Genomic DNA, 55722 nt, shown 5'->3' on the forward strand with positions numbered 1-55722 from the left:
GGTTGAAAACATTTTATCACAAGGGATGGAAAAGGCCTTTTCCTATTTACACAATTATATGGACTTAATCTATTCTTAGGCACAGTGAACCAGTGTTCTATTCAAACAAAAAACAGGCGAAGGAAAACAATATGTTTTCCCCCGCCTGACCTATTCATTTTCAATCCTCTTCCAAATCCAAACGATTCTTCTTAAACATCTTCGACAAAATTTCATAAACGATCGGTACGACAATCAGCGTCAGCAATGTGGAACTGATCAAACCGCCGATTACCGTGATACCGAGACCTTTCGATATCAAACCGCCGCCTGCTCCACTTCCAATTGCCAATGGAATAAGGGCACCGATTGTAGCGATCGCTGTCATAAGGATTGGACGTAAACGTGTTGCACCCGCTTCAAGTACTGCATCGCGCATCTTCAACCCGGTACGTTCCATCCGGATGATTCGGTCCACGAGTACGATTGCGTTCGTAACAACGATACCAATCAACATCAAGAGACCCATCATGACTGGAACGGAAATCGTTTCACCTGCAATTAACAGACCAACAAACGATCCTATGACTGCGAACGGAAGCGAGAATAGAATCGCAAACGGTGCGACACCTTCACGGAATGTAACAACAAGTATGAAGTAGACAATCGCGATTGCCGCTAACATTGCAATACCAAGTTGCGTGAATGCTTCTTGCATGTCAGCCGCAACTCCCGCTGTATCGACGGAAACGCCTTTCGGCAAGTCTAATTTATCGATTGCTTTATCAACCTCGGAAGTTGCTTTAGAAACGTCGGCGTCAACTAACTTACCTGTTACAGAAGCATAGTACTCTCCTTTGCTTCGGGAAAGCGTGTTGAATGTGGACCCTTCTTCAACTTCGACTAAGTCTGAAAGCTTCATCGTTGTGCCTAATGCTGTAGGGATCTCAGTCGCCATCAATTCATCGATGGATTTCGGCTGTTCAGCAGCTTTTTGCTTCACGACAACTTCCAACTCATTACGATCTTTACCGATTGTCGTTACGACTTCTTGCGTCCTTGATGGACTTAGCATCATTATGATTTGCCCCGTCGTCAATCCGTATTGCAGCAACTCATCCTGCGTCGTTTTCAAAGTATATTGAACGTAAGCTTCTTCAGCACTTGAAGAAACGTCCTCAATACCTTTTGTTTCACCCATGACTTTTTCAACCTGTTGAACGGCTTCCTTCAGGCTGCTTAAATCTTCACTATAGAATGTGTAGCTAATTTCATTTGTAGACATTCCCATGGAGCCGAAATCTTGGCTCTTCCATTCTCCGGATTGACCAATAGTAAATACATAGTCTTCAATTTCTTTACGGACTTCCTGGAAATTCTCCATGTCAGGATCAAAGATGAGATACATCAACGCACCGCTCGATCCTCCACCCATCATCGCCGTCATCGGATCAGCGCTGTCCATGATGGATAATTGAACGATGTCAATATCGTCGCGTTTAAGCATTTCCTTTTCCACAACTTCGACGTTTGCGAGCGTTTCATCCTGAAGTTCACCCGTTGCCGGTGTATACGTAATATACATCACTTTCTCTTCATCGCTACCTAAGAAACTGAAACCGATTAGTGGCATCAATCCCAAGCTTCCCACCAATAGAACAATAGAGATTATTGACGTAATGACTTTATGGTTCAGCGTCCAAGATAGGACACGCTTATATCCATTCGCCATTTTTCCAGCCTCTTTATGTCGGCTTTCCGTCTTTTCACCATATAGTTTTTTCCTGAATAGGAAATGGGATAATGCAGGCACGATTGTAATCGCAACAAGCAATGAAGCACCAAGAGCAAATGTCATCGTCAGCGCAAACGGCAAGAATAACTCGCCGACCATACCACCGACAAAGATTAACGGTGCAAATACCGCCACTGTAACAAGTGTTGAAGACATGATCGGTTTGAACATTTCGATTGTCGCTTCGCGAATCAATGCACGACCAGAAAGCTTTTCAGTTTTCAAATGCAGCCGTCGATATATATTTTCCACTACAACAATTGAGTCATCTATAACCCGCCCAATCGCAACTGTAATCGCACCAAGCGTCATAATATTAAGTGTGATATCCATCCAATTTAGCAGTAAAAGTGCCATGAATACTGAAACTGGAATTGAAATAATTGAGATGATTGTTGATTTGAAATCACGCAAGAATAGTAGAATGATCAAAACCGCAATCAAACCACCGAATAGTGCTTTTTCTACCATCGTAGAAACAGAGGCTTCGATAGGTTCACCTTGGTCAAGCGATATATCGACTACAAGACCATCAAGCGCTTTTTCCTCGTCCTTCATCAACTTCTTCACATCATTAACGACATCAACAGTGTTAGCGCGTTGGCCTTTGACAATTTGAATGGCAATCGCATTTTCACCATTTGTACGTGAAATCGACTTCACCCTACCAGCTTTCTCTACTGTAGCGATATCGCCAAGTTTCACGAACGGCGATGGATTCGCTTCTGAAGGCGTGACAGGAATAAGCATGCCTTTCAATTCTTCGATTGTCATGAACTTTCCGTCCACAGCAACAGCCTGCTCGCCTTCCTCGAACTCATACAAACCGAGGGAAACTGCCAAATTGCCCGCTTGAATCATTTGCTTAACACTGTCTTTCGTTAAACCAAGCTGAGCCATTTTTTCTTCATCATACGTCAATTCAACTTCTTCGATATGCTGTCCTGAAATTGTTGCTGATGCAACTCCATTGATTTTCTCGATTTTCGGCAGCAAGATATCTTCAACTGTGGAAGTTAATTCTACGATATCTTCTGTTGTACTACTTACACTTAACGCTACGACAGGCATCATATTCATGCTAATCGCAGTGATGATTGGTTCCTGAGCACCTTCAGGCAAAGTTAATGAATCCATAGCGGATGCCAATGCCCTCTTCGCTTCATCCATATCAATTCCATATTCGTATTCCACCTGAATGCTGGCCATATTGGAATTTGAATTGGAGTAAACCGATTTTACATGGTCTAAGTTTTCAACTGCCCTTTCGATAGGTATCGAGACTTCCTCCATAACTTGCTCAGGAGTTGCGCCAGGATAAACACCCATGACCATTAAGTACGGTATCGAAATATCTGGCAACGTCTCTGTTTTCATCTGTGTTGCGGAATAGACCCCCGACACGGTAATAATAATGGTAAGCAACCAAACTGCGAGTTTATTCTTCAGAACAAAATTGACTAAACCTTTCACCCTTACACCTTCCTCTATTTGACAAATTGGACTCTGTTTTTTATAGTAGTGACTAACCGGTCAATTGTCAATTGAAATACATAGGAGCGATTCGGATATATGACGAAAAAACAACTAATTATGGAGAAAGCTTTAGAGCTTTTTGCAAAGCAAGGATTCGAAGCAACATCCGTCCAGCAAATAACAGACCTTTGCGGCATTTCCAAAGGGGCCTTTTATTTATCATTCAAGTCGAAGGACGAACTGATTGTTGCGCTAATCGATCATTTTATGAGACAGTTTACATCAGACATTGACTTTGTGGTCAGTGAGGAAGATGAGGAAGTTTTATTATATAATTTCTATTACACGACATTCCATTCTTTCAATAAACACTCCGATTTCGCCAAGCTCCTTATGAAGGAACCAGCGCAATCTTTTAATGAAGATCTTTTTTCCAAGCTTCATAATTATAACAAGTCTCTTGAAAAAGTTATTTTATCAATGATTGAACGATTATATGGCGAACAGGCTATAGATATGAAATATGATTTATTGTTCTGTATCAAAGGCTTTATGAGCACCTACTCAGAGTTATTTTTAGTATATAAATTGCCAATCGACTTGGATTTGCTTGTTCAATCACTTGTCGAAAAAACGAATCTACTTGCAAAAAAAACGACAATTTCATTTATTCCCGATGAACTAATCCAGTTAATCGATCAGCCGACGAATGAAGACCCATCATCCGAAAAAGTAATAGAAGTCATTGAAAAGAACATTGATGATTTGGAGGACTCAATTGAAAAAGAGTCGTTGATCCTATTGAAGCAAGAGCTGTTGGAGCCTACGCTGCACCCCGCGGTTGTTAAGGGTTTATTGACAAACATTCAGCACCATCCGCATTGCAAATGGACGGCTTATTTACTTCGAAAACATTTTGGAATAAAGTAAGAAAAACGCTTTGGATTCAACTTCCAAAGCGTTTTTTCCTTTATTTATTCTCCAATCCTCGGTTTAGTCCGTGGATGACGCCAGCATGAACTCCCTCATGCCAAAGGGCGAACTGAATGACCGCGTCGACTGTATCCATCGTTAACATATCCCCAATTTTGAGAGGTTCAGGCAGGACTTCATCAAGCTTTCCTTCCAATGCCTCAACTACACGAGGCACTTGTTCCTGTAAAGCAGCTTGCAATTCCTCTTTTGAAGGAGCTTGACCTTCCCATCCTGCTGGGCTTGTCCCCCTAACAAAGAGCTTTTGCCATTCCTGGTGATGCGGTTCGTAGGACGGCAAGACCATTGAAGTGAAATTTTCCAATGTACAATAAATGTGCCCGACATTCCACCGGACCGTATTATTGAATCCTTTCGGCTGGACGTCCCACGCATCTTCCTTCGTCATCGATAAGCGCCCCATTGTATATATCCTTGCAAATTTTAACTGTGCAATTGTTTCCATTTCTCATTCCCCCTTTTCCTTATCATACTAAAAGGGTATGAAAAGAAAAAGCGGATATTCCTTAAAGGAATCCGCTTTTACGTAAGATCTATCGGTTTATCATTTCTCTTTTGGCTATTCCATTTTTCACGGGTCGCGCTGTCGAATTCCCGATTTTCAATCGGCATCCTCTCAGACACGTCATTGTCCGTTACTTGGAATTCATTGAATAAAGGCTTATTTTGACTAAAAGCGGAAGGAACATCCATGCCGATTTTGTCTTGTGCGTTTTTACGGAATTCGTTCGTAAAGTTGGAGTCAGCAGGATCTGCTAAAGGTAATTCATACGCCGGTCCTACCCCTTTTCCGGGATGTAGAATCTTTGGTTCCAAATCTTTCTTATTCGGATATTTACCATCAACGATCGTCATATGGATTCCTCCTTTTTCTCCCTTCAAACACGGAAATCCCGCGCATGGGGAGAGGTGGTTTTTATCTATTCCCTATCTCAATAAAACCTAAACCTCATATAAATTAATTTTAATGGGAACATCATTTATTATTTCACGTCAACACTACATGGAAAATGCCACAATATCGCGAGGTAATTATATGCAAAAATGGTTTGGAGCTACTTTTCCCATATTAAGCATTTTGCTTTTGTTATGGATTGAGCAAAGTGTTGACGTTTCATACGGTGTCAAAACGGCAGCAAAGGTCATACTATTCTTAGGAATCCCTTTCATACTGTTCCGATCAACGAAATTTCTTTTCCTTCGATTCAGGAAAACTGATCGAAAAAGTATCCGATTTGCCTTTATTTTAGGGGTTTCAATAATGTCACTCATTATTGGTGCCTTCCTATTATTACAAAGTCTTATCGACATCGCTTCGTTGCGGGACGATTTGCTGCTATCCGGCATCACACCCTCTTCGTTCCCGATCATCGCACTATATATTCTGATCGGAAACTCAATTATTGAGGAATTCTTTTTTCGGGGACTATTACCAGACTTATTCGGCCGTGGCGCAATGCGTTTCATCCTACCACCATTCTTTTTCGCCATTTATCATATCGCCATCTTCCTGCCATGGTTTACGCTGCCGATTTTACTTTTGGCCGTCGGCGGACTTTGGACAGGCGGATTGATCTTTCAGCTTGCGAATGAAAAACCCCATACCATTCTGCCGTCTTGGATCATACATATGTTTGCGGACCTTGGCATATTACTTATTGGGGTATATATACTTTATTTTTATTAATCAAAAACCAAAAAAATCCGCGTGCCTGCCAAGTTTTTTGGCAACGCATGCGGATTGATTATTTTGTTGGCACTGTCACGGTCACTTTGAACAAATCACCGTCAAGTTCGATTTTCATATTGCCTTGATGCATATCGACAATCGATTGTGCAATTGCTAAACCAAGACCTGAACCGTCAGTATGACGCGATGTATCTGCACGTTTGAAACGCTCGAACAGTTCATCGACATTTTCGCTAAGTTCGAATTTTGTAATGTTTTTCACGACAAATTCAGCAGAATCGCCCACTTTTCGAAGTGTTACGTAAACTCGAGTGCCCGGAAGCGAGTATTTGACGGCATTGACAATCAAGTTATCGAGGACGCGCCACCATCTTTGACCGTCGACATGGGCAATTAGCATTTCTTCAGGGATTGTCGTCCGGAAATCGAGGCCGGATTCCGAAATCTGATTTGCATGTTCGGCAAGTGCCTGTTGAAGCAATTGCGTTAAATCGACACGTTGTTTATTAAGTTCAAGATTGCCGCTCGCCATTTTCGACACTTCGAATAAATCTTCAATGAGCGTTTTTAGGCGCTGTGATTTTTTATCAAGAATATCGACATATTTTGCACGTTCCTCCGAAGTGATGTTTTCATCTTTCAGTAGATCGGTATACGTGATAATTGATGTAAGCGGCGTTCTCAAATCATGGCTCACATTCGTGATCAGTTCCGTTTTCAACCGTTCGCTTTTCGCCTGTTCCGTCATGGAAATCCTGACACCTTCACGGAGATTATTCAAATTCTTCGCGTGGTCAGCGAGTGGTGAACGACCTTCGATTTTGATATCTTCATTCAAACGTCCCGAAGCCATCTGCTCCGTCGCGACGATGATCCGGTTCAAGTACGCGGAACGACGGACGAAAATATAGAGGGCAGGAAGGCCAAGGAACAGAACGCAAAAAGCGTAGATCATAAGGAAGATTCCATCTATGAAACCGCCTATGAATCCGATTCCTGCAAGGAAAAATCCGATAAGCAGGATGAATGACTGAACGCCGATCGACCTTTTCAGGAACATCTCACGCAACGCCTTAAAGAATTGGAGCGTGAAACTGTTTTTTATGTCCTTTGCCAATACCCCTTCCCGCTTCCATCGTTCCACACCATTTACAAGTTGGAATGCAAACAATGTAGTCATGACGACTCCACCTATCAAGAAGGAAGTCAGCCACTCACCCCAACGTCCCAGACTTTGATACGTAAAGAAGTTCGACAGATTTGAGGACTTACTGTCAATGTATCCAACTAATATCAATGCTGTCATGAAAAATGCAGCAGCTTTCAAATCAATCTTCAAATCTGCATACCAATCCGCAATCGCCGTCCCCGTTACCCATTCCTTCTGAAACTTCATAACGGTCAATAATGTGATAAGTGCTATGATACCGAGCAGCCAAAAGACGTAAGTGGCTAATCTCCCTTTATTGAAATCCTTATATTGTGAATATAAGACACCACCCTTTGCAACGGCTGACTTTGGAACGATGACAGTACCTTCAAAGGTTTTTACAGAAGTGGTAATTTGTATGTCTTCACTCGCTGCTTGATTCCCATAGTCGGAGGTCCTAATCCAGCCATTGGTACCATTATGTCCAGGTAATGAATTCGCTTTAAAATATCCTTTTGCGGCATTGAATTGTTTTTTATAAACCGCAGGAACTGAAACATCTCCGGAAGAATACGTCTCCCCTGTTTCAACATCGGTGAATTCATAGGCTACTGGCAATGAAAACGAGTTTGCTTTGACATCATTTAAATATTGAACTAACGCCTTCTCTTTTTCTTTGCGTATTTTCGCCTCCACGTGGGCATCGCTTTCGAAGTTTTTCCGGATGTCCGCAAGTTTCATGTCCCGTTCTTCGATCAACGTATTCATCAATAATTCATTTCCGGCATCTTTCGCATCCGCTATTCTCTGTGCATATTGGTCGTGGATATTGGAAAGCTGGTCTGCCAGTGTCCCATATCGGTACCGATGTCTCTCGATTTCATCGTCAGATACGGTAATGTTTTTCTTGGCCTCTTCCACATCAATCGAGTTGAGTTTAGTAGGTCCAACAATGTCGTAAAACTCGTCAAGCTGCCAAGAGAAATCATTGAAATCAGAAAAAACATTTCCAATCAGTCCCGTTCCCTGCCTTGCAAATGAAAGACTGGCGAGCAGCACAACCGTAATAAGCGCGGACCATGTTAATAGAAGAACTTTATTTTTCATCAGGACGCTCCCCCTTTAATGATGCGTGAAAAATAGGCGATTGCCCGTGTCGAGCGTTCCCAACCATTTAGGGCGAGTTCAATGACATGCGGGAAACAATACCCGATGCTAATTGCGGCGATGCAGATGGAGACAATCGACAGTACAATGCTCCAATCACTTCTCGATTTTGTAGCCAATTCCCCACACCACCTTCACATATCTTGGATTTTTCGGATCCGCTTCAATTTTTTCCCGGATTTTGCGGATATGGACAGCGACGATATTTTCCGCATTATACGCCTCTTCATTCCACACACGTTCATAAATTTCATTTATGGAAAACACACGCCCAGCGTTCTTCATGAGTAATTCCGTAATCTTATATTCAATCGGCGTCAGTTTCACCGGTTTCCCATCGACCGATAATTCCCTCGCATCTTCATCAAGAGCAAGCCCATCAATTTGGACCTTTTTCTGACCATCATATGTGCCCAATTGGACATATCTTCTTAGCTGCGACTTAACGCGCGCCATCAACTCCAACGGGTGGAATGGCTTCGTCACATAATCATCCGCACCAACCGACAAACCGTGGATTTTATCCGAATCCTCCACCTTTGCGCTCAGCATGATGATCGGAATATTTTGTTGCTCTCTAATTTTGAACGTCGCCGTAATCCCATCCATATTCGGCATCATAATATCAAGGATGAGCAGATGGACTTCATTCAATTGAAGTAAATCAAGCGCTTCTTTCCCATCCGCTGCCTTCAAAACGTCGTACCCTTCATTTTTCAAATAAATTTCGATCCCATCGCGGATCTCTTTATCATCATCCGCCACGAGAACTGTGAACTTCGCCATCATCCGCACCTCGCTTTCCTCTATGATACCAATTGTAGTGATTAAATCTTAACATTCAGTAAGGGGAATTATGAAGAAATTCTTAAGATGGATGGTTGGTGGGCTTAAGAAACCCCTTGAGGAGCGCCTAATAAATGGTTGAACGGTGAAAAAGTTGGGGTGGACGGCGATAAACTGCCTCTGAACGGTGATAACTGGACGGCGAGCGGTGATAAACCACTTCCGAACGGTGATAAACTTTAGCCAGCTTGGAAAATTGGTGGATTTGCATAGAATCCGCCATGAAAAACGACCCAATTGGTGCGGAGCGGTGGTAAAGTCGGCCAAGTCGGTGGTAATTGGCCGAGAGTCGGTGATAACCGCTTGAAAGTCGGTGGTAAACTCCTCTCCACGCAAAAAGCCACCCATCGGCATCCCCCCGACGAGCAGCTACTATTAATTCCTATCGAACAAATCTATATTGCACCATCGACACAACGGCAATCGCCGCCCAAACGACTAAACTTGCCACTCCCAACGCAATCAAGCCATTCGAGAAGGAGAATGCAAAGTTTTTCGCCGTGACAGCGAGTTCATTTGTCACCACTTTCGGAACGGAGAAATATTGGAATGGCTGGTAATGGGCCCAGGTGGATGCGACCGATTGCTCCGACCATTTCACGCCGGCGAATAAAGCGATGAGCATCAATCCGATGGCAATGGCAGTTTTTCTTACAACAATGGAGAATAAAAAGAGCAAGGAATAGCAGAATACAAGCACCATGAAAAAGAGGGTTGCCGATTTCAGAAGGAATGTGCTTATCTTCATGAATGTAAAACCGTAATTCTCCCCGTAAATGAGTACAGGATAGTCGGTGTTCCCGAACCTATCAAACACGGTGCCGAGCAGCAAGGCAAACCCGCTGAATGAAGCGAGCAACAGAATTGTGCCAACCAAGACCATGATGAACTTACTGATTAGGACTTGATACCAACGGATCGGCTGTGTCCGAAGCAGATGAATCGGACCGTTTGCCCCGAGTCCTTCCCTCGTCACGACATCCCCAAACAGGAAGATGAATATTCCTGCACCGAACACACCAAATAGAAGGGTCAACAGATGATTCGCATAATGAACCCCATCAGACGAATATTTCGTGCTCAGTTTTTTTATGAACTCTCCCCAACCATCATCGTCAAAATACTGGTCATACACTGTCAAATCTGCAAAACTGGTCAGCGGCAAAAGGGGACGTATTTCCCTTTCACGCATCCATTTCATCTGTTCATAACTCGTTTGTTCCGTGAATAACGTTCGCCACTCTCTTGACCAAAAGTCTCCATAACCAAGCCTTGGTATTATGAATTGCGTCCGATGCTCAATCTCCATATCTAGCAACCGGTTATAATCTCTCGATTGATATACTTCAACTTCTTTTCCGTACCGAGGTATCCAGAACTCCTCTAAATCACTTTTCCGATCTTTATATTCCCTGCTGTCCTTGTCCAGTTTTCCCGCATCAACCGATGCCTCCAATTCCACTAACTCGCTTTGGACTCTGAAAAGCCCATCTTCCGCTTCCGTCTGCAACTCCTCAATGCGAGTTGTATTCATATAAACATAAGCATAATACGCGATAATAAAAACGGTAAAAGCCAAGAGCACAACCTTAAAAAACGTGGATTTAAACGCCTTTATCGCCTCAAATTGAATAAGCCGCAACATGCCTTCCCCTCCCAACCATTTCTATCTCTGCCCTTCCCAACTGCGCCCTAAATTGAATTCCCCTCAATTGATCCGGCTCGTTTCAATCTTTTTCCTGGCAATCAAAAACAACACAATGGTTACCAGCAAGATAACCGGAATTCCCTGGTACCAATCTGCTCCATTCCTGACAAGTAGGCGTTCTTCCGGCAGCAAATATTGAAATGGATTAAACCAGAATAAGAATGGTGTTTTAATGAAAGCGGACAATCCATATCCCGCCACCAATGTTGCAAGCAAGGCAAAAATTGTGGCTAACGTATGTTTGAACAGCAAGCTATACACCAAAAGGAGCGCAATCACCATGATTGACGTTATACTGATAACTGTCAGTCCTTGGCCCATATAATCCACAATTGTAATAAAATCAATTTCCCCATTCTTTTCAATCATGATTGGATACTTATACTTCCCTTTAAATCCAAACAACCCAACGAGTGCCGTAGCAACTATCAAAACGATAGCTGTCAGGAAATAGACGAGGATTGAACTGAAAAACTTCCCAGTAATGATATTTCCTTTGTTCACTGGCTGCGTGTATAAAAAATTGATGGAATGGGTTTCAAACTCGCTTGTCATGATTTCTCCCACCAAAATGACCAGAATGATGATTGCCCCAAAGTTCATAAACAGATCCACTACGAGCTTCAAGAAATTCGGTAAGGCGATGCTATACGTCGCATGCCGGGGCTTAATATTTTCCGACAAATGCTTATGATTCATCGCAAGCATTTTGTTGATTTCTCCGACTGGGAGGTCGTAGTCTCCCCCCTCCTCCTTGAAATGAAGTGCCTCTTTCAAGAATGCATTTTCTATCGGCAATCTGTTTTTCCACTTATCCGATTTTATCTCCCGGACTTCGTACAACTTCGCCAGCATGGAAGAGTTGATCAGCCTCAACTTGTCCATCTCTTCGTCTTCCGGATTATTTTCCAATGCAGCCGTATACATTCGATTCAGACTCTGAGATTTTTCAATAAGTCCGCCGATCCGTTCATTTTCCTCTTTTTCAATATACGGCTGGAAAGTCACGTTCCGGACGAAAAGAAGCACGACACCCAATATGATGAACAGGTACACATACAGCAGTTTCTTACTGAAGAGAATTTTCTTCAATTCAAAAGCAAACTGCATCATACCGTCGCCCTCTCTTCAAACAGTTCACGATACCGCTTTTCCGCCCCGGCTTTCTGATTGTCGATATGGTTGATCTCAATTCCATTCCCGTACAATAAACCGATGATTGTCTGCAATGGAACATCCGTCTCTTTGAAACCTAATTGACCTTGGTCGTTACTCGTGAATGGCAGACCTTCTTCCTCTAAAATCCCTTTCGCCTTTTCCGTATCGCTGACAGTCAACTCGTAATGGATCACTGTCAGTTCCTTCAATGACTCCTTCAGCAAAGCCCCATCCTTCATGAAGTAAATCGTATTCGTCAATCGATCAATTTCATCGAGATTATGAGATGAAATGATGATTGTCGTCCCTTCCTTGTACAATTCCAATAAAATATTCCGCATATTGATAGCGCTCGTCGGATCAAGTCCATTCAAAGGCTCGTCCATGAGCAACAGCTTCGGTTTGTTTAGAATGACCATCGCGAGCAATAAATGCTGTTTCATTCCGAGCGAAAAATTACGGACACGCCTCTTTAAATAACTCGTCATCCCAACCCTCTCTGCAACTTCCTGGATACGTGAAAAAGGCAGCTTTTGCACACGGCAAATGAACTTCAAATGATCATAAGCCGTCAAATTCCCGTAAAGGATCCGGTTATCCTGCAAATAGGAGATTTCATAGAAAAGCGACGGGGCGGTATTCGCCTTCCCTAAAATTTCGACACTCCCCTCATTGAACGACAATAGATTCGTCATGCAGTTCAACAGCGTCGTCTTCCCCGAACCATTCGGACCAACAAGCGCAATGATTTGGGGTTCCTCAATCGTAATATCAATCCCCTTTAAGACCCAATCCTTCTTATACCGTTTTTTCAAACTCTTAACTTGTACAATCATTCCCCCACACCCTTTCTTTTTCGTCACACTCACATCGTTTTACAAATTTCCCCTTCTTTCTTACTACCACACAAACCGTGGAAATCCTTTAATTAATATGATAATTCTTATTGTTTATAAATTGTATGAATGATAGACTGTGGATAGAAATGGATAAGTTCAACGGTATTACTTATAAAGGGGAGGATTGCAATAAGAAAATGGTTGTTGCCGTTTGTCCTGTTCGGCGCGCTATTGTTAGGCGCATGTGTGGATGACCAAAAAGAGAAGGATGAAGTAGTCCAGTTGCCAAGAGAGCCGACAGAGCCGATAGAGGCAAGCAAAGGCATTACTATAAGACCTGAAATATCCATTGTAATAAATGAAAATGAAACAAATCTACCGGCTACCGTTCGGTCAATCCGTGACAAGTTTTGTTGGGAAAGTGAGGAGAAACAATGCTCACTTGAACCAACCCCATCCAAGGCACTTTTGGAGCATGAGCAGTCCACTCGAGTAAGACCCGAGGAAGACCTTACATTCAGATTCAGTAGACCAATGGAGGACTTTGATTTTCCTAAGCCCGATTCTTTCAAAGTCTATGTAGATGAAGACGGGGAAATGAAGGAAGCGGAAGTAGTAGGCAATCAAATTAAAGCTCCGTTAAACGAGGGAAGGTATTACATGTCTGTCAAAGCGATATGGAGCGGCGACGTGAAAGGCGAAGCGATTTATGCGTTTTTATTGTCGGTGAAAGAGTAGATATTTTGATGACCGGGGTGTGGTATGAATGGAGGTTTTGATCATACAAGAGGGAATTTCCGTCGGTCCTTTCGGATTGAGTATCACGAAAAGTGTTGTCAAAGAATTAAAGGGCACTACCTATAAAGGAGGGGATTTCCAATTAGAAAAGGGTTGCTGTTTTACGTCCTGTTAGTCGCATTATTTTTGTCCGGTTGTGTGGATGATGAAAAGGACGAGGAAGAAGTAGCGGCTCCTTTACCTCAAACGACCGAGGTGGTGAATGAGGAGGAAACTGCAATCACGTTGAAACCTGATCTTCTAGTAAGCCAAAACAAAGTGGGTTTTTGGATGTATTATGACAATCATTGCTGGGAAACAGCAGATAAAAAGTGCTCTTTGGAGCTAACGCCTGCACAGGAAATGTTGGAACATGCACGTGCCAATCAAGTGAAGCCTGGGGGTGAAATCAACTTCTATCTCCTTGTTTCTCCCGAATTAAAAGACTTTCCGCAACCGGACGCATATGAAGTGCTCATCCATAAAAACGGCGAAACAACAGCTGTGGAAGTGAACGGCGACAAAGCAAAAGTGCCCACGGCTGAAGGAAGGTATTTCATGACCGTCAAAGCGATCTGGAGCGGCGACGTGAAAGGCGAAGCGATTTATGCATTTTTATTGTCGGTGAAAGAGAAGTAAGTGAATGAATAATCATCTCCCAGTTGAACAAGCTTTGCATATACGGGAGGTGAACTGACATGGCAAAAGAAAAGAAATTCAAAAAAGGCAATACATTGGATCGCGAGGAATTCGGGTATGGCTTTGACATCAGCCCTGATGATTTAGGTGTGATTGGAAAGAACGACAACGTGAAAAATAAAAACAACAAGAAAAAGGCAAATGACCAACAACGCCCGCCTACAAATGGGTAAACACTATTGATTTCTCTGAATCAAACGACTATAATCATTTCAACTACATCTTACTAAAGGCAATGAGAGGGAAAAGTAAAAAGAGGATGTCGCATAGAGAGCTTCTGACGGTGGAAATGAAGCGGACAAATCTTTTGAACATGATCCTTGAGCCGCGCACTGAACGTCTTCGGACTAGTAGGATGCGCCGAGAGTTGGCGCTTGTTATCCTCGCCAAAGTATAACGCTTTTTTGGCGCGTACTTTTGGAGATAATTAGTGTGAACTAATTGTGCAGTAAGGTGGTACCACGGGTATATGAACCCCGTCCTTATCGATTTTTATCGATGAGGGCGGGGGTTTTTTATTTTTAAGGAGGAATGGAAATGACTGTTTTTATTGGTGGGGCTTGGCCGTATGCGAATGGTTCGCTGCATCTTGGGCATATCGCGGCGTTGTTGCCGGGTGATATCTTGGCAAGGTATTTTCGTTTGAAGGGCGAAAAGGTGCTTTATGTTTCGGGGAGTGACTGTAATGGAACACCAATTTCGATACGGGCGGCTGCGGAAGGAGTGTCCGTGAAGAAGATTGCCGATCGTTATCACACTGAGTTTGTTGTCAGTTTTTTGAGATTAGGATTCTCGTATGATCTTTATACGCGAACGGATGGGTCGTTCCATCATGAAGTAGTCCGTGAAGTTTTTCTGAAGCTGTTGGAGCGCGGGTTTATATACAAAAAGGAAATGGAGCAGACGTACTGCGAGTTTGATGAACGATTTCTTCCGGACCGTTTTGTCGAAGGAACTTGTCCGAATTGCGGAAGCCAAGCGCGGGGCGATCAATGTGACAGCTGCGGTTCCATTTTAGATCCGCTTGATTTGATAAATCGAACTTGTAAACTATGCGGCAAGGAGCCGACTGTGCGCAAGACCGAGCATTTTTATTTCAAATTAAGTGAATTCCAAAAGCAACTTGAATCGTTTGTAGCAAGTGCTGATGAAGATGGAAGATGGCGTGAAAATGCCATTCGCCAGTCTGAGCGGTATTTACAAGAAGGTCTACATGACCGAGCTGTTTCAAGGGATTTGGAAAACGGCGTCAATGTACCGGTTGCAGGTTACGAGGATAAGAAGATTTACGTGTGGATTGAGGCGGTGACAGGCTATTATTCCGCGAGCCGGGAATGGGCAATGTTGAACCGGACCGATATCGCTACGTTTTGGGATGAAGAAACGGTTGCCTACTATGTCCATGGCAAAGATAATATCCCGTTTCACACGATCATTTGGCCCGCCATTTTGATGGGAATTGGCAAGGAAAAGGCAGTGCCAACTCACGTTATCTCAAATGAGTACTTGACGTTGGAAAAACGGAAGTTATCGACAAGCCAAAACTGGGCGGTGTGGGTGCCGGATATTTTGGAACGATATCATCCCGATTCGGTGAGGTACTTTTTGACTGCGAATGCTCCTGAAAACAGAGATGCGGATTTTTCTTGGCGTGAGTTTATTTATAGTCATAACTCTGAGTTGTTAGGTGCATACGGGAACTTTGTGAATCGGACGTTGAAGTTTATCGAAAAGTCGTATGGTGGGGTTGTTCCTCAAACGGAAATTAATAAAGGAATAAAAAATACAGTTGCGGGTCTTTACCATATTGTCGGCAAAAAAATCGAGGACGGTCATTTCAAAGAAACAATTGAAACGCTATTCGATTTCATCCGCCAAGCGAATAAATACTTTGATGAGGAAAAGCCATGGATTCAAGTAAAAGAGGATGTAGTAGCATGTGAGCGGACAATGGCAACATGCACGTATATCATTGCTAACCTTTCGCAGCTACTCTCCCCTTTCCTACCGTTTTCGAGTGAGGATGTACAGAGCATGTTGAAATTGAGGAAGCCGGAATGGAAAGAAATCGAGATTGGGAGTTTGACTCTGAAGCGTGTGGAGCCGTTGTTTGAAAGGATAGATGCAGGGCAAATTGATGCTGAGGTGGAGAGGCTGATAAGCCAATCTTCCTAAAATGCAGAGCCACAATCTTCACACCTTGGATTGTGGCCCTGCATATTATTATTTCCGTAAAATCTTCTCCATCGCTTTCCCTTTTGCCAACTCATCAATTAACTTATCCATATAGCGAATTTCCTTCATTAATGGATCCTCTATATCCTCCACTCGGACACCGCAAACTACTCCTTTGATCAAATCACGTGAAGAATTCAATTGGGGAGCTTCTGCAAAGAACATCTCGAAATTCGTCTTTTCTTCAATTTGTGCTTCTAATTCTTCTTGGCTGTAACCAGTCAACCAACGGATAATTTCATTCACTTCCGATTTCGTCCTACCTTTTTTCTCTGCTTTCGTAATGTAATGGGGATAGACGCTCGCGAATGTCATTGTATAGATTCTATGCTTGGTCATCATATTTCCTCCCTTTAAAAGATCTCCGATTTTTGTTACACCATTATACCATTGAATGATTTATAACCTTGTGTTTTACAACCATGTCTAAAATTCATGATGCAATCCCTCATCTGATTTGAGACAATGGTGGTATGCAGAAAAAAATGGAAGGAGTGACTTCGTGAAAGAACGTTTCTTTTGGATTGCGTTAGGCCTTATTGCTGTGAGCTGGACGTTAAACTCGCTGTACTCCCAGTCGAAACAATTAACGGAGCCTATTTTTCTTGACCATTATATTGAAATGACGATGGGTGACCATAATTATCATCTCACTCTCTACTATTTAACGAATAAAAACGACCGTTCTCGTATCAGTCATGTACGCCTTGGAGGTTTGGACGGCTATCCGGAAAATGGCTTCATTTATAATGATAATTCTATATACAACATGGATACGTACAGGCATCATGTGTTAAGAAGTGTTTCGGTCCGTCTGCAAAATTATGAAACAGACATTATGACGGATCTTATCCTCAACGACATGGTGGTGTATTTTTCGGATGGCAGGCAAACTAATGCGTCCATCGGGGAAGTTATTATTCATCCAGAGGGATACTTCACTCAAGGCAATAATGTATTGCATTCACGTTCAAGTGGAAGTAGTAACGACAGTTCAAGTTGGTATTCGTTCCAGGCAATTGAACCATTGTCTATTGAAAAGATCTTATTCCCTTTCAATGAACCCATCGAAGAACGATTCAACTTTACAATCAACGATAGTCAAAAAGACAAATCATTGGAGTCACTTAAGCTTCCGATCCATATAGATAAAGATAAATATTTGACGCTACGAACCAACCTGAAAACCAATAGTTTTGTGAATCCATATGCCTTCTCCATTCGTATAGATGGAACAACGGAGCAGGGAAAACCATTTACGAGTTACGCCCATTATCATATGTTTCCGTATTTGACGCAGGAAGATGTCAATAGGGTTATCGACAAAAAGGCGAGGAGGGATTCGGTTGAATAAAGCTTTAGGTAATATATTTTGGGGCTACCTCTTCATATTTTTCGATTTCTATATCATGATTGACCTATTAATGGATCCTATCGGTTATTTCTTGATTTACACCGGATGTGCACGGATTGTTGGTGCTTATCCGAATGCGAAAAAAGCAATGACAGTCGCTATGATTGGCGTTTTCGTGTCACTGCCTACAGTGTTTATAAACCTATCGGATTCGGCATTGCCTTTTGGATGGTCAATTTATGAGAGTATGCTATCGATCCTTAAATTGGTTATTGCATTTTATTTATTCCTCGTGTTAATGGAAGTAGCCAAAATCTTTGGCAATGTGGCGCTGCACAATCGGGCGCAGACTACTTTTAAATACTTTGTCACTATTCACTTTGCAATTTTGACAGTTATGTCCTTTTCCATGAATGTTTCTGGAGACGGCTGGGTTGCTCTTACAGTAATCCTTATAATTGCCGGAGTTTTGATGGATATTCTGTTTTTATTATTAATCCGTGCTTTTCGTCGGGTTAGCCCCGATAATCATCGGATAAGTTATTCTGTTTAACATGGTAACCGGCATAGAGTAAAAAGAATGGAGGTTAGTTAATTGTTTAAAAACGAAGCAAACCAAGTTCGCGCGGGATGGCTAATATTTTTGGCATTCGTCGCGATGTTCATTACACAGCAAATTTTCGCGCTCCCTGGCGGAGTCTTGCTGGCATTAGTGGATTTTCCATTTCAGGACGGATCATTCGATATGGATATTAATGCGGCATTTGCCAGGCACCCATGGATTTTCTTATTGACGCAAGGCGGCGGGACAGTAGGCGGAATGCTTGCTACGGTGCTGGTATGGAAATTCGTCAATAAAGGGACATTACCGGAGCTTGGATTTAGGGGATCGCTGAAAGATTTATGGTTCGGCCTTTTCCTTGGTGCGGCTTCGATAGTTGTCATTTTCTTTATTTTATTGGCAACAGGGAATGTTAAAATGCTGAATACGTTCGGAAGCCCAGAGTTTACCGTATACACCCTATCGTATCTCCTTTTATTCATCTTAGTCGGCTTCTTTGAAGAGATGTTTTTCCGGGGATATGTCATGTCTACAATGCAACGACGAGGAAATCCGAAATGGCTTATTTACGTTATATCGGCTGTGATTTTCAGTCTTGTCCATGGCACGAATCCAAATGTAAGTGTGCTTGGATTGGTCAATATTGCGTTGGTCGGGATTCTATTCGCTTATATGTTTGATGCAACAAATAGTTTGTGGCTGCCGATCGGCTATCATATTACTTGGAACTACTTCCAAGGGAATGTTTTTGGATTTGCGGTGAGTGGAACTACGCCGTACGGGATTTATAATGTGTCGGTGGAAAATGGAAATTCCTTAATGACAGGCGGAGCGTTTGGGCTTGAAGGTGGCCTTTTGGCGACATTGCTTATAGTTTTAGGGTTCTTTGCAACGAGGTTGTATGTGAAGATGAAGGCCGAGTAGGTCGTTTATGCGTAGAATTTGGCATTTATGAGTGTTTAGGTTGATTTATGCGTGAAATTCGGAGTTTATGCATACTTGATGGATTTTATGAGTTTTTGGATGGATTTCTGCGTCTTTGGAGGAAATTATGCGTGATTAAGGCTGCCTAACTGAGGGCAGCCTTTTCTTTTCTTCCACTTAATGTTAAAACGAGGATTCCTCCCAATAAAAGTGCGATTCCTGACCAAGAAATCAGGTCCAATCTTTCTCCGACAACAAGCACGCTTAAAATTGCTGCAGTGAGCGGTTCGGCTAATGATAGCGTGACAGCTGAAGAAGAAGGGATCAGCCGTAAGCCCGTTGAAAATAGAATGTACGCCACACTTGTCGCTGCAATTCCAAGATAAATTGTCGTGGATATGCCGGGAAATGTGAGTAATCCTTCTGTTTCGAAAATGAATAAAAACGGCATAAGCATGATTGCGCTCAATGAGAAAATGACTGCCACCGAAGGAATCGCATCCGCTTTTTCCAATACCTCTTTATTAAATAAAGTGTAGAAGGCGAATAGAAGGCCTGCGCAAAGGGATAAAGTGACACCCACTGGATTGACGACCAACCCTTCTTTATTTGAAAATAATAAAACACATCCGACAACGGCAAGTGATGTGGCCGTTAGCCAGACTTTTGTTGGACGGCGTTTTAGGATAAGCCATTCAATCACCCCTGAAAACATCGGCGCGCTTCCGATTGCGACTACCGTTCCAATTGCGATTCCCGTCAAACGGATTGATGTGAAAAAGCAATATTGGAAGATCGCCATTGCCAATGCAGCCAAAAGCGTCGCTTTCCATGGCCAGTTGCGGAAATTGATTTTCCGAAGTATGAGCATGATAATAAGCAAAGCGAAACCGCCGACCGCAAGCCGCGAAGCCCCAACCGCCAATGGATGTACAGTTTGCGGCATAAAAGTTTGCGCGGTGCCAGTCGTTCCCCAAAGTACCGCCCCCAATAATACAGCAACAAACGCAAGTCGTTGTGACAAAAAATCCCCTCCCCCGATATATCGAATATATCATGATATCGGAGAGGGGTGTGTGAATTCTCGAAATTATTCAGTTTCGGCATCAATTATTTTCTTTAACTTAGCCAACAGGCCGTCCCAACCACCTGACATTCGGGGACGGACGACTTCATGTTTCTCACCGAATTCCGTCTGCTTTCCATCCTCCCAACCAGCATGACTGAAGGTCATTTCCGTTTTCCCGTCATTTCCCTTTAATTCAAAATGAATTTGCCAATCCTTTCCCCAGTCGAATGAAAGGCGGTTCGGTGTTTGCACTTCAGTCACTTTACACTGCGATTCTCCCCAAGGGCCCGCTTGCAACGTGAATTCTTTTCCTTCAATTGGTTGCATATCACTCGGCATGAACCATGCGCCAATTCCTTCAGCTGTAGAGACATATGGCCAAACCTTTTCGATAGATGCATTGATTATGATGTTTTTTTTGATTTGATTTTCAGACATTTGCTTCTCTCCTTAATCATATTCAGTTAATATCTTCCAAATTTATAGCTGTATTGATACTGTAGATTATGAGGGGTTCCTTGTCAAAAGGGATGAAAACTACCTGTAACATTTCAATCACTTAAACGTGTTAATAGAGAGATCAGTTAAAAGGGGGGCCAAATGCAGAACAAACGATATCAATTAGATTATCTGTATAGGCAATATGCAAGGCCCCTTTATTTTTACCTTCTAAAATTAAGTGGTTCAAAGCAATTGGCCGAGGATTTAACACAAGAGACATTCGTTCGCGCCACGATTTCTTTACACACATATGAAAATGAAGAGGCTCGTGCTTGGCTTTTTAAAGTTGCTCGCAATGCGTATTTAGATGAATGGCGGAAGCAACAGCGATGGCGAACAATCCCGATTTTATCGGCCTTAACAACGAAAAAAGAAATGATTAGTCCATACGGGGTTCCAGAAGAATCCCTATTAGCACAAGAATTGAACGAACAACTTGAAGATCTATTGAACTACTTACCAGAACAATATCGCTCAATCATTTATTTGCGGGAATATGAACAGTTTAGCTATAAAGAAATATCGGAGTCCTTGCAGCTGACACAGGACCAAGTAAAAATAACACTTTATCGTGCAAGGAAGCGTTTGGCGGACCTCGCTGAAAAGAAAGGGTGGCAGTATGACGGAATGGAATAAAGACTTGGAAAAGCGAATTTTAATGAGATCCCGTTTCACATTAACTTTCCGGATACTCCGTATTTTACTATTGGTGTTTCTCATTTATTGTGGATATATGTTTTTGATCAATATCATTGCTGATAAGCTTAATATGACGAGAGAAAATGCGTATTATACGAAGCTTGCAACGGAGTGGACTGTGCCCAATGTACGTGGAGACTCTCGATTTGAGAAAGAAGAATTGACGTTTTTCGGCACACAAAAATTATCATACAACGTACTTAAGAGGGTTGGAAATGATGAAAAGGTTATTGGCCAAGCAACAGTAGTGAATCGCCTTGCCAGCCCATCGACATTTTCGTTGTCCCATCCCGGGCAAAAGCAACTGAATGAATTCTCTTTTTCATTGCCCATAGATCCACATACCGGAAGAAAATTGGGAGGTAATGCGTGGCCAAATGTATGGGAAACCCTGTCAATGCTTCCGGAAGGTACTGTTGGGGAGCTCGCTTTTTCAACAACAAGCTTCATGGAATCAAAACAACTGATTGATTTCCTTGGAAAGTATGATCTCCATACTTTATGGATGCCGTTGTATACTGGCGAGTTTGTAGATTATGATCCTTACCTAACATCTAGGGGAGATAATTTGCTAATGGTCCCCCACTTCGGCTTATCCGGTGGAAATGATCGAAATGAAAACTTTCATGAATCATTGCAAATTCTTTGGTTAGATCAAGAAAGTCTTAGTGAAAGTGAAGAATTGATGCTGAAAAACATGGAGTACCTTTTAACGAATAAGTCTAAGGGCTATTATGAGCAATTTTTAGGGCTTGGCCATTTAGAGCAAAAATATGAGTACTTAAAAAACAATGGATTTATTGTATATGGGGCAGTTGTAACTGGGCCAGTTAAAGAGTTGTTAAAATTACAGGATGTTTCATTTATCCAAGGGGAGCAGCTTGGTGAAGTGGAATTGTGGAACTGGCAGCGGGATAACAAATAAAGGCTGAAGTTGAATGCCGAAAAACAAAGGGGCGTATTCTCACTATGAGTTCATTTACATTATTAGTTTCAGATAGTCCGTTAAAAGAGGTAGATCATAGTGGCATTGCTGAGATCACAATAGAAGAATTGAGGAGGTTATATCCTATTAATGAAAATACACCGGAGGAGCCTTGGCATACGATGGATGATGATGTCCGCGTTTTGCATGCACCGGATGAGTCAGCATTTGGTCATCTAACTATTTCCGTTTGTACAAATCCGCCTTATGATTTGGATTTTTACTCCGATAAGGAATATATGTATTGGGTTTCGGGAAATTGGAATGACAAATTTTTAACTGATTTTGTAGATTATATAAAGGAATATATAAAAGCAAAAGAAAACGTCCAGTTACTGATTTTCTGGGCCGGCGACGGAGAGCAAAAACTTTTAGAACAAACGGTCAGGATTGATGAAATTGAGCCGACTCAACTTGAATTGTTCAAACGTGAAGAATATCTTCGTTTGCAGTTTGTGTAGGTTTATATAAAAAGGCGCTTTTCTTTTAGTGAAAAGCGCCTGGTTTTCATTAAGGAATAAAATTAAGTTTTTTGAGCCTCTCCATAATCTCCGAATGTATCTTATTCTCCTTTTCATCAATCACATTGTCTGCTTCAATTTCATTGAACACATCGTGAATTATTTTTAACTGGTTCATTTGCTCTGTTGTCGGCGGCTTACTATCCATTTGGTTCAGCAAGTCAATGGCGACTTCTAAGGATATAGTCAAGTCTCGATTAAGATCCGCGACCGTCCCTAACAATCCCCAGGCATCATAAAGATCTTCTATAATCGGATAAATGATAGCCCTTCTCTTTTCTGTATCCTGAAGAGTCTTCTCGTCAGCTTCAAGAACCGACAACGTTTTAGTTGTGAAAGCAGTGTGCATTAATTCGTATGCATCTTTAAAAAAGGCATATGATGCTGGTTGGTTATATTGATCCTGCGTATTTTCTTTCTTATAAAATGTTTCTTTCTGATACCCTTTTTCATTTTTATCGTAAGTGAATTTCTGCACCGTTTTATTAGCATGCTGCGACATAACCATTACAATTCCAGGTTTTCCATCAAATATGGTTGTGCTGAAATCAACTGACCCCAACTGAACATAATCATCAAAGAGCGGATACGTTTCCTCACCGTCTTTCACTACCAACATCCAGGTCTGTCCATCGTCCCAAGCAAATAGACCATTCTCGGTTTTCCCAGCATTCACATACAATTCGACTACTTCCTCTTCACCATCGCGATCCAAGTCCAAGGCGACTTTTTTATAAAGCGTTTGTGGATATTTTTCAATGGCCTTGGCATGTATCATAGAATAGGCATTACTCACTTGTTGATTCGTAGCTAACTCAAAAGCTTTTCTTTCCTCTTCTATTATTTTTAATAGAGCATCTTTTTCTAATGAAATTTGCTCAATTTGCTCTTTCAGTTTACTAATTTCGTTTGCCTGATTTGTGTTTACTTGATCTACTTTTCCCTGATCTGTACAACCGACAAGTATACCCGTTAGGCATATCGTTCCCAGTAGAAGTTTCCTCATTTCCCATCCCCCTAAAGTTTGAAAGTCCGCTCGTATTTCCCTACTATTAGTACGTCATTAACGGTGAATTTGTTTCAATAGTCAAAAATAGTTTGGAGGAAGACAATACTATTTCCGCGATTCCTTGTAGTTCCTGGCTAAAATCAATTCGCGCCAAGTGCCTTTGACCATTAATGTTCTTGAAAGTTAGAGAATATCTTTCGGCGAAGGGGCAGGTCCTTGCCAGATGAAGAACGGACCTTAAGCGCGGAAGAATGGGCCCTGGGTGAAAAGAATGGACCCTGAACGCGGATGAATGGGCCTTGGATGAAAAGAATGGACCTTGAACGCGGAGGAATGAGCCTTGGATGAAAAGAATGGACCTTGAACGAGATTGCTGATTACTTATCCAATCCCAACGAGAACTCTTCCTGCCTAAACGAGAACTCATGGCACGAAAAGGAGAACTTTTCCTGCTTGAATGAGAACTCGTTACTACATTACGAGAACTCGCAAGGCATAAATAAGAACTCAAACCGCGTAAACGAGAACTCTTCCGGGAAAACTAAAATTTCCATGGCTGAATTACTGACAGCTTTCACTAAAAATCTATTGAACAACCAGAAGCTCTATGTTAAACTGGATGGCAGGCTTTCTGCCACGTGGTTCGTAACCATCCCACGATAAAAAACTAAGGAGAAATGAATATGAATGTAAAAACAATGGCAACGAGCGGTATTATCGCTGCGTTGTATGTTGCTGTGACGTTTTTGATCGCCCCGTTCGGGTTCACAAACATCCAGTTTCGCTTGTCAGAGATGTTCAATCATCTCGTTGTGTTCAATAAGAAATATATAATCGGTGTCGTATTAGGTGTTTTCATATCCAATCTGTTCTTTTCGGAACTCGGGCCGATTGATTTAGTATTTGGAGTCGGGCATTCCATTCTTGCCCTATCGATTACTATTCTATCTGCAAAGTTCATAAAAGGACTGTACAAACGGATGTTTTTCAATACACTTGTATTTACGTTTACGATGTTCATTATTGCATGGGAATTGAACATTGCACTTGAGTTCCCTTTCTTACTGACATGGTTCTTCATCGCTGTTAGCGAATTCGTTGTCATGGCAGTCGGCATTCCTGTTATGGTCGCATTGAATAAAAGGCTTAATTTCGAGAAGCTTATATAAAAGTAAAAGGGGCATTCCAATAGTCGATCATCGACAATATTGGTATGTCCCTTTTTTCTGTTCCAAAATGTTTTATTAGCGTACTGATTCCATCTATAATTAAATCAATTCATTGGAGGTTTTCAAAATGTATATGACCATTCAAGAGACTGCCGAATTTTTAGGCATGCCTGTTCAGCAAGTACAAAAGTATGTTTGGGAAGGTCGCATTCGCGCCGTACACGATGGCGAACAATTTTTCATCAATCAAAGCCAGTTCGACAATTATTTCAACGAACTTGAAACGCTAAAAAAACAGATTGAAGACTATTTAAATGAACCCATTCCGCCCGACCGCGATATTAAAGATGAAGATTAAAAATTGTCACACGGGGTAAACTAAATATAGTATTAAAGGCACAATTTTTTTATTCAATTCGACAGTTCTTTCCAATTTGGATACCCTATTATTTTTTGCTTTGAGGACTATCATAACGGTGTTTTGATGATTTTATGAAAAAATAAAACAATCCATTTGGGACAGTTGTCGAACTATTACTCCTTTTGTGTTCCCGCCGAACGATTGGTATAGTGTATAGTCGTTTCAAAATTAATTATTCTTAGGGGGAAACATGCGAAAAATATCAAATGTGTTTTATATTACAATCGGTCTCATCATATTGGCCGTTGGGTACGGAGTTCTTGCTAAAGACAATTTCGAGGCTGTTACGACTTCTATAAAATCGTTCGTTTCATCTTCATTCGGATGGTATTACATGCTTTTGCTTTCATTTCTTCTCGTACTTAGCGTATTCGTCATTTTTAGTCCAGCTGGTAAAATACGGTTAGGGAAAGACGATGATCGTCCGTCATTTTCCACAGCCACTTGGATTGCAATGCTGTTCTCTGCCGGGATGGGAATTGGTTTAGTCTTTTATGGAGCAGCAGAACCGTTATCCCACTATGCCATCAATCCTGCCACAGCAGAGCCTAATACAGATGCCGCTTTCAAAGAAGCGATGCGTTATACATTCTTCCATTGGGGTTTGCATGTATGGGCGATGTACGGAATTGTCGCTTTGTCACTTGCGTATTTCCAATTCCGAAAGGGAGAACCGGGGTTAATTTCAGCAACATTGAAGCCGATTTTCGGTAAAAAAATGGAGGGACCTTTGGGCGGCCTCATTGACGTGATTGCCATTTTTGCAACAGCTTTTGGCGTTGCAACCTCTCTCGGCTTCGGTGCTGTTCAAATTAACGCAGGGCTGAATTATCTATTCGGTTTCACAATCGGTTTTACTTCACAACTAATCATAATCGCTATAGTAACTGTTCTATTTATCATGTCTGCATGGTCGGGACTTAGTAAAGGGATCAAGTATTTATCGAACACAAATTTAATACTCGCACTAGCACTTTTAGGATTTGTTTTGATTTTAGGACCGACCTTGCTCATTTTCGATATCTTTACCGACTCTCTCGGCGGCTATCTTGCCAATCTTGTATCGATGAGTTTCCGTACGGCTCCGTTAAATGCGGATTATCGTGACTGGCTCGACAGTTGGACGATTTTCTACTGGGCTTGGTGGATTTCTTGGGCACCTTTCGTCAGTATGTTCATCGCCCGCGTATCGAAAGGCAGAACGATTCGGGAATTCATGATCGGCGTCATGTTGGCACCAACGCTCTTAAGTGCAATCTGGTTTTCTGCATTCGGTACAACCGCCATTAACATACAAAGAGAAGGGGTTGCAGACTTAGCTAAAGCATCCACTGAATTGACGATTTTCGAGATGTTCAATACAATGCCAATGTCGTTCATCGCTTCGGTTTTTGCGGTTATACTGATTGCTTCATTTTTCATAACATCCGCTGACTCAGCTACCTTCGTATTAGGCATGCAGTCTACGTATGGTTCATTGACACCGCCAAATAGTGTGAAAATAATTTGGGGAGTCATCCAATCAGCCATCGCAATTATTTTGCTGTCCGTTAATGGACTGACAGCATTACAAAATACGATTATCATTGCTGCCTTGCCGTTCTCGTTCATCATGTTGCTCATGGTCATTTCTCTAATCAAAGCATTGCAAGGCGAAAGGCCGAAGAAAAAGGTAAAGGTTAGGGAATAAACAAAAAGGACTGACTGGAAGTTTCTCGATACAACTTTCCAGTGCAGTCCTTTTAAATTAATTTGGTATCAAAACAGCCTCATGTTGACGGATAATATGCAACAGATCGGCAATCATCGCACTGCCGGAAGGATACATTCCAGCCCCCGGACCTATTAGTGTCAGCGAACCAAGATATTCGGTCTCAACAATGACAGCATTATCGACTCCGTCGATATTGAAAAATGGATGATTCACACCTATTAATGCAGGGCCAACAGTGCCCTGCATTTTTCCATTCTCATTTAGCCGAATATCGGCAACATGACGATATCGATAATCTTCTTTTGACGCGTCAATCAGATCAGGCGCTTGAAGATGATCAATTCCAATAACCGGAACTTCATCCCAGTCAGGCTGTTGCCCGAAAGCAAGCGAACTAAGGATCATCAATTTACGGAATGCATCCATTCCCGTCACATCATCAGACGGATCGGCCTCCGCGAAGCCCTTTTGCTGTGCATCCAACAGCGCTTCCTTGAATGAAGATCCTTCATTCCTCATTTTAGTTAAAATGAAATTCGAAGTGCCATTCAGTATGCCTTGTATCCGTTTCACCCGATCACCCGCAAGAAGATTGGTCACAGTCCGAATAATTGGGACTCCCCCTGCTGTCGTTGCTTCAAAACCGACCTGCACATTACGGAACTCCGCATGTTTCATCAACGCAGGGCCATGTTTTGCGAACATCTTTTTATTCGCAGTAATGATATGGCAACCCTTCTCGATTGCATCGGATAAATATGTATAGGCAGGTTCTTCTCCGACAATTGCTTCAAAAACAATATCAATTGTTGGGTTGTTCAGTATATCTCGAAAATCATCCGTAATTTGAACGTCTGTTATCGACGTACGTTTTTTCATCTTATCTTTCACAAGGATGGATACGACATCAACGGTGAATCCCGTGCTTTTTTTAAGCTCTTCCCGTTTTTCTTGGAGAATCCTATATACACCTTCACCAACCGTACCAAATCCAAGTATCGCCACTTTAATCGACGGCATTCCTCAACACCCTTTCCCAGGGCGCCAGCTATTAAAGAGCAAGACGCCTGTTATTGAACAGTGACCGGTACCGCCTTTTCAATTGCCTGCTCAAGGTCCGCAATGATGTCTTCGGTTGACTCCAAACCGACTGATAGGCGAATTAATTCTTCAGCCACTCCGGATTTTACTAAATCTTCCGCTGACAATTGCTGATGCGTTGTGGAAGCCGGGTGGATGATTAATGATTTGGCATCACCGACATTCGCCACATGCGACCAAAGTGTAATATTGTCAATAACTTTGCGACCCGCTTCACGGCCACCTTTAATGCCGAATACGATGATAGAACCGAAGCCGTTTTTCAAGTATTTCTTCGCGTTTTCATATGTCGGATGATCTTCAAGACCTGTATATGTTACCCATTCCACAGATGGATGGTTCTGTAGGAATCCAGCGACTTTAACGGCATTTTCATTATGGCGTGTAACACGTAAATGAAGTGTCTCCAGCCCTTGAAGGAAGTTGAAAGCACTGTCCGGATCTAAGCAAGGTCCGAAATCGCGTAATAATTGAACGCGGAGCTTCGTAGCGAATGCAGCTGCAGCTGTATCGATTCCGTAGCGCAGACCATTATATGTTTCATCCGGCTCTGTGAATCCTGGGAACTTGCCCTTCGTCCAGTCGAATTTCCCAGCATCGACGACCACACCACCAATTGTTGTGCCATGACCACCAATCCACTTAGTTGCGGAATGGATGACAACGTCTGCTCCAAATTCGATTGGGTTCGATCCGTATGGGGACGCGAATGTGTTGTCAATGAGGAACGGGATTTCATTCTCATGCGCAATATTTGCGACCGCTTCGATATCGAGCACTTGAAGGCTTGGATTCCCAATTGTTTCTGCGAAAATAGCTTTTGTTTTTTCAGTGATAGCGGCACGGAAGTTTTCAGGGTCTTCTGCATCAACGAATTTGACAGTGATTCCGTATCGAGGAAGTGTCACGGCGAATAGATTATACGTACCACCGTAAAGGTTGCTTGCGGCAACGATTTCATCCCCTGCTCCAGCAATATTCAAAATTGAGAACGCAATGGCTGCCATTCCGGAAGATAGTGCTACTGCAGCAGTGCCACCTTCAAGTAGGGCGACTCTTTCTTCAAAAACAGCAACAGTTGGATTTGTAATTCGCGTGTAAATATTGCCTGCTTCTTGCAGACCGAAAAGGTTTTGGGCATGTTCAGTGTCACGGAAGACGAATGCGGTTGTACGGTGGATCGGCACAGCACGGGAACCAGTCACAGGATCCGGCTTTTGCCCGCCGTGTAAAAGAAGAGTTTCAGGTTGAAGTTGTTTGTTAGTCATTTTAATTACCTCCAGTGGATTTTTTAAGATGAAAATAGTTCAATGCGGAGGCGTTGGGGGTTTTTGGAATAAAAAAAATAACCCCTTTCGCTAAGAGAAGGGTTACGCTTTCGCTTATTCCTCCTCTTATCTTTCAGACCGTTCGCACGAATCTGTAGGAAGTAGCACCTTTGCAAGTTCATCACTTGCCGGTTGCCGGGCATCGCAGGGCCTAGTCCCTCCGCCGCTCTTGATAAGAGTTTGGGTATTCAGTTTTTCATCTTGTTGTTCAGTATAGGAGACTCTTTTTTAAAAGTCAAGGGGGCAAATTTATTTTTTCTGAAACTTGCGCTTTGTCATTAATGTTATGATAATTTTAATTGTAGGGTTATGGGGGCGTATTCATGGGCGCGTGGAGTGGGTTCTTGAGCGCTGGAACGGTATCTTGAGCGCGTGACTCGAGTTGTTGGGCGCGGAAACGAAATCTTGAGCGCGGGCCATGGGTTCTTGAGCACGGAAACCGATTCTTGAGCGCGGGCCATGGGTTCTTGAGCACGGAAACCGATTCTTGAGCGCGTGCCATGGGTTCTTGAGTACACTATTAAAAAATTCTTTCTCGGGGGATTTTATATGACTTTATGGATCATTAGTATTGTAGTTTTGGGATATATAGTAGGTTGCTTGCATGGATCGACAATCGCGCGATGGATTTCCGGGGTTAATCTGAAAGAGACAGGGGTTAAGAATGCCGGCGCATCGAATGCGATGATTGTACTTGGGAAAAAATATGGCGCACTCGTTGCCTTGGTTGATATTGGCAAAGGGGTTTTGGCCGTAATTATTGTAAGGTTGCTTGCCGAACATTTTGGATTACCCGCGGACCAAATCACTTTGCTATTATTCATTGCGGGTGCAGCCGTGATATTTGGTCATAATTTTCCTTTCCATATGAAATTCAACGGAGGAAAAGGAACTGCAACTGTAATCGGAGTGCTATTTGCAATCGATTGGTGGTTCGGGCTTGCTGGATTGCTCTTATTCATTCTTGTTGCGCTCGCGACGGATATTCTCGTGTTTGGCGTCATCATGCTCTATATCACGCTCTTGGCAATGGCCATTTGGCTGGATGGCTACTGGCCGATACTGATATCGCTATTACTTTTCTTAATCGCAATTTGGAAGCATTTTGAAAACTTCAGGCGGATTCGTAACAGAACCGAGCCGAGGATTCGTGCATCGTTCAAGAAATAGAAGCAAACAAAAATGAAGTGATACTTTTACTACTGCACTAACATAAAAATGATAGCTCTCACACTGTAGTTACGTTGCAAGCAACTGCACGAACAGTCAGGTGAAAGGTAGGTGGAGAATGAAAAAAGTTTCGAAATGGATACAAACAAAAAGTCGTTTATTAGCTGTTGGTGCTGCGTTGGGATTAGCCTTTGCTGATTTTGATCCATCAACTCCCCCACCTGATAAACAGGTCGTGCAGCTTCAAGTACAAACAGATGATGATAAGGAAAAAACAGAATAGTCTAATAGTATGGATTGCATTTAGTAGTTGCGTATGAGTGCAAGAATGCAAATTTTTCATCTGCGGCCTGGATTCTGATTCTGCAAAGTTCGACAATTTGTGGTATACTAATAGTAGACAACTTGATTAAGATCGTTTTCGACTAGTTGTTTTCCATCATGACTTTTTTTGCTAAGGACAGACCTTGGCGTTTTTTCTTTTTAGTTTATGGTGAGAATGCACAGTAGGAGGGATTCGATTGGCTTTTCCACGTAGGGAGAAACCCGTTTCAGATTTTGTCTCGGCTCGTCATATCGACGAAGAGATTTCATTTACCCGCAATGATCATGAGGTGAATGGAACAATCCACAAGATACTCGAGAATTCGGTTATCGTGAAGATTTCCGAGGATGATGCAGAACGGATTGGTGTCGCATCCAATCTAACTGTCGTTGCACACAAGAACTACTCAGTAGGTTAATTTATACGAAAAGGGCATCTCCATGAGGAGTGCCCTTTTTCTATTCTTTATATAATAAAATACACTAAGACCGACAAACAAATGGATGTAATTGTGACCGCTATCAATGGTCTCATCGCCCGGTCCAGCAGATCCTTCAGACTCACATTTAGCCCAAGCCCGACCATGGCGGCTGTCAATAACCACGTTGTTGCGCTACTGATTCCTGACATTACCCCGTCCGTTACCGGAATTGAATGACCTAATACATAACTTCCAAACAAGCTCATTAAGATGAATCCAACAAGGAACCATGGGAATTCGATTTTATTCTGCTCCCCATCCTCTCCTTTGCTTTTACGCTTCATGAAATAGATGAAGATAAGGCATAGCGGTACCAATAGGAATACCCTGCCTAATTTTGCGAGTAATGCGATAGCAAGTGCATCCTCACCAGCTGGTGCAGCCGCAATCGCTACATGCGCCAATTCATGAAGACTCATTCCTGACCAAATGCCATATTCAGTTGGAAGAAGGGGCAAAATCGGACGCAATAGCGTATAACCGATTGCAAAAACGGTGCCCAACATCGCGATAATGCCAACACCAATAGCGGTATCTTCATCCTTGGCTTTAACAATCGGTGCCACCGCTGCGATGGCTGCTGCCCCGCAAACTCCAGTCCCGACGCCTAAAAGCAAAGAAATATTCATATCTGCTTTCAACCATTTTGCAAGAAGAAGCGTGACTCCAATTGCAAAGGCGATGACCAAAACATCCCGCGCTAACAGCCCCAAACCATCACGGAATACGACATCTATATTTAATTTCAATCCGTATAGAATGATCGCCAACCGAAGCAGTTTTTTAGTTGAAAACGTTATTCCTGCACGAAGCAATTCGGGATAGCCGAATAATTGTCTATATGTGACAGCAATAATAATTGCGCTTGCCAACTGTCCAATGTGATTGAAACCGGGTACTTTCGCTAATAAAAAACCTAATAATGCAATAAAAAATGTAAAAGCAATTCCGGCAATCCATAGACTTTTCTCGTTAGTAAGCTTCTTTTCATTCATATTCAGCACCTCCTTAAGTAAGGGTAATACGAAGTACTTTATAAGTAAAATAAATTATAATAATGTCTATGATAAGTAAAGTTGTCGATGATCTTACAAACAAGGCGAGCTGCTCGCTGTCAATTGGCGCCAGTTATACATTCGGAGAATACGTACTGCCACGCATTATCGCCAATTCGAAGCATACTTATCCCGATATCCAGCCGACTGTTACCATTGGTAATGAGACAACAATTTCGGATTTGGTCGCTCAGTATTCCGTGAATCGAAACAATCTGATAAGATGAAGGAAACAATGTTTTTTATTATAGGAGGTTTTTTGAATGAAAGAGAAATTAATTGAACGTTTAACCCGTTATGCGAAAATCGATACACAATCGGATGCAAATAGTACAACTACCCCGTCGACACCGGGCCAATGGGATCTATTGCATGTACTTGAAAAAGAACTTGCTGAAATTGGTATGGAAGAAATCACTTTAGATGAAAACGGTTATTTATTCGCCTCATTACCAGCTAATACTGATAAAGAAATGCCTACTATCGGGTTCCTTGCGCATGTCGACACGGCAACTGATTATACAGGTAAAAACGTCAATCCACAACGGATCGATAATTATGACGGCAACGACATCCAGTTGAACGAAAAGACTGTGATGTCCGTTAAAACATTCCCTGAACTGAAAAACTACGTGGGTCATACACTACTTACTACGGACGGTACGACGCTACTCGGTGCTGACAATAAAGCCGGAGTTGCTGAGATTGTGACGGCAATGGAGTATTTAATTCAGAATCCTGAAATTAAACACGGCAAGCTTCGTGTCGCATTCACGCCTGACGAAGAAATCGGTCGTGGACCACATAAATTCGATGTGGAAGCATTTGGTGCAAAATATGCGTACACGATGGACGGAGGTCCGCTTGGCGAGCTTCAGTATGAAAGCTTCAATGCAGCTGGCGCCAAAGTGACATTCCATGGTACAAATGTGCATCCAGGATCCGCAAAGGACAAAATGGTGAACTCCATTCTGATTGCAAACCAATTCCAAGCGGCGATGCCTGCGAATGAAATTCCTCAAGTGACAGACGGCTATGAAGGATTTGTCCACTTAATGGATGTGAGTGGTTCTGTCGAGAAAACCGAGTTACAGTACATTATCCGTTATTTCGACCGCGAAACATTTGAAGCACGTAAACAATTGATGGTCGATACGGTTGAACAATTGAAAAAGGAACATGGTGATGGAGCCGTGGAACTTGAGTTGAATGATCAGTATTACAATATGCGTGAAAAAATCGAGCCGGTTATGGAGATTGTCGATATCATTTCGGATGCATTCAAAGTGCTTGAAATCGAGCCTAATATCGTTCCGGTTCGTGGTGGTACGGACGGTTCACAGCTTTCTTATATGGGCATGCCGACACCGAATATTTTCACTGGCGGTGAAAACTACCACGGTAAATATGAGTATATTTCTGTGGACAATATGGAGAAAGCAACGAATGTCATTATTGAGGCTGTAAAGCTGTACGAAGAACGAGCATAAGGAGACATCCTTATGAAGGCGATTTGGATTGGGATTCTGTCATCTCTGTTTTTCGCGGTGACATTTGTTTTGAATAGATCAATGGAGATTTCGGGAGGCAGTTATTTATGGAGCGCCTCTCTCCGTTATTTTTTCATGGTTCCTTTTTTGATTGCTATAGTTGCCTATCGTAAAGGGCTTCAGGATACTGGCAAGGCAATGGTTGCAACTCCCCTTCCCTTTTTCGGATGGAGCGTCGTTGCGTTTGTGCTCTTCTACGCCCCTTTAACCTTTTCAGCAGCGTACAGTCCTGGGTGGCTGCTTGCGGGCACCTGGCAATTGACGATTGTAGCGGGCATTCTATTGGCACCGTTGTTTGTCATTATCGTGAATACAAATGAAGGAGAAAAGAGGATTCGCCAGAGGATCCCCTTGGCCTCTCTCTTTATAACGTTGATCATTTTTGCGGGTGTTGTTTTGATTCAAATTCCGAATGCGGATAATGTCGATACACGTACGTTGTTACTTGGTATCCTTCCGGTCATCATCGCTGCGTTTGCTTATCCTTTAGGCAATAGGAAGATGATGGATTTATTGAAAGGTAGTCTTGATACATTCCAACGAGTGCTGGCGATGACCTTGATGACGATTCCGGTGTGGGTCGTTTTTGCTGTTTATGCGATACTCACTGTCGGGCCGCCTTCTTGGAATCAAGTCATTCAATCATTAATTGTAGCAATCAGCTCCGGCGTGATCGCAACTTCACTTTTCTTTATGGCAACCGACCTTGTGCAAAATGATCAAGGTAAACTAGCTGCAGTTGAAGCTACCCAGTCGACGGAGCTCATTTTCGCAATGATTGGCGAAATGTTGATTCTTCATATCGCATTGCCTGGAATGCTTTCACTGATTGGGATTGTGGTGATTATTATTGGCATGGGGCTGCATAGTTATCAGACGGCTGTAGCAAAAAAGAATATGCGCAGTATTTAGCATGGCGCTTCTGCATCGGGAGATGTGAAAAATTAGTTCGGAAGGAGAATGCTGTTTGAAAAAACTTTTACCTTTTGTACTACTAATTTTACTATTAAGCGCATGCAATGAATCTGTTAGTATAACAAACGAGGAAATTCCTGATTCTTCAAGCCTTACAGAAACCAATTTCGAACCTATGCCAAATAGCATCCCCGACGATTTTGGTTTTTCCTTGCAGTTCGGCATCACTAAAAAGAATGAAATCAATACATTTAATGGTACTTTCACGAAAGATTTAATTACAGCTGGGACCGTTACGACCGATCTGACATTAACTGAAGAAGAGATGGTTTCCATTTACGAAATGATGAAAGATGTTAAATTCGCGGGGACCAAGCATCTCATACCAACAGTTATCGATTGTGCAATCGAACCATATGGCGAAGACGAGTGGGAAGTTCTTGTCAATGGGGAAATCATCAGGCATTCTGTTTCAGAAGCCTATTGCAAGCCTACTGACGACGCAAAACAGTTAATTGAATTACGGGATTATATTTTTGATTTGATTCAGTCGAAGAACTCCTATAAAGAACTTCCAGATGCTGAAGGCGGGTATGAATAACTTTCCGCATTTTTTTAGAAGTACAAAAACGCATAAATGCGGTGAATGAAGCATAAATCCTTCAAAAGACGCATAAATCGATACAAAAACGCATAATGTAAAACTTATGAGTTTTTGTATCGATTTATGCGTGATTCACCGACTTTATGCGCTACTTCAACTCCGCGATTGGAAATCCACCTCTTGACTTGCAATTTTCATGGAAAAAGGACTGTTACAGGAAGTCATCGCCGACTTCCTGGACAGTCCCTGCTGTTTTAATAATTATTTTACCTTTTATTCGTACACACCAATAACTTCCACAGCCTCTTCCGTCAACGATGTATCTACCGCCTTATCGAAATCAATGTCTCCAAGAATAGCTCCATTTGCCTTATACGTTTCATACTGCTTCCTAATATCATCTACGAACATCTTTCCATTCGGATCAAGCCCAGTGACGTTTACTCTATCCCACAACTCATGATCTTTCAAAGCGGTATGCTTTACCATGATATCGACGATTTCTTCCTTTCCGATATCCTTAAAGAATGCATCGTTGTAATCCCGGACGCCCTTCAAATAGGCGGCCATGAATCGCAAAGATACTTCGTCATTTTCCATGAATTTCGGCGAAGCGAGAACCATGGCGATTTGAGATTCAGGGGCATAATCCGTCGCGTCTTTGAAGCGGACATGGAAGCCTTTCGCAACCCCTTGTGCGATAAGCGGCTCAATATTCAACGCCGCATCGATTGTTCCTGCGTTAATCGCGCCAAGCATTGCACCAAAATCTGCGATATTAACGTATTCGACATCTTCTTCAGTCAATCCCGCGTGTTTCAACATTTCCTCGTAAATATATCCATCAATTGAGTTTCTGGAAGATACAGCAATCTTTTTCCCCTTAAAATCGGAATAATCCTTTATTTCATCCACCATATGGTTACCGATAACGAAAGTGAAATACGATTTTCCTGGCATATTATGCCCTTTATCCGCAATGATTCTGACGTCGATACCTTGTGCAATTGCGTTGAAAAATGATGCAGTCGAGACTCCCCCAGCAATATCCACTTCCCCAGCCGCAAGTGCCGGCAACATATCATCGCTATTGGCAAAGTCTGCAAAAGCAACTTCGATATTGTACTCCTCAAAATACCCTTTTTCCTTTGCGATATAGAAGCCTGCTCCGGAAGCCGCGCCATCTTCAGCTATTAAAATCTTCACCCGTTTGTCTAACGGCGATAGATCGCCGGACGGTGCTTCAACGACTGAATCCCCAGGAGTCGTCGGCTCTGATTTTTCTATAGGAGTTGTTTCTTTTTTGGCGCAAGCTCCTGCTATTAAAAGAACCGCCGCCAACATCAATAACCATCTATACAGGAACCTTTTTCTCACCATTTCTCCCCTTTTCACTTATTCTCTTTCCTTGATTGTTGTACTTCATCTTGTAAATGTTTCCAAATGTCGACAAATTGCTCCGCGAGTACCGGGTCTTTTCGAATATCCTCTATCGTCCTTGGTCGTGGTGTATCTATCTTGACTTGCTGTATGATCTTGCCGGGCTGCGCACTCATAAGGAGGATTCGATCGGCTAACAATAATGCTTCATCGATACTATGTGTAATGAAAACAACCGTTTTTTTCGTTTCCGACCAAATGGAGAGCAGTTCTTCCTGCAAGATGAATTTATTCTGTTCATCAAGTGCCGCAAACGGTTCATCCATCAGCAGAATTTCTGGATCATTTGCGAACGCGCGGGCAATGCTAACTCGCTGTTTCATTCCACCGGATAATTCCTTTGGATAAAGATGAGCGAATCGGTCAAGCCCTGTCTTTTTTAAATAATAGTTCGTTCTTTCTTGCACGACATCCTTCGGCATTTTCCGCATTTTCAACCCAAATGCAACATTTTCCTTGACCGTCAACCAAGGAATGACGCCCCTCTCCTGGAAAACCATCGATTGGAGAGGACGCCCTTCCTGCTCCCTGCGGATTTCAAATTCTCCGATACTTGGCTGTTCGAGCCCTGCCAATATTCGGAGTAAAGTCGTTTTCCCGCAACCACTCGGTCCGACGATGCAAACAAATTCCCCCTCCTCGATTGTGAGAGAAATATCGTCGAGGGCTGTTACACTCGATTGTTTTTTGTAAAATGCTTTTGTTAGATTCCTAATTTCGATTTTCGCTTTCTTACCCATCCAATCACCTCCAAGGTAACAACTTTTTCTGTAGACCGCGAAGCATCAAGGAGAAGAGATAGCCGAAAAATGAAATAAGGATGAGACCGACATACATTTGCTCGAGCAGAAATGCCTTGTATGACGTCCAGATCAAATACCCAATCCCTGAAGTTGCCCCCATCATTTCCGCAGCAACAATAGTCAGCAACGCAATCGCCTGCCCCATCTGAATCCCTTCCAACATGACGGGCATTGCTCCCGGTAGTGCAATCTTAAAAAAGAACTGCGTTCTACTGGCACCATAATTATCAGCAACGTCCAAATAAATTCGATCAATATTCAAGACACCTGCCGCCGTATTGATGACGACTGGGAAAAATACACTTCCTGCGATTGTTACAACTTTCGACAAATCACCAATTCCAAAAAGGATGATGATAATCGGTAGCAATGCAAGCGTCGGAATTGGCATAAGTGCCATGACAAGCGGCTGCACAAAATGTCGAATCGGTGAATAAAGCCCCATAAGCAAACCGATAACGACCCCGGGGATGACACCCGCTAGAAACCCAGCAAAAATCCGATACAGCGAAACTCCAATATGGTCTGCCATTACGCCGCTTGCTATCATTTTGGCAAAAGTGCGTAAAATGGCGGATGGTGGCGGGAAAAATCGAATATCCATTATTCCTGTCCGCGAAAGCAATTCCCATAACAGTAAAATGAAGATTGGCGAAGCAATCGTCAATAGCTGCTTATACCGTTCCTTCGATTGCCTTTGCCTCCATTCCCGCTGTTCAATTTCAAAAGGATCGCGTTTACTAGTCACCTGCTCTTTTTTCAATGGTCACCACCTCTTTATTTTAATAATATGTGATTGCCTATGGGCTGGCTTGGGCAAAACAGATCGATTTTTGTTGAATGGGCGAGGTTTGAGAAGTGTGGAGGTGGTGATTGAGAAGTTTATTGGTTGAAAGGAGAACTTATTTGATGGGAAGGAGAACTCTTGCGGTTGTTTGGAGAACTAATTTATCGGGAATGAGAACTTTCATCGTGTTTTGGAGAACTTGCTTGCCGAGAATGAGAACTCCCAACGGGTTTTGGAGAACTTGCTACAAAAAAAGCATCCTACCGCGTTTTTCCAACGGGGGGATGCCGCGCCATGCGAGGTATTCGCAACTATTTATGTTTATCACCGACTTGGGGGACTTTATCACCGACTCTTTGCCTGTTATCACCGACTCCCAGCGCTTTATCACCGACTCGGGCAATTTCCAATTCCATTAAGCTCATTTAAGCGAAAAAATGCCCATAAAATTGAAAAAGAGAAGCCCCGCTCGGAGGCTTCCCTTCTTAATCGAACAATCCAAATTCCTTCGCTTCCCGAGTTAACTCATCCCTAAACTTCGGATGGGCAATCCCAATTAATGCCTTCGCCCGCTCTGAAATCGACTTGCCATGCAATCGTGCGATGCCATACTCCGTAACGATATTGTCGACATAGTTTTTCGAAGTCGTCACGATGGATCCTTCACCTAAATGCAGTTTGATTCGTGAAATGGTATCGTTTTTCACCGTTGAGTGCATGCAAACATACCCTTTACCATATTTCGACAAACGGACACCTCTTGCGAAATCGGCTTGTCCGCCACTTGATGAATAATACCTTCCGGCAACCGTTTCGGAGGCGCATTGGCCGTATAAATCGACTTCGGTTGTCGCATTGATTGACACCATATGATCCTCTTTTGCAATCTCATATGCACTATTAACAAGGCGCACCGGTAAAAATTCCACCGATGGATTATTATTGATAAAGTCATACAGCTTCTGGGAGCCGAAAGCGAATGACGCTACAATCTTCCCTTTATGTGTCATTTTTCTCATGCCATCGACAGCACCGGCTTCAACAAGATCTACAATTCCATCCGTCAACATTTCCGTATGGATACCTAAATGCTTTCGGTCTTTCAGCATTTTCATAACCGCATTCGGAATAGCGCCAATACCAATTTGCAGCGTATCTCCATCTTGTATGTCCGCTGCAATATACTCAGCGATTTTCCGATCCTTGTCGGTAATGACAGGGGACTTTTCTTCCGTCAGCGGTTCATCATTTTCAACAAACCCTGCAATTTGGCTAATATGGATTTGATGCTTACCGAAAGCCCGGGGCATATGCTTATTCACTTCAAGAACAAATGGAACCTCACCGATGAAGTCAGCCGTATAATCCGCATTTGTGCCGAGTGAAAAATAGCCATGTTCATCCATTGGCGACGCTACTGCTATCACCATAGGATTTTTGGTCGTCTTCCTTAAGAGATAGTACATTTCCTGAAACACATTCGGGATCAATTCCACATGGCCTTCCCAAAACGCCTTCCGTGTTGCCGCACTTAAAAAGTAGGAAGTATGTGAAAGATGCCCTTTCATCTTCCCGTTAATATAATCACGTTCGCGTAAAGCCAATAATTGATGGACTGTGACATTTTCCAATTGCCTATGATGCTCCTCCAGGATGTCAAGGAGTCGATGGGGTTCGCCATTTGAGAGTGGGATGATAATATCAGCATCTTTATTAATTAACCTTATGAAATCTTCGGGTTGTAAAAGCTTTGTCATTTGCCATACTCCTCCTGCTGTGCTTTATTCTACTATTAGTATATTGTAGACTGAGCGCTCACTCAACTTGTCGAATTATGTGAGAATACATATAATATAGACATGACAAAATTATCGGCTGAACAAATCAACCAATTGAATAACTATAGTGTTTACGTAAACCAACCTCTTCATCCCCTATTTACCCTGCATGACTTATTGGATAACGAAAAAACAGCGGAATGTATTAAATCGGTGCAAATCGTAAGCGGCAGTCCAAACATGACCGTTGCAGCATCTTTTTTCATGCGACGGGTTGGGATGTTTGTTAATATGCAGCTGTATAACTTGGCGGTTTATGATGAAATGTGGGATGGCGACGAAACGAAGATGTATTTTGGGGCAATTGAAGAGTACGGAAATAAAACGGTAAGTACATTTGTTGCTGAAGACGATTGGATATCCGTGGATGAAAACGAACACACGGACGCTATTAAAAACATTTTAGTATGGGCAAATAAAATGATCCGCCAAATCAGGACAGTTACATCCATCTCCCCCCTGACATTATGGGAGAACATTTTCGGATTTTTATTATGGCAGTATCATGTCATGCTTGAAAATCCCGCCACAAACGATGTAGCGCGTGCGGATTTGAATTGCTTAAAGGATGACATGACGTGGGCAGGTATTTCAACAACATCTTTATTCGCTAAATACTTAAATGGGCGCGAGCCGTCCGAAATACTAAACACAACAGTCCGAACGACTTGCTGCTTTTCCAAGGATGTGCCTGGGTTGATGCAATGCGGGTTTTGTCCGCTTAAAAATTAATCAGCCCGATATGCCAAGTAAGATTGTTTCACTGAGTAAAGGATGCCGATTGCTGCTCCTGAGTAAAAGAAACCCATAAAAATCCCGGCCGCCAAATTTCCGCGGTGACTAACAAATATGGATAAAAGCAAGGCAGCTATCGTTGCAACCGTTGACAACCAGCTCGACCTTACCCCAAATAGCCATTTTGCGGCCAACACAATTAATAAAACAACTGGCACTGCCCAAAATGCATCCCATATATTGGTGTGTACGATTGGATATTCAGCAAACATGGAAATCAACCCTTTTTATTAAGAAGGATTTCCGATAGAAGTTAAATTATACAATGGTTAGGAGGAATTAAAAGTGAATTGTCAAGAACATCATGTTGCGGGTAGTGTCATTGATAATGAGACACGTTGCACACATTATCATTCCATACTTGATATTATTGCAATCAAGTTTTATTGCTGTAATACATATTTTCCTTGTTTCCAGTGCCATGAGGAAGCAGGTTGTGGAAGTCCGGAAGTGTGGCCGGCAGAAAAGTTTGATGAAAAAGCAATACTTTGCGGATGTTGTGGGAATGAATTAACGGTGAATGAATACCAAAACTGTAACTCAGTATGTCCATACTGCACGGCCAAGTTCAATCCCGGATGCAGCTTGCATAAACGATTGTACTTTGAAGATCATTAATAATAAATTTCAGCTTATACATAAAAAACACCAATGACCATCGCATGTTTGGTCATTGGCATCTTTTCTATTAGTCCAGATATGTTTCCTGCAAAAATGTTACTAATTGATTGATAATTTATCTACTATCGTCATAACATTCTCCTAATATTTAACGTATATTATCTATGTTGATCGATAAGAATGGGATTACCATCTGGATCTTCAAGTGTGAAACTTGCAGGGCCTTCGCTTGTTTCGTCTGCTTCAGACAGTATATTTATCCCTTTCGCTTTAAGCTGTTTTTGCAAGTCCCGAATATCAGTAAATGAATCAAGATTTTTAGCATTTTCGTCCCATCCCGGGTTAAAGGTCAATATATTCTTCTCAAACATCCCCTGAAAGAGTCCAATTATGCAATTATTATTCTTCATAATAAGCCAATTTTGTTTAATTTCACCCCCGAAGATTTGAAACCCTAAGCTTTCGTAAAACAACTTTGATTTGTTAATGTCTTTTACACTTAAACTTATAGAAAATGCTCCCAGTTCCATAGTTCTCCCTCCAATAATTTGATATTCTTAAAATCAAGTATACACAATACTTTAAAACATTGGTGCGAATATCCATACTTTTCAAATAAAAAAGCCCCCAATTATGGAGGCTTTCAATGGTTTAATTCAGACATCCTTCGTTGCAGCATGTTTAATCTTCCTTCGCTGATCGTAAATATTGCTCACAATCACCTTACCAACTGCATATACAGGCACACCAACGATAATTCCCACAAATCCAGCGATATTTCCTGCTGCCAGAATGATAGTGATGACGGTTAGCGGGTGGATGTCGAGGGATTTGCCCATGACGTTTGGTGTAATGAGGTTGCTGTCGATTTGTTGGGCGACCAGGGTGACGATTGCTACAAGTATGACGAGTTTAGGTTCTTGTAGGTATGCGATGATGACTGCCGGTGCGACAGCAATCCATGGCCCGATAAATGGCACTAAGTTCATAAACAATGCAAAGAGCGCCAAGAGTAGCGAATATTTCAGACCTATTAACAAGTACCCAATTAAGATGAGTGATGCAAGTATGGCGCTGATCAAGAACTGCCCTTGGATGTAAGAGCGCAATACATTGTCAATGTCGCTTAATGTCTTTTTGACCCACTCGCGACGTTCGCCGCTGAAGAGGTTGTAAATTTTCGGTGCAAATTTTTCGTGATCCTTCAGCATGAAGATGAAGAAGAACGGGACTAAGATGAGAAGGAACATCGCTTGGAAGAAGGATTGCAAGAATTGGACGACCCATTTCCCGAATTTCACTGCAATCGACTGCGCCGAATTCGCGGCACTGTCTATAGAGTTCTGAATTTGTTCCGGCAAGTCTTCTTTTTGTTCCAACAACCTATCCTTCACTATGTTAAATTTCTTCTCCAAGGTTGGAGCGTCTTCAACAAGGTTATTCACCTGATTTGTAATGGGTGGTCCAATGATGGCAATGAAAATCCACAGCACGACTGCGAGCCCTGCAAAGATGGTCAAAATACTTGCCCACCGCGGAAATTTCCGGTTTTCCATGAAGCGCTGTATCGGTTCTGTCATATAGTAAAGCACGCCGCCCAGTAATAGAGGCAAGATGATTGCTTTAATAATGATGACAACCGGGGCGAATATAAAGCTGATTTCCATGAAGTATTTAATGATCAAGATGGATAACAAAATCCCGACGCCCATCTGGAACCATAATTTCTTCGTCAATTTCTCACTTCCCTTACTGTATATGGTAATTAAAGTTAAGTATACGGTTTAATACGCTCCGTGTCGAAAGGAAGTTTCAATTTTAATGAAAAAAGGAGCAGCAGGTAGATGCCTGCGCTCCTTGACCATTTGCAATTAATGATTATTGATGAATCCGAAGGACTATGCCATTTCCTGCTGGATCTTTTGTGATAAATGTTTCATCCTCTTTATCCACTTTTCCACCAAGAGCCTCAATGTTCTTAATCGCTTCTCCCAACGTGTTTTGTTCAGGATAAACAAGTGTATATGCCTTAAGCCCAGCGCTGTCCTCGGACGGACTTGGCGCACCTGCCCCGTTCCATGTGTTAAGTCCGATATGATGATGGTATTTACCAGTCGACATAAACAAAGCTTGTGGATAAGGTGTGACCACTTCGAACCCTAACGCTTCATAGAATGCTTGCGTCTCAGGTAGGTTCGCAACATGTAGGTGGACATGCCCCATTACCGTTCCTTCAGGTAGGCCATCCCATTCTTCATTTCCACTTTCCGCAACAATCGCTTGAGCGTCAAGGGGATCTGTGCTCATTGCGACGAAATCATTATGCCATTCCCATTCTTCCGGTTTGCGGTCACGATAAATTTCAATGCCGTTTCCGTCTGGATCTGATAAATATAATGCTTCACTCACTAAGTGATCTGACGCTCCAAGCTGTATTTGGTTCCTTGAAAAATGTTTAATCGCCTTTCCAAGATCCGCACGTGTTGGTAATAAAAGTGCGAGGTGATAAAGCCCTGTGCGACGTGGTTCCTTCGGCTTTATGTTTTCAGGCTGTTCTAATACAATCAGTGGCTGTTTGCCGTCTGCTGTTAAAGACACTCGATTTGTTTCCTTCGACAAGACCTTAAATCCAATGATTTCTGTATAGAAAGCTGTCAGTTTTTCCAAATCAGTCACTTTCAAATAAACTTCTCCGGTATACGTATGTGGTGGTTGATGAAATGTCATATTTTATTCCTCCCAGTAAGTTACTTACTTTATGTAACTAACTTTATATGTTATGATAAGTATTGTCAACATAAAACGTTTTTAAAAGAAAGGAATTTATTTATGAATGAATTCGAGCTTTGTCCACGCTTTGAAAAGGCCGTTTCCACATTGAGCCAGCGATGGACCGCATTAATATTATACCAACTCATGTCCGGCCCACAGCGCTTCTGCACGATGACCGAGAAATTAGGTGTAAGCGGAAAAACGTTGACAGAACGGCTGAAGGATCTGGAGCAGCGCGGGTTTGTTGTGCGTAATGTCTATCCGGAAACGCCGGTGCGTATTGAATATTCATTGACAAAAAAGGGAATGTCTTTGACTCCGATTATGAAGGAAATCGAAAATTGGTCGCAGGAATGGATTGAACCTGATTATAGTTCTTCGAATAAGTAAAGCCGATTGCGAATTGAGCAATCGGCTTTTCATTTATGAATTTTAACTATTGTTCCTAACAGCACCAACGAGGATAGTTCGAGCACATCATTGTTATGCATTCGGATGCATCCGTGGGACACACTTTTCCCTATAGATGAAGGATTATTTGTTCCATGAATTCCGTAATGCGGTCTGGATAGCCCCATCCAAAATGCACCGAACGGCCCACCAGGATTCAGTTGTTTATTGATAATCTTATATGTCCCCGCAGGCGTCGCCGTTAACATCTTCCCAACCGCTATCGGATATTTTTTTAGTAGTCGCTTGCCGTCATACAGTTTCAATTCACGTGTTCCAAGAGAGATGTCAATCCAGCGCATCGTTCCCCTCCTTCTTGAAAAAGGATTGTTTTTATAGGATATGTGGAAGGGTTTTGATGGGCTGGGCTGGTTTTGAAGCGACCAATCGCTTGCCTTTTCAGCTCTTTTCATCAAAACAAGATAATTTGTTGAATATTTCAATCTATTCGTGTAAGGTATATTGGTAGAATAGTATCAAATGCGAAAACTATTCAACGATTCGACAAAAACCACATTTTTCGAAGGGATACATGGCATGAACTGGACTTTTTTAAAACAGCAATTATTACTGTCGCACCGTAGTAAAAAGAACGTTCCATTTATTATTTTCATCGGTATTGCGCTGCTCACCTATTGTTTTTTATTTTTGCCGAACGAGAAAACGAAAGAAACATTCGATGTCGGAGAAGTTAAAAGTAATTTATCTACACTTGATGCAGAACAGCAGTACCGGCTCGCAAACGGTCATACCGGGATTGTTATAAGATTTGGAACGCCGGTGTTTTCGATGAACGCCTATTCGCAAGGGTTATTTTCAGCAATGCTTTCGGCATATGAAGACGGGAACGCAACAAGATGGTTACATTACCGGGCGTATTATCTTGAGAGCGACCCGTCATTATACATAGCCGACCAAAATATGTTCAAAGAATTACGTATTCCAGGGAAGGACCGTCAACATCTTTACAATCAAACGTTGCTCCGGTATAAAAATTACTTGTCAAAAGACCATCCGATAACGTTCGACTTGATTTACGAGAAGACGGGATTGCAAGCTTTGCAAAAGTTTTTCCGACAGTATGGCATGTTTTTTGTGCTGTTCTGCGCCATTTATTTTAGCAGCGACTTATTATCCCGCGACCGACAAAATCGGACAGTCTTGCAAGGGTTGCCGTTGTCGTGGTATCGACAGTTGAATTTGAAGACGGCTTCATCTTTTCTCTATACGATTGTTGTGCTCACTATCGTTCTAGTGATTGGCATCATTTTGCTCACTTTGCAATATGGATTTGGCTATTTCGATTTGCATGTACCTACGATTCTCATCCAAAATGATGCATATCCTCGCGAAGAATATGGCGTCATGACCATCGCTGCTTATTTAGGGAAAATAGCATTAGTCATTCCGATACTGGTTTTTCTGTTCATCCGTTTGAATGTCATTTTCAGCTTGTTCTTTAAAAATGAATGGCTTGTTCTTCTCATAAGCAGCTTAGTCTTGTTTTCAGAAAAGCTTTTCATGACGAGAACGACGAGAGAGTTGTTCGGATTGGATATTAGTTTATTCCCCCAGACATACTTTGACTTTGGAAAGACCGTGACAGGGGATAAGAATTTCTTATTGAACATAGATACTATTACAGTTGCGAAGGGTTTTGCTGTATTACTCACAACGGTTATAGTCATCGAAGGGATTGTTTTCATCATGTCCCGCATCATTAACAAACGTCGCTTTTACCAAAATGGTTAAAAGGACGGGGAAGGATAGACGTATGCTCTGGAAGTATTTTCGATTTGAGTTGAAGCTTTTAATTCGCAATAAATTTAACTGGCTTCTCGGCTTGGCATTCATATTGTTTTTCCCGCTCTATTTCCCTCATTACGCGGATAGTGATATGGAAAGTATACAGTCGATTAAAAACGCAGAATCAGGTCATTACATATCAATCTTTAATGTTTTTCCTGAAGAATTGCGTGAAACAACCAAAGGGGAGGAAATCTACAACAACCTAATAGAACAGGCCTCTTTAATTAATAAACAACGCTATTCCCTTTGGAAGCGAGACAATTTTGACGTATATATTGAGAGCGGTTTAAAACTGAATGAATTACGACTCCGTCTATATGAACTCGATAACGAGGGGGTGCATCCCGACTATATTGTGCCAAAAGAGGAAATCCAAAAAGAGGATGCACTACTCCACTACTATAAAAAGCACAAATTGCCTGTCGAGCCAGATCTAATTACGGCGAGTCATTATATGCCTGCCTCTCTTGAATATGTGAATGGCTTAATGTTTATGTTATTTGTTTTATTCATCGGAAGCACAATGCTCACACACGATCACCAAAAACGCACTGTAATGAGCATTTTCCCTATTTCTTTCGTACAAAAAGCAATCGTGAAAACCGGGATTCATCTTGGTCAAATCATGGTTTTTCTAGTTTTAGGAGTTGCGTTAGGAGGAGTAGCAGCCTCCAGGGAAGCTGCATGGGGTAATTTCAACTCCCCGATGCTTTTATACCAACAAGGGGGGGTTATCGCCATCTCCACGACACGCTACATTCTATACATGCTCATTGCGATGGCTTTGTTCGCCAGTTTGCTTTTGCTTGCATTCATTCTAGTGAATACTTTGACTAAAAACTTGTATGCCAGTGTATTGATGATCGTTCTAATTTTCCTGATTCCTACAGTCCTGAATTTTACCGGATTACACATAGGCCTGTTGCAGCCACTTTCCATCATAGATATCGGACCCATCCTAAATGGAGATGCCGCGTCATTATACGGAAATGATGCGTTAGATTATAAGTTGGCGGCATTTTGGCTGCTCGTTATGAATGCGGGCATACTGGGGGCACTTTTCGTTGGCAATAAAGTAAAGTACAGGCAAAGAAATGCGACTCCTGCATTTGAAGCTGGAAAAGGTGGGGAATGATAAATGCTTAAATTGATGAATGTATCAATCGCCTATAAAGACAAAGTTGTACTTGAGAATCTGAACTTCAGTGCAAATAAAGGCGAAATCATCGGTGTCGCAGCCCCTAACGGCACAGGGAAGACGACGATGTTCAATATCATTGCAAACTTTGTAAAACCGGATTCAGGGAAGGTCATTTTTGATGATCAGTACGAATATCGGAATGAGAAAGAAGAGTTGCTCATCCATAAGCAGCTCGTTATATTTCCCGAACAGAAAGATTTATTCGAGGAGCTATCCGGCGTTGATCACTTAAAACTATACGCGGATATATGGAACGGTTCTTCGAAAAAAGTTCCTGAAATTATTGAGCGGCTGCAGATGGGGCATTACGTGAAGAGAAAGGTGAAGACCTATTCATTAGGGATGCGCCAACGTCTTTGCTTTGCGATGATGATGGCGGCCGATACACCGATCATGCTGATGGATGAAGTGATGAATGGATTGGATATTTCGAACGTTGCGCTCATATCAGATTGTTTGATTGACATGAAAAAACAGAACAAGCTCATATTTGTTGCTTCACATTTATTAGAGAATCTCGACTTATATGCGGACCGTGTCATCTTTCTCAAAAACGGCGGCATCGTCCATGAACAAGTATTTGCCGGCGAACTGGAAGCTTACTTGAAAGTGGAAATCAGCCCCTCCAACTATGGGGCACTTGCCAGTTCGGTGAAGTTACCTGCTGGACATTTATATATCGCGGATTACCTACTGTGCATCCCGCTCACAGGCATGGATCGAGTTGAACAAACGGCGTGGTTTGACCGCATGCTTGATTGGAACGAGAAAACAATAAATGTAGGACCATTGGGGACGGTGGAGCATTATGAAAAGTATTATTCGATTAACAAATAACGTGTGCGGCAATTCACGATGGCGGTTGATCGTAACAGTAGGCTTGACGGTTGGGATCTTAGCTGGCTGCAATGAGTTTCCAGAAGTAGCTTCAGAAATAGTTGCACCATATGAAAAGAATTACGAAATTGTTGGCCTCGAGAAGGACGCTTTATTAGACTCCAATAATCACGCCATTTACAGGACCGTTAATAGGGAGAATAAAGGAGTTGAACCTGTAACCATTCCCGTCGTTCCGATAGAGGGCAAAGAGGTTTCGCTGAAGACAGGGCGGTATATCATTACGGGTTATCCGGCCGGCAATATTTTTATTTATGATGAAAACAGGAATCTGCTCTTGACTGAGCTTGTCGGAAGTTATGCCGGGGTCAGCAGTTTGACCGTCGATATTGACGCTTCCTATACAGTTAGAGCTGACGGGGGATATGATTCCGTGCAGATAACCCCGATTTCAACTTCTCTTTCAACTGATTTATCGGCTGGATTGTGGAATGTCGGACAAGATATCGAGTCTGGTGATTACGATATCACAATCGAGCACGGATATGCGTATTTGCATGTGTTTGAGGAAGGCAAGGAGCCGATTGTGTATGAACTGATCGGCGGCACGGTTGGAAAGACAGACGGGCATGTGAAGTTGAAGGAGGGGCAGATGCTCCGGGTGACGAAGACATCGATGCTCAAGTTTACGCCAAGAGGTTCTTGACGACAATCACAATTTAACCAAAAATGATATCGACAAAGAGACGCTCAGAATCCTGGGCGTTCTTTTAGTTATTGCTTATTTTCATGCCGTCAATTTATGTTGATGTTTCCTCACTTAATGAATAGTCATAACCATTTTATATCCAAATTTCCAATCCTTATTTAATCGTCGTTAAAAATCCTTCAATTTGCTCCGCTGTTTTCAAGTAGTGAACGGTCTTCCCTTCATTCGCATATCGCTCCATCCGTTCATGCATCTTCACTTTCCGTCCCTTATAGGTTGTCACGATGAATTTGATGAACGCCCAATCAATTTTCTCTGGACAGCCTTCCGCCAAATCTTCACGTGTTTTCCCGTGATACTGAATACGCCTTTTCATGACGCGATACAAACAAACGCGCAGTGGTAGCTCGATGTAGATGACCGTATCGGCATGAGGTTCTCGGATGTCGATTGTAGATGTATAGTTGCCTTCTATTATCCATCGGTCCCTTTCGACAATTTTCTGCTGGGCTGATGAAAATTCTTCCGCCGGTGCTTCCACCCATCCTGGCCGCCAATAAAGTCGATCCAGATGGGTGACTTCGATTCCCGATATTTCGCCAAGTCTTCGTGCAAATGTCGATTTCCCTGCACCCGCAGAAACACCAATCACCATAACTCTTTTCACTCCATTCCACCTCGCAATTCAGAAATCCACGGATGGCCGGGGACATGAATTTCAAGTGCATGACAAAGCCATTTCTTGTCTTGGACTTTCAAAGAATCCTTAACAACCTTAAAATCCGCATAATCTTTTTCCCGGGTATTCTTGGCTTTGTATAAAAGAACGATTATCGGATTTAGGAATGGAATCCCTGCGTTGGAAATCAAAAACGTCGAAGAGGCTGGATACGTTATTTGAGGCTCTCTTCTAAACACCCATTTACCTTCTTCAAATTCATTAAACAGTACTTCCAAGGCATCTCCACTGTTGAGATTTTTTCCGTGTAATTCGTGTATCGGCAACTCCAAAGTTTCGTGCCCCCAGTTAGTCAACTCACCACTTACTACTTTGTCGAATTTCCAACCTGTTAGATGATTTCTCATACTATGTTGATCCTCACGTGATATGGCAATCTCAATATCTGAATGCTTCCGTGATTGATTCTCAATGAAAAGATCAATTGCCCAACCTCCGGCAATTCCCCATGGTTTTTTATACTCCTCCATCCAATCCGCCACTTTTCGACAAATCTCCACATTCATTCCCCCTTAACACGAAAAAAGGAGTGACCGCGTCACTCCCTAAAGTCTATCTTATCATTTTATCTGAATGTTAATACCATTTCAAACAGATTATAGCTTCCCAATATAATTGAGTCGATCCAAGTCTTGTGAGTCATATGATCCGTCTAATATTGCCTGGACATCCTTTAATGTATCTTGTAGGTTAACTGATTCACCTTTTTGGCCGGTGTAATCTTCCGCCACGTAAAACGGTTGTGTCAAATAGGCCTCTAAACGTTCACCGCGTTTAAAGGTTTGCTGTTCGGATGCAGGCAGATTTTCTTCACCACGTACATAAACAAGCGATCGCAATTCACGATATCGGCGTAGCAACTTTTGCGCCCTTTGTTGTATAAAGAAATGATTTTGATCCATATGTGCGCCTTCTAATACCGAAGAAGTCGAGGATACAGGATTTACAGCAGGAAAACGGTGCCGCGCTGATAAGTCTGCATCAAACTGCCAAAGTGTTTCAAGCGGCCCGTATGGCATCTCCTCATCCATCACTTCCCCAGTCAAATCCAAGAGGAATGTCGTCACCGATTCCATTCCAATTTGCTGTAACCGTCCTTGTAGTTCATAAATTCCCCCAGTGACAACATGGCTTTTATTTGCCGCGAATACTATTTCCTTTTCCGTTCCAAGTGCAGCAATTTTCTCGTACGCCTCATCGATAGATTGAGTCGTGATATCTACATTCCCTAATACATCTTGCAATTCCGGAAAATCTCCCTCTGGCATTAACAAGATTGTAGTATACCCTTCAGACTTCAAACGGAAAAACAATTCACTTAATACTACAAGCTGCCCCATATTTTTCCGCGCGACCAATCCGACCGTGCCCCCTTTTGCCAACGGTGCAAATAAATCCAACGTTTTAATTTTCGTTTCGATCATTTCAATTTTCTCCCCCCGGATTATCAATTCATCCAAACTGCATTCTGCCAAATCCGCCAACGCAACTAGTGTCCGCACTTCTGATTTACCAACTGAAATTTTCCCTGTACACAAATTCGAAACCGTCGCAGGCCGCAGACCTACTGCTTTAGCCGCACTTGTCAAATTGGGTACTCTTCTTCTTAATAAAGCTACATTTAGTCTAAGATTGTCTCTTTCCATTTTCACACCCCCTTACTTTTGATAGTAATTTATATTACTCGTAAACGCAAGAAAAAGTTACTCTTAAGCGTAATTTATTTTTCGACACTGTAAACTCTCTGATTTATCCCTAATAAATTTAATAGTTAATCCGGATAACTTTTAAGAAGTAGGGCATCTTAACTTTGATTCAAATTCACGTGAGAAAGGTGGCGTTTTTATGAAGAAAATGGCGGTAGCGGCATTAGGCATTGGAGCAGCATTTCTGATGCGAAATAAAAATGCCCGAGAAAAGCTGATGAAACAGTTTGAATCGCTCGCAGGACCATTCACCTCAAAAAATGGATCATCTTGATTCATAAAAGTCAACGGACTCACGGAAAACTCGGCATCCATTATGGGTGCCGTTTTTTTATGGAGAAAAGAATGGGCTTTAGGCGGAAAGAATGGACCCTTACGCAAAAGAATGGACCTTGGAACGGAAAGAATGGGCCCTTACGCAAAAGAATGGACCTTGGAACGGAAAGAATGGGCCCTTATGCAAAAGAATGAGCCTTGGAGCGGAAAGAATGAGCCCTTACGCAAAAGAATGGACCTTGGAACGGAAAGAATGAGCCCTTACGCAAAAGAATGGGCCTTTCTAAAATAGACGCCTATCGCTTAAGTAGCTTAGAGTCCTCCAAATCGGGAAAGTATTTTTTAAATAGAATAATAGGAGGTTTCGATGATGAAGAAGAAAATGGCTTTGGCTGCTCTTGGTTTGGGTGCTGCATATTTGATGAGAAACAAGGATGCTCGGGATAAATTGTCGAAGCAATTCGAGACATTTGGATCCACTCCGTTAAGAAGGGATACAGGTTCCCCTTCCGAATAGCCAAGAGATGTCAATTCCGTAATCTTGTACAATGCTGAGTCAATTTTATTTTGCGTACCGACGTATCTCTTTTCCATTTGTCAAAACACTCCCTTTTTCACCTATTTTCCTTACTTTACCCTTTCTTTAATCAGAAAACACATATGTTTAGCTTCTTTTATAACGTGAATAGTATAGGAAACTATGAAAAAAGGAAGTGCTTTCTGTTGAATAAAAAAAAGCCTTTAACTTTAGAGAACCGGAAAGATGCCGAAGGACGTTTCATGGACAACCCTGAAAATTTACGTACTGAAAAGGAAAGCATCTATGATATGCACGAGGACATGCAAACGGTCGACCCGATTCCATTGGAGGATTTGAAAATGGAGGAACGTGAAGAGCAACACCATCATGAAACGAAAAGCAATTCGTCCAGCGAAGAAAAGTACAAATAAAAAGCAATGCCTCACCGAGTGTGAGGCATTGCTTTTAACATCATCGCTCCCTGTCGATATTCCCCGGGAAAAGTCGAAAAAAAGCGGATTTTACACCGTAGTTTTTGCCGCATTTCGTTTGGCCATGTTAATACCAAAAGTAATTAATAAGAGAATAAGAGCAACAGTTAGACCTATACTCATCCAAAAGCCCGACTGATTTGAAACGGATGAGAACATCATTGAGGCATACATTCCGACCTTCCACGGAGAAACAGTCCAAAAGGCGCCAATAACACTATCAATCACTTGTAAAACTAACAACACCAATATGGACAATCCTGCTGTCGCTCCCGTTGACAACCATGCGCTTAGTGAAAGAACGACCGTTACTGCGAGAATGATCCACAAGCTATATGTCACTAAGAATGCAAAAACATCCCCCGCCGCCACTGGGTTGAAAAGGATATTAATGTAATACCATGCCGCAAGGAATCCTAACCATACGCTACCTAAAACGATTCCATTGATGACAATCCATTTGCTTAAAAAGTAGCTCACAAAAGACATTGGACGCACATATAAAAGCGTTGCTGTTCCGCTTTTACGTTCACTTGAAATAGAACCCATGAACGCAAGGATGATGATTAAGATTCCAATTAACTGGTATTGACCCATCAATGAAATGAAAATATCCTCCCCCCGAAGTTGCGGCCATGTGAACTCCGTACCTTCCGGCAAATTCCCGACACTTTTCATGATCTCGGGTAGAAAGTGATTCGTGATTGGCTCAAGGATTCCGAAGATGATAAATACGATTGGAATCCAATACAGTTTAAAATTACGTGCGTTCTCACGCCATTCCTTACGTATTAAAACGCCTAATCCTTTCATTCCTCCATCACCACTTTCATGAAGATTTCTTCCAAGCTTGCAGTCTGCAATTCCAATTTACGGATTAAGAAGTTTTCAGAGTTAAGCAATGCAAGAACTTCCGAAATACCGACCTTTTCTTTTGTAGCATCGATAACCAATAGTCTTCTTTCCTTATTGAACGCCCATGAAGAAACTGCGCCGAATCTATCGGCTTCATCATTTGACTCGAACTCAATGAGAATACGAGGATTTGCGTATTTTTCTCTGACGGAATCCAAAGATCCGTTCTCCACAAGAGCGCCTTTTCTTAAAAACAATAGCTGATTTGTCATTTCCTCAGCATCATTCAAAATATGAGTGGAATATAGGATTGTCGTCTCCTGTTGCAATTCCTTCAATAAATTCATCACTTGCCTGCGACCCATCGGATCAAGTGCTGATACGGGTTCATCCAATAAAAGCAATTCCGGTTTATGGACAATTGCCTGCGCCAAACCAAGGCGCTGCTTCATACCCCCGGAAAATGTCCCCGTCCTCTTTTTCATCGCGTCTCCAAGACCGACAAATTCCAGTGTTTTTTTGGCTTCATCCAGTGATTTCCTCGTATCGACGCCGCTCAATCGCGCCGCCATCTCCGTGAACTCAAGTGCCGTCAGCCACGGGAAGAATTTTGGATACTGTGGAAGAAAACCGATGGATGCCCGGATATCTGCCTTCGGTTTATTTTGAAATAAAATTTCTCCTTCAGTTGGCGTGACCAGACCTGCAAGCATCGACAATGTCGTCGTCTTCCCTGCCCCATTCGGGCCGATCAAAGCCGTTACTGTCCCCTTTTCAAGCTCGAAAGAAATTGAATCAGCAACTTTATGACTCCCGTACGATTTTGTTAAGGTTTTCACTTGGAGCAACTGTGTCATTCTTGCCGCCTCCCAATGATGAAGTAAAGAATCGAACCTAAAAGATTTCCTAGCAAGATGATGAAAATCCACATGATGAATGGCCCATTCGTCTGCTTACGCCGGATGACATCGATAAGCGCAACCGCCATAAGGATAAGTTGAAGTACAAGAATCGGTAATATAAGATTCCAAGGTATATTTGCTAACTCCGCCATACAAGTCACTACCCTTTCCCTTGTTATATATACAGTATAACACCCTTGTT

The 55722-nt window shown here is 42.3% G+C and carries 64 protein-coding genes, 2 riboswitches and 1 other annotated feature; of the genes, 32 read left to right on the forward strand and 32 right to left on the reverse strand.

Going from position 1 to position 55722, the window contains the following annotated elements:
• Positions 1-160: 160 nt before the first annotated feature.
• Entirely contained in the window at positions 161-3247 is a 3087-nt protein-coding gene (locus tag ACFPZG_RS06355) for an efflux RND transporter permease subunit (RefSeq protein ID WP_317941150.1), read from the reverse strand.
• Positions 3248-3346: 99 nt separating this feature from the next.
• Here ACFPZG_RS06355 and ACFPZG_RS06360 point away from each other — a divergent pair, with 99 nt between their 5' ends.
• Entirely contained in the window at positions 3347-4180 is an 834-nt protein-coding gene (locus ACFPZG_RS06360) for a TetR/AcrR family transcriptional regulator (protein WP_283733243.1), read from the forward strand.
• 40 nt (positions 4181-4220) lie between these two features.
• On the opposite strand, the gene ACFPZG_RS06365 is transcribed toward ACFPZG_RS06360, so the two are convergent.
• Both ACFPZG_RS06365 and ACFPZG_RS06370 read right to left on the reverse strand, forming a co-directional pair.
• Positions 4221-4688: a DinB family protein gene (locus ACFPZG_RS06365; protein ID WP_283733244.1), complete on the reverse strand. Its 468-nt coding sequence runs from the start codon at positions 4686-4688 to the stop codon at positions 4221-4223.
• 77 nt (positions 4689-4765) lie between these two features.
• Entirely contained in the window at positions 4766-5098 is a 333-nt protein-coding gene (locus tag ACFPZG_RS06370) for a hypothetical protein (RefSeq protein ID WP_283733245.1), read from the reverse strand.
• Between the two features lie 181 nt (positions 5099-5279).
• Here ACFPZG_RS06370 and ACFPZG_RS06375 point away from each other — a divergent pair, with 181 nt between their 5' ends.
• A complete protein-coding gene (locus tag ACFPZG_RS06375) occupies positions 5280-5930 on the forward strand; it encodes a CPBP family intramembrane glutamic endopeptidase (protein ID WP_283733246.1) in 651 nt (216 codons plus the stop codon).
• A 58-nt stretch (positions 5931-5988) separates the two neighbouring features.
• Here ACFPZG_RS06375 and ACFPZG_RS06380 read toward each other — a convergent pair whose 3' ends face one another.
• The 7 genes from ACFPZG_RS06380 to ACFPZG_RS06410 all read right to left on the reverse strand — a co-directional run bounded on the left by ACFPZG_RS06380 (position 5989) and on the right by ACFPZG_RS06410 (position 12798).
• Positions 5989-8190, reverse strand: coding sequence for a sensor histidine kinase (locus tag ACFPZG_RS06380; protein WP_283733247.1), 2202 nt, complete (start codon positions 8188-8190; stop codon positions 5989-5991).
• Entirely contained in the window at positions 8190-8369 is a 180-nt protein-coding gene (locus ACFPZG_RS06385) for a hypothetical protein (protein ID WP_283733248.1), read from the reverse strand. Before ACFPZG_RS06385 ends, ACFPZG_RS06380 begins: the two co-directional genes overlap by 1 nt.
• Complete coding sequence (locus tag ACFPZG_RS06390; RefSeq protein ID WP_283734539.1) at positions 8347-9036, reverse strand: response regulator transcription factor; 690 nt, start codon at positions 9034-9036, stop codon at positions 8347-8349. The genes ACFPZG_RS06385 and ACFPZG_RS06390 overlap by 23 nt, the downstream gene beginning before the upstream one ends.
• A 239-nt stretch (positions 9037-9275) precedes the next feature.
• Positions 9276-9428 carry a hypothetical protein gene (locus ACFPZG_RS06395; RefSeq protein ID WP_317941151.1) on the reverse strand — a complete coding sequence of 51 codons (153 nt, stop codon included), beginning with the start codon at positions 9426-9428 and terminating at the stop codon, positions 9276-9278.
• Positions 9429-9478: 50 nt separating this feature from the next.
• Complete coding sequence (locus ACFPZG_RS06400) at positions 9479-10741, reverse strand: ABC transporter permease (protein ID WP_283733250.1); 1263 nt, start codon at positions 10739-10741, stop codon at positions 9479-9481.
• Between the two features lie 63 nt (positions 10742-10804).
• The gene (locus tag ACFPZG_RS06405) at positions 10805-11917 is read right to left on the reverse strand and encodes an ABC transporter permease subunit (RefSeq protein WP_317941152.1); all 1113 of its coding nucleotides are present in this window, start codon (positions 11915-11917) and stop codon (positions 10805-10807) included.
• Positions 11914-12798, reverse strand: coding sequence for an ABC transporter ATP-binding protein (locus ACFPZG_RS06410; protein WP_283733252.1), 885 nt, complete (start codon positions 12796-12798; stop codon positions 11914-11916). The genes ACFPZG_RS06405 and ACFPZG_RS06410 overlap by 4 nt, the downstream gene beginning before the upstream one ends.
• A 207-nt stretch (positions 12799-13005) precedes the next feature.
• Here ACFPZG_RS06410 and ACFPZG_RS06415 point away from each other — a divergent pair, with 207 nt between their 5' ends.
• From ACFPZG_RS06415 to metG, 4 genes are all read left to right on the forward strand, one after another.
• Positions 13006-13539, forward strand: coding sequence for a hypothetical protein (locus ACFPZG_RS06415; RefSeq protein WP_283733253.1), 534 nt, complete (start codon positions 13006-13008; stop codon positions 13537-13539).
• A gap of 186 nt (positions 13540-13725) precedes the next feature.
• A complete protein-coding gene (locus tag ACFPZG_RS06420) occupies positions 13726-14217 on the forward strand; it encodes a hypothetical protein (protein WP_381426443.1) in 492 nt (163 codons plus the stop codon).
• Between the two features lie 59 nt (positions 14218-14276).
• Complete coding sequence (locus tag ACFPZG_RS06425) at positions 14277-14450, forward strand: hypothetical protein (RefSeq protein ID WP_283733256.1); 174 nt, start codon at positions 14277-14279, stop codon at positions 14448-14450.
• 53 nt (positions 14451-14503) lie between these two features.
• Positions 14504-14764: a binding site (T-box leader), on the forward strand.
• 50 nt (positions 14765-14814) lie between these two features.
• Entirely contained in the window at positions 14815-16452 is a 1638-nt protein-coding gene (gene metG / locus ACFPZG_RS06430; protein ID WP_283733257.1) for a methionine--tRNA ligase, read from the forward strand.
• Positions 16453-16500: 48 nt separating this feature from the next.
• Here the strand turns inward: metG and ACFPZG_RS06435 are convergent, their stop codons facing one another.
• Positions 16501-16851 carry a DUF2200 domain-containing protein gene (locus ACFPZG_RS06435; protein WP_317941154.1) on the reverse strand — a complete coding sequence of 117 codons (351 nt, stop codon included), beginning with the start codon at positions 16849-16851 and terminating at the stop codon, positions 16501-16503.
• A 163-nt stretch (positions 16852-17014) separates the two neighbouring features.
• Between ACFPZG_RS06435 and ACFPZG_RS06440 the strand changes: the two genes are divergently transcribed.
• From ACFPZG_RS06440 to ACFPZG_RS06450, 3 genes are read left to right on the forward strand one after another with little or no spacing between them, the layout of a single operon-like run.
• Positions 17015-17866, forward strand: a complete 852-nt coding sequence (locus ACFPZG_RS06440) for a hypothetical protein (protein ID WP_317941155.1) — start codon at positions 17015-17017, stop codon at positions 17864-17866.
• A complete protein-coding gene (locus ACFPZG_RS06445; protein ID WP_283733260.1) occupies positions 17859-18419 on the forward strand; it encodes a hypothetical protein in 561 nt (186 codons plus the stop codon). The genes ACFPZG_RS06440 and ACFPZG_RS06445 overlap by 8 nt, the downstream gene beginning before the upstream one ends.
• A 42-nt stretch (positions 18420-18461) precedes the next feature.
• Positions 18462-19352, forward strand: coding sequence for a CPBP family intramembrane glutamic endopeptidase (locus ACFPZG_RS06450; protein ID WP_283733261.1), 891 nt, complete (start codon positions 18462-18464; stop codon positions 19350-19352).
• 145 nt (positions 19353-19497) lie between these two features.
• Here the strand turns inward: ACFPZG_RS06450 and ACFPZG_RS06455 are convergent, their stop codons facing one another.
• A complete protein-coding gene (locus ACFPZG_RS06455) occupies positions 19498-20376 on the reverse strand; it encodes a DMT family transporter (protein ID WP_283733262.1) in 879 nt (292 codons plus the stop codon).
• 66 nt (positions 20377-20442) lie between these two features.
• Positions 20443-20859 carry an SRPBCC family protein gene (locus tag ACFPZG_RS06460; RefSeq protein ID WP_283733263.1) on the reverse strand — a complete coding sequence of 139 codons (417 nt, stop codon included), beginning with the start codon at positions 20857-20859 and terminating at the stop codon, positions 20443-20445.
• Positions 20860-21021: 162 nt separating this feature from the next.
• On the opposite strand from ACFPZG_RS06460, the gene ACFPZG_RS06465 reads away from it, so the two are divergent.
• From ACFPZG_RS06465 to ACFPZG_RS06475, 3 genes are read left to right on the forward strand one after another with little or no spacing between them, the layout of a single operon-like run.
• Positions 21022-21558 carry a sigma-70 family RNA polymerase sigma factor gene (locus ACFPZG_RS06465; RefSeq protein ID WP_283733264.1) on the forward strand — a complete coding sequence of 179 codons (537 nt, stop codon included), beginning with the start codon at positions 21022-21024 and terminating at the stop codon, positions 21556-21558.
• A complete protein-coding gene (locus ACFPZG_RS06470) occupies positions 21542-22546 on the forward strand; it encodes an anti-sigma factor (RefSeq protein ID WP_317941156.1) in 1005 nt (334 codons plus the stop codon). The genes ACFPZG_RS06465 and ACFPZG_RS06470 overlap by 17 nt, the downstream gene beginning before the upstream one ends.
• Before the next feature lie 44 nt (positions 22547-22590).
• Positions 22591-23067, forward strand: coding sequence for a hypothetical protein (locus ACFPZG_RS06475; protein WP_283733267.1), 477 nt, complete (start codon positions 22591-22593; stop codon positions 23065-23067).
• A 49-nt stretch (positions 23068-23116) separates the two neighbouring features.
• Here the strand turns inward: ACFPZG_RS06475 and ACFPZG_RS06480 are convergent, their stop codons facing one another.
• The gene (locus tag ACFPZG_RS06480; RefSeq protein WP_283733268.1) at positions 23117-24133 is read right to left on the reverse strand and encodes a hypothetical protein; all 1017 of its coding nucleotides are present in this window, start codon (positions 24131-24133) and stop codon (positions 23117-23119) included.
• 635 nt (positions 24134-24768) lie between these two features.
• Positions 24769-24813, forward strand: a riboswitch (PreQ1 riboswitch).
• A gap of 6 nt (positions 24814-24819) precedes the next feature.
• Between ACFPZG_RS06480 and ACFPZG_RS06485 the strand changes: the two genes are divergently transcribed.
• The 3 genes from ACFPZG_RS06485 (at position 24820) to ACFPZG_RS06495 (ending at position 27416) form a co-directional block, all read left to right on the forward strand.
• A complete protein-coding gene (locus tag ACFPZG_RS06485; RefSeq protein WP_283733269.1) occupies positions 24820-25305 on the forward strand; it encodes a QueT transporter family protein in 486 nt (161 codons plus the stop codon).
• 127 nt (positions 25306-25432) lie between these two features.
• Positions 25433-25663 (forward strand): helix-turn-helix domain-containing protein, encoded by a 231-nt coding sequence (locus ACFPZG_RS06490; protein WP_283733270.1) that lies wholly within the window; start codon positions 25433-25435, stop codon positions 25661-25663.
• A gap of 253 nt (positions 25664-25916) precedes the next feature.
• Complete coding sequence (locus ACFPZG_RS06495) at positions 25917-27416, forward strand: glycine betaine uptake BCCT transporter (RefSeq protein ID WP_317941157.1); 1500 nt, start codon at positions 25917-25919, stop codon at positions 27414-27416.
• 57 nt (positions 27417-27473) lie between these two features.
• On the opposite strand, the gene ACFPZG_RS06500 is transcribed toward ACFPZG_RS06495, so the two are convergent.
• Positions 27474-28460, reverse strand: a complete 987-nt coding sequence (locus ACFPZG_RS06500; RefSeq protein WP_317941158.1) for a homoserine dehydrogenase — start codon at positions 28458-28460, stop codon at positions 27474-27476.
• Between the two features lie 50 nt (positions 28461-28510).
• Positions 28511-29809, reverse strand: coding sequence for an O-acetylhomoserine aminocarboxypropyltransferase/cysteine synthase family protein (locus ACFPZG_RS06505; protein WP_283733271.1), 1299 nt, complete (start codon positions 29807-29809; stop codon positions 28511-28513).
• Positions 29810-29932: 123 nt separating this feature from the next.
• Positions 29933-30048, reverse strand: a riboswitch (SAM riboswitch).
• Positions 30049-30418: 370 nt separating this feature from the next.
• On the opposite strand from ACFPZG_RS06505, the gene ACFPZG_RS06510 reads away from it, so the two are divergent.
• From ACFPZG_RS06510 to ACFPZG_RS06520, 3 genes are all read left to right on the forward strand, one after another.
• On the forward strand, positions 30419-31039 hold the full coding sequence (locus tag ACFPZG_RS06510; RefSeq protein ID WP_317941159.1) for a glycerol-3-phosphate acyltransferase: 621 nt from the start codon (positions 30419-30421) through the stop codon (positions 31037-31039).
• 118 nt (positions 31040-31157) lie between these two features.
• Positions 31158-31322: a hypothetical protein gene (locus tag ACFPZG_RS06515; protein ID WP_283733273.1), complete on the forward strand. Its 165-nt coding sequence runs from the start codon at positions 31158-31160 to the stop codon at positions 31320-31322.
• Positions 31323-31560: 238 nt separating this feature from the next.
• Positions 31561-31782 (forward strand): DUF2187 family protein, encoded by a 222-nt coding sequence (locus ACFPZG_RS06520; protein ID WP_283733274.1) that lies wholly within the window; start codon positions 31561-31563, stop codon positions 31780-31782.
• A gap of 47 nt (positions 31783-31829) precedes the next feature.
• On the opposite strand, the gene ACFPZG_RS06525 is transcribed toward ACFPZG_RS06520, so the two are convergent.
• Positions 31830-32840: a YeiH family protein gene (locus tag ACFPZG_RS06525; RefSeq protein ID WP_283733275.1), complete on the reverse strand. Its 1011-nt coding sequence runs from the start codon at positions 32838-32840 to the stop codon at positions 31830-31832.
• A 68-nt stretch (positions 32841-32908) separates the two neighbouring features.
• Here ACFPZG_RS06525 and ACFPZG_RS06530 point away from each other — a divergent pair, with 68 nt between their 5' ends.
• From ACFPZG_RS06530 to ACFPZG_RS06545, 4 genes are read left to right on the forward strand one after another with little or no spacing between them, the layout of a single operon-like run.
• A complete protein-coding gene (locus ACFPZG_RS06530) occupies positions 32909-33127 on the forward strand; it encodes a LysR substrate-binding domain-containing protein (RefSeq protein WP_381426444.1) in 219 nt (72 codons plus the stop codon).
• A gap of 36 nt (positions 33128-33163) precedes the next feature.
• Positions 33164-34390, forward strand: a complete 1227-nt coding sequence (gene pepT / locus ACFPZG_RS06535) for a peptidase T (RefSeq protein ID WP_283733277.1) — start codon at positions 33164-33166, stop codon at positions 34388-34390.
• Between the two features lie 12 nt (positions 34391-34402).
• The gene (locus ACFPZG_RS06540) at positions 34403-35362 is read left to right on the forward strand and encodes a DMT family transporter (protein WP_317941160.1); all 960 of its coding nucleotides are present in this window, start codon (positions 34403-34405) and stop codon (positions 35360-35362) included.
• A gap of 55 nt (positions 35363-35417) precedes the next feature.
• Positions 35418-35966 carry a hypothetical protein gene (locus tag ACFPZG_RS06545; RefSeq protein WP_317941161.1) on the forward strand — a complete coding sequence of 183 codons (549 nt, stop codon included), beginning with the start codon at positions 35418-35420 and terminating at the stop codon, positions 35964-35966.
• Between the two features lie 276 nt (positions 35967-36242).
• Here the strand turns inward: ACFPZG_RS06545 and ACFPZG_RS06550 are convergent, their stop codons facing one another.
• The 4 genes from ACFPZG_RS06550 to ACFPZG_RS06565 all read right to left on the reverse strand — a co-directional run bounded on the left by ACFPZG_RS06550 (position 36243) and on the right by ACFPZG_RS06565 (position 40756).
• On the reverse strand, positions 36243-37331 hold the full coding sequence (locus ACFPZG_RS06550; protein ID WP_317941196.1) for an ABC transporter substrate-binding protein: 1089 nt from the start codon (positions 37329-37331) through the stop codon (positions 36243-36245).
• 29 nt (positions 37332-37360) lie between these two features.
• Positions 37361-38149, reverse strand: a complete 789-nt coding sequence (locus tag ACFPZG_RS06555) for an ABC transporter ATP-binding protein (protein WP_283733281.1) — start codon at positions 38147-38149, stop codon at positions 37361-37363.
• Between the two features lie 4 nt (positions 38150-38153).
• Positions 38154-38975, reverse strand: a complete 822-nt coding sequence (locus ACFPZG_RS06560) for an ABC transporter permease (RefSeq protein ID WP_317941162.1) — start codon at positions 38973-38975, stop codon at positions 38154-38156.
• 509 nt (positions 38976-39484) lie between these two features.
• Entirely contained in the window at positions 39485-40756 is a 1272-nt protein-coding gene (locus ACFPZG_RS06565; protein ID WP_283733282.1) for an acetyl-CoA hydrolase/transferase family protein, read from the reverse strand.
• A 102-nt stretch (positions 40757-40858) separates the two neighbouring features.
• On the opposite strand from ACFPZG_RS06565, the gene ACFPZG_RS06570 reads away from it, so the two are divergent.
• Positions 40859-41569: a hypothetical protein gene (locus tag ACFPZG_RS06570; protein WP_317941163.1), complete on the forward strand. Its 711-nt coding sequence runs from the start codon at positions 40859-40861 to the stop codon at positions 41567-41569.
• Here ACFPZG_RS06570 and ACFPZG_RS06575 read toward each other — a convergent pair.
• Complete coding sequence (locus ACFPZG_RS06575) at positions 41566-41844, reverse strand: hypothetical protein (RefSeq protein WP_283733284.1); 279 nt, start codon at positions 41842-41844, stop codon at positions 41566-41568. The two genes, ACFPZG_RS06570 and ACFPZG_RS06575, sit on opposite strands and share 4 nt — an antisense overlap.
• 73 nt (positions 41845-41917) lie before the next feature.
• On the opposite strand from ACFPZG_RS06575, the gene ACFPZG_RS06580 reads away from it, so the two are divergent.
• Entirely contained in the window at positions 41918-42250 is a 333-nt protein-coding gene (locus tag ACFPZG_RS06580) for a CHY zinc finger protein (RefSeq protein ID WP_283733285.1), read from the forward strand.
• Between the two features lie 161 nt (positions 42251-42411).
• Here the strand turns inward: ACFPZG_RS06580 and ACFPZG_RS06585 are convergent, their stop codons facing one another.
• The 3 genes from ACFPZG_RS06585 to ACFPZG_RS06595 form a co-directional block, all read right to left on the reverse strand.
• Positions 42412-42783, reverse strand: a complete 372-nt coding sequence (locus ACFPZG_RS06585; RefSeq protein ID WP_317941164.1) for a VOC family protein — start codon at positions 42781-42783, stop codon at positions 42412-42414.
• A 126-nt stretch (positions 42784-42909) separates the two neighbouring features.
• Positions 42910-43989 carry an AI-2E family transporter gene (locus tag ACFPZG_RS06590; protein WP_283733287.1) on the reverse strand — a complete coding sequence of 360 codons (1080 nt, stop codon included), beginning with the start codon at positions 43987-43989 and terminating at the stop codon, positions 42910-42912.
• A gap of 142 nt (positions 43990-44131) precedes the next feature.
• Entirely contained in the window at positions 44132-44980 is an 849-nt protein-coding gene (locus tag ACFPZG_RS06595; RefSeq protein WP_317941165.1) for a VOC family protein, read from the reverse strand.
• 102 nt (positions 44981-45082) lie between these two features.
• Between ACFPZG_RS06595 and ACFPZG_RS06600 the strand changes: the two genes are divergently transcribed.
• A complete protein-coding gene (locus ACFPZG_RS06600) occupies positions 45083-45415 on the forward strand; it encodes a winged helix-turn-helix transcriptional regulator (protein WP_283733288.1) in 333 nt (110 codons plus the stop codon).
• 29 nt (positions 45416-45444) lie between these two features.
• On the opposite strand, the gene ACFPZG_RS06605 is transcribed toward ACFPZG_RS06600, so the two are convergent.
• The gene (locus ACFPZG_RS06605; protein WP_283733289.1) at positions 45445-45777 is read right to left on the reverse strand and encodes a L,D-transpeptidase; all 333 of its coding nucleotides are present in this window, start codon (positions 45775-45777) and stop codon (positions 45445-45447) included.
• Between the two features lie 235 nt (positions 45778-46012).
• Here ACFPZG_RS06605 and ACFPZG_RS06610 point away from each other — a divergent pair, with 235 nt between their 5' ends.
• Genes ACFPZG_RS06610 through ACFPZG_RS06625 form a run of 4 tightly spaced genes read left to right on the forward strand, consistent with a single transcriptional unit; the run spans position 46013 to position 50028 of the window.
• A complete protein-coding gene (locus ACFPZG_RS06610; protein WP_317941166.1) occupies positions 46013-47227 on the forward strand; it encodes a hypothetical protein in 1215 nt (404 codons plus the stop codon).
• Positions 47220-48419, forward strand: a complete 1200-nt coding sequence (locus ACFPZG_RS06615) for a hypothetical protein (RefSeq protein ID WP_381426445.1) — start codon at positions 47220-47222, stop codon at positions 48417-48419. Before ACFPZG_RS06610 ends, ACFPZG_RS06615 begins: the two co-directional genes overlap by 8 nt.
• Positions 48420-48422: 3 nt before the next feature.
• Entirely contained in the window at positions 48423-49322 is a 900-nt protein-coding gene (locus ACFPZG_RS06620; RefSeq protein ID WP_317941168.1) for an ABC transporter ATP-binding protein, read from the forward strand.
• Positions 49294-50028 (forward strand): hypothetical protein, encoded by a 735-nt coding sequence (locus ACFPZG_RS06625; protein WP_317941169.1) that lies wholly within the window; start codon positions 49294-49296, stop codon positions 50026-50028. The genes ACFPZG_RS06620 and ACFPZG_RS06625 overlap by 29 nt, the downstream gene beginning before the upstream one ends.
• Positions 50029-50185: 157 nt before the next feature.
• Here ACFPZG_RS06625 and ACFPZG_RS06630 read toward each other — a convergent pair whose 3' ends face one another.
• The 3 genes from ACFPZG_RS06630 to ACFPZG_RS06640 all read right to left on the reverse strand — a co-directional run bounded on the left by ACFPZG_RS06630 (position 50186) and on the right by ACFPZG_RS06640 (position 52416).
• Entirely contained in the window at positions 50186-50698 is a 513-nt protein-coding gene (locus ACFPZG_RS06630; protein ID WP_283733299.1) for a P-loop NTPase family protein, read from the reverse strand.
• Positions 50695-51276, reverse strand: coding sequence for a nucleotidyltransferase domain-containing protein (locus tag ACFPZG_RS06635; RefSeq protein ID WP_283733300.1), 582 nt, complete (start codon positions 51274-51276; stop codon positions 50695-50697). The genes ACFPZG_RS06630 and ACFPZG_RS06635 overlap by 4 nt, the downstream gene beginning before the upstream one ends.
• A gap of 90 nt (positions 51277-51366) precedes the next feature.
• Entirely contained in the window at positions 51367-52416 is a 1050-nt protein-coding gene (locus ACFPZG_RS06640; RefSeq protein WP_283733301.1) for an ATP synthase beta subunit C-terminal domain-containing protein, read from the reverse strand.
• Between the two features lie 199 nt (positions 52417-52615).
• Between ACFPZG_RS06640 and ACFPZG_RS06645 the strand changes: the two genes are divergently transcribed.
• From ACFPZG_RS06645 to ACFPZG_RS06655, 3 genes are all read left to right on the forward strand, one after another.
• Positions 52616-52750, forward strand: coding sequence for a hypothetical protein (locus tag ACFPZG_RS06645; protein ID WP_283733302.1), 135 nt, complete (start codon positions 52616-52618; stop codon positions 52748-52750).
• Positions 52751-53122: 372 nt separating this feature from the next.
• Positions 53123-53269: a hypothetical protein gene (locus ACFPZG_RS06650; RefSeq protein ID WP_317941170.1), complete on the forward strand. Its 147-nt coding sequence runs from the start codon at positions 53123-53125 to the stop codon at positions 53267-53269.
• A gap of 206 nt (positions 53270-53475) precedes the next feature.
• Positions 53476-53703 (forward strand): hypothetical protein, encoded by a 228-nt coding sequence (locus tag ACFPZG_RS06655; RefSeq protein ID WP_283733304.1) that lies wholly within the window; start codon positions 53476-53478, stop codon positions 53701-53703.
• A gap of 90 nt (positions 53704-53793) precedes the next feature.
• Here ACFPZG_RS06655 and ACFPZG_RS06660 read toward each other — a convergent pair whose 3' ends face one another.
• Genes ACFPZG_RS06660 through ACFPZG_RS06670 form a run of 3 tightly spaced genes read right to left on the reverse strand, consistent with a single transcriptional unit; the run spans position 53794 to position 55672 of the window.
• Positions 53794-54576, reverse strand: coding sequence for an ABC transporter permease subunit (locus ACFPZG_RS06660; protein WP_283733305.1), 783 nt, complete (start codon positions 54574-54576; stop codon positions 53794-53796).
• The gene (locus tag ACFPZG_RS06665) at positions 54573-55475 is read right to left on the reverse strand and encodes an ABC transporter ATP-binding protein (protein WP_317941171.1); all 903 of its coding nucleotides are present in this window, start codon (positions 55473-55475) and stop codon (positions 54573-54575) included. The genes ACFPZG_RS06660 and ACFPZG_RS06665 overlap by 4 nt, the downstream gene beginning before the upstream one ends.
• Positions 55472-55672 (reverse strand): PLD nuclease N-terminal domain-containing protein, encoded by a 201-nt coding sequence (locus ACFPZG_RS06670; RefSeq protein ID WP_283733306.1) that lies wholly within the window; start codon positions 55670-55672, stop codon positions 55472-55474. The genes ACFPZG_RS06665 and ACFPZG_RS06670 overlap by 4 nt, the downstream gene beginning before the upstream one ends.
• Positions 55673-55722 lie beyond the last annotated feature (50 nt).

Origin of the sequence: Sporosarcina thermotolerans (assembly GCF_042658975.1) — a bacterium.
GTDB lineage: Bacteria > Bacillota > Bacilli > Bacillales_A > Planococcaceae > Sporosarcina > Sporosarcina thermotolerans.

Coding starts and splice junctions, on each gene's coding strand:
- ACFPZG_RS06360 (WP_283733243.1), top strand. CDS start 3,347: ATGACGAAAAAACAACTAATTATGGAGAAAGCTTTAGAGCTTTTTGCA.
- ACFPZG_RS06365 (WP_283733244.1), bottom strand. CDS start 4,688: ATGGAAACAATTGCACAGTTAAAATTTGCAAGGATATATACAATGGGG.
- ACFPZG_RS06370 (WP_283733245.1), bottom strand. CDS start 5,098: ATGACGATCGTTGATGGTAAATATCCGAATAAGAAAGATTTGGAACCA.
- ACFPZG_RS06375 (WP_283733246.1), top strand. CDS start 5,280: ATGCAAAAATGGTTTGGAGCTACTTTTCCCATATTAAGCATTTTGCTT.
- ACFPZG_RS06380 (WP_283733247.1), bottom strand. CDS start 8,190: ATGAAAAATAAAGTTCTTCTATTAACATGGTCCGCGCTTATTACGGTT.
- ACFPZG_RS06390 (WP_283734539.1), bottom strand. CDS start 9,036: ATGGCGAAGTTCACAGTTCTCGTGGCGGATGATGATAAAGAGATCCGC.
- ACFPZG_RS06400 (WP_283733250.1), bottom strand. CDS start 10,741: ATGTTGCGGCTTATTCAATTTGAGGCGATAAAGGCGTTTAAATCCACG.
- ACFPZG_RS06405 (WP_317941152.1), bottom strand. CDS start 11,917: ATGATGCAGTTTGCTTTTGAATTGAAGAAAATTCTCTTCAGTAAGAAA.
- ACFPZG_RS06410 (WP_283733252.1), bottom strand. CDS start 12,798: ATGATTGTACAAGTTAAGAGTTTGAAAAAACGGTATAAGAAGGATTGG.
- ACFPZG_RS06425 (WP_283733256.1), top strand. CDS start 14,277: ATGGCAAAAGAAAAGAAATTCAAAAAAGGCAATACATTGGATCGCGAG.
- metG (WP_283733257.1), top strand. CDS start 14,815: ATGACTGTTTTTATTGGTGGGGCTTGGCCGTATGCGAATGGTTCGCTG.
- ACFPZG_RS06435 (WP_317941154.1), bottom strand. CDS start 16,851: ATGACCAAGCATAGAATCTATACAATGACATTCGCGAGCGTCTATCCC.
- ACFPZG_RS06460 (WP_283733263.1), bottom strand. CDS start 20,859: ATGTCTGAAAATCAAATCAAAAAAAACATCATAATCAATGCATCTATC.
- ACFPZG_RS06465 (WP_283733264.1), top strand. CDS start 21,022: ATGCAGAACAAACGATATCAATTAGATTATCTGTATAGGCAATATGCA.
- ACFPZG_RS06470 (WP_317941156.1), top strand. CDS start 21,542: ATGACGGAATGGAATAAAGACTTGGAAAAGCGAATTTTAATGAGATCC.
- ACFPZG_RS06475 (WP_283733267.1), top strand. CDS start 22,591: ATGAGTTCATTTACATTATTAGTTTCAGATAGTCCGTTAAAAGAGGTA.
- ACFPZG_RS06480 (WP_283733268.1), bottom strand. CDS start 24,133: ATGAGGAAACTTCTACTGGGAACGATATGCCTAACGGGTATACTTGTC.
- ACFPZG_RS06485 (WP_283733269.1), top strand. CDS start 24,820: ATGAATGTAAAAACAATGGCAACGAGCGGTATTATCGCTGCGTTGTAT.
- ACFPZG_RS06490 (WP_283733270.1), top strand. CDS start 25,433: ATGTATATGACCATTCAAGAGACTGCCGAATTTTTAGGCATGCCTGTT.
- ACFPZG_RS06495 (WP_317941157.1), top strand. CDS start 25,917: ATGCGAAAAATATCAAATGTGTTTTATATTACAATCGGTCTCATCATA.
- ACFPZG_RS06500 (WP_317941158.1), bottom strand. CDS start 28,460: ATGCCGTCGATTAAAGTGGCGATACTTGGATTTGGTACGGTTGGTGAA.
- ACFPZG_RS06505 (WP_283733271.1), bottom strand. CDS start 29,809: ATGACTAACAAACAACTTCAACCTGAAACTCTTCTTTTACACGGCGGG.
- ACFPZG_RS06510 (WP_317941159.1), top strand. CDS start 30,419: ATGACTTTATGGATCATTAGTATTGTAGTTTTGGGATATATAGTAGGT.
- ACFPZG_RS06515 (WP_283733273.1), top strand. CDS start 31,158: ATGAAAAAAGTTTCGAAATGGATACAAACAAAAAGTCGTTTATTAGCT.
- ACFPZG_RS06525 (WP_283733275.1), bottom strand. CDS start 32,840: ATGAATGAAAAGAAGCTTACTAACGAGAAAAGTCTATGGATTGCCGGA.
- ACFPZG_RS06530 (WP_381426444.1), top strand. CDS start 32,909: ATGATAAGTAAAGTTGTCGATGATCTTACAAACAAGGCGAGCTGCTCG.
- pepT (WP_283733277.1), top strand. CDS start 33,164: ATGAAAGAGAAATTAATTGAACGTTTAACCCGTTATGCGAAAATCGAT.
- ACFPZG_RS06540 (WP_317941160.1), top strand. CDS start 34,403: ATGAAGGCGATTTGGATTGGGATTCTGTCATCTCTGTTTTTCGCGGTG.
- ACFPZG_RS06555 (WP_283733281.1), bottom strand. CDS start 38,149: ATGGGTAAGAAAGCGAAAATCGAAATTAGGAATCTAACAAAAGCATTT.
- ACFPZG_RS06565 (WP_283733282.1), bottom strand. CDS start 40,756: ATGACAAAGCTTTTACAACCCGAAGATTTCATAAGGTTAATTAATAAA.
- ACFPZG_RS06570 (WP_317941163.1), top strand. CDS start 40,859: ATGACAAAATTATCGGCTGAACAAATCAACCAATTGAATAACTATAGT.
- ACFPZG_RS06575 (WP_283733284.1), bottom strand. CDS start 41,844: ATGTTTGCTGAATATCCAATCGTACACACCAATATATGGGATGCATTT.
- ACFPZG_RS06585 (WP_317941164.1), bottom strand. CDS start 42,783: ATGGAACTGGGAGCATTTTCTATAAGTTTAAGTGTAAAAGACATTAAC.
- ACFPZG_RS06595 (WP_317941165.1), bottom strand. CDS start 44,980: ATGACATTTCATCAACCACCACATACGTATACCGGAGAAGTTTATTTG.
- ACFPZG_RS06600 (WP_283733288.1), top strand. CDS start 45,083: ATGAATGAATTCGAGCTTTGTCCACGCTTTGAAAAGGCCGTTTCCACA.
- ACFPZG_RS06605 (WP_283733289.1), bottom strand. CDS start 45,777: ATGCGCTGGATTGACATCTCTCTTGGAACACGTGAATTGAAACTGTAT.
- ACFPZG_RS06610 (WP_317941166.1), top strand. CDS start 46,013: ATGAACTGGACTTTTTTAAAACAGCAATTATTACTGTCGCACCGTAGT.
- ACFPZG_RS06615 (WP_381426445.1), top strand. CDS start 47,220: ATGGTTAAAAGGACGGGGAAGGATAGACGTATGCTCTGGAAGTATTTT.
- ACFPZG_RS06620 (WP_317941168.1), top strand. CDS start 48,423: ATGCTTAAATTGATGAATGTATCAATCGCCTATAAAGACAAAGTTGTA.
- ACFPZG_RS06625 (WP_317941169.1), top strand. CDS start 49,294: ATGAAAAGTATTATTCGATTAACAAATAACGTGTGCGGCAATTCACGA.
- ACFPZG_RS06635 (WP_283733300.1), bottom strand. CDS start 51,276: ATGAATGTGGAGATTTGTCGAAAAGTGGCGGATTGGATGGAGGAGTAT.
- ACFPZG_RS06640 (WP_283733301.1), bottom strand. CDS start 52,416: ATGGAAAGAGACAATCTTAGACTAAATGTAGCTTTATTAAGAAGAAGA.
- ACFPZG_RS06645 (WP_283733302.1), top strand. CDS start 52,616: ATGAAGAAAATGGCGGTAGCGGCATTAGGCATTGGAGCAGCATTTCTG.
- ACFPZG_RS06650 (WP_317941170.1), top strand. CDS start 53,123: ATGAAGAAGAAAATGGCTTTGGCTGCTCTTGGTTTGGGTGCTGCATAT.
- ACFPZG_RS06660 (WP_283733305.1), bottom strand. CDS start 54,576: ATGAAAGGATTAGGCGTTTTAATACGTAAGGAATGGCGTGAGAACGCA.
- ACFPZG_RS06665 (WP_317941171.1), bottom strand. CDS start 55,475: ATGACACAGTTGCTCCAAGTGAAAACCTTAACAAAATCGTACGGGAGT.
- ACFPZG_RS06670 (WP_283733306.1), bottom strand. CDS start 55,672: ATGGCGGAGTTAGCAAATATACCTTGGAATCTTATATTACCGATTCTT.